Here is a 56443-nt window from a genome sequence, read left to right on the forward strand (position 1 = left end):
ACGGCTCGGACGCGGTGACGCTGCTCACCTGGATCGCCGCGCAGACCTCGACGATCGACGTCGGCGCCGGCGTCCTGCAGATCCCCGCCCGGACCCCCGCGATGACCGCGATGACCGCGGCGACCCTCGACCGGCTGTCCGGCGGCCGGTTCCGGCTCGGTCTCGGCGTGTCCGGCCCGCAGGTGTCCGAGGGCTGGCACGGGGTCCGCTTCGCGAAGCCGCTGGAGCGCACCCGCGAGTACGTCGAGATCGTCAACCGCGCGCTCCGCCGCGAGACGATCGCGTACGACGGCAGGCACTTCACGCTGCCGCTGCCGGACGGCCCGGGCAAGGCGCTGAAGCTGTCCACCCGCCCGCTGCGTGACCACGTGCCGGTGTACCTTGCGGCGGTCGGGCCGAAGAACCTCGAACTGGCCGGCGAGATCGCCGACGGCTGGCTCGGCATCCTGAACGACCCCGCGTACCTGGGAGAACAGTTGAACCACATCCGGACGGGCCGCGCGACGCGCGAGCCCGGCCTCGGCCTGGACGGCTTCGACGTCGTCGCGACCGTGCCGGTGATGACCGGCGACGACCTGCAGGCCGCCGCCGACCCGATCCGCGGCTACACCGCCCTGTACGTCGGGGGGATGGGCAGCCGGGAGAAGAACTTCTACAACCAGCTCGCGGTGCGGATGGGCTACGCCGACGCCGCCAAGGAGGTCCAGGACCTGTACCTGGCCAAGCAGCACCGGGAGGCGATGGCGGCCGTCCCGTTCGGTTTCATCGACGCGATCTCGCTGCTCGGCGACAAGGCGCGGATGGCCGACAAGCTCACGGCGTACGCCGAAGCCGGGGCCACCACGCTCGCCCTGACCCCGTTCGCCTCGACGGTGGACGAGCGGGTCGCCGCCCTGCGCCAGGTGTCCGAAGCCCTCGACCACGCCGGGATCGGTGACTGAGACTTGTCCATCTGGGACGCCATCATCCTCGGCATCGTCGAGGGGCTCACCGAGTTCCTGCCCGTCTCGAGCACCGGGCACCTGACCATCACCTCGAAGATCCTGGGTCAGCAGATCGACGACCCGGCGATCACGGCCTTCACGGCGGTGATCCAGTTCGGCGCGATCGCGGCGGTTGTGCTGTTCATGTGGAAGGACATCAGGACGTACGCCGTGGCCTGGTTCAAGGGGCTGCGGCACCCGGAGTACCGGGGCGAGTTCGACCACCGGATGGGCTGGTTCGTGATCGTCGGCTCGCTGCCGATCTGCGTCGTCGGGTTCGTCTTCCGGGACCTGATCTCCGGCCCGCTGCGCAGCATGTGGTGGGTGGCCGGGTCGCTGATCGGCTGGTCGTTCTTCATGGTCGCCGCCGAGCGCCTGGGCAGCAAGGCCCGCCCGCTGACCCGGATCACGCTGATCGACGCGATCGTGATGGGCATCATCCAGTGCCTCGCGCTGATCCCCGGCGTCTCGCGCTCCGGCGCGACGATCACCGCGGGCCTGTTCCGCGGCCTGGACCGGGTCGCGGCGACCCGGATGGCCTTCCTGCTGGGCATCCCGGCGCTGGTCGGCGCCGCGATCTTCCAGTTGCCTGAGGCCCTCAACGGCGACGTCGGCGTCGTCCCGGTCGTGGTCGGGACGGTCGTCAGCTTCATCGTGGGCTACGCGTCGGTCGCCTGGCTGATCAAGTTCGTCGCCAAGCACACCACCGAGGTGTTCGCCTTCTACCGGGTGCTGCTCGGCATCGTCATCGTCATCCTGCTGGCCACGAGCACGATCACCGCGACCTAGTACGCCGGTACGCTCCCGCGGCTGTGAACACCAACCGGGGGCCTGGGACAGGAAATAACCTGTCCCAGGCCCCCAGTTGGTGTCCGAGCAGCCCGGAGCGGGCCGGGCCGAGCCGGGCTACAGCCAGCCGGCGCGGCGGAAGCCGGCGTACATGGTGGTGCAGACGACGGCCATCAGGGCCAGGCAGGCGAAGTAGCCGTAGTACCAGCGCAGCTCGGGCATGTTGGTGAAGTTCATGCCGTAGATGCCGGCCAGCATCGTCGGCGCCGCGGCGATCGCGACCCAGGCGGAGATGCGGCGCATGTCGTCGTTCTGCTGGACCGAGACGCGGGCCAGGTGCGCGTTCAGCGCGGAGCTGAGCAGCGTGTCGAGGGCGTCGGTCTGGTCGGAGACCCGGATCACGTGGTCGGCGACGTCGCGGAAGAACGGCGCGGCCTCCTTCGAGACCAGCGGGACCGAGCCGTGCGCGAACGCCTCCATCGGGTCGCGCAGCGGGCCGATCGCGCGGCGCATCTCCAGCACCTCGCGCTTGAGCAGGTAGATCCGCTCGGCGTCGCTGGTGCGTTCGGGGGAGAAGACCGAGCTCTCCACCTCGTCGACGTCGATCTCGACCTGCTCGGCGACCGACTCGTAGCCGTCGACGACCGAGTCGCAGATCGCCCACAGGACGGCGGCCGGGCCGTGGCCGAGGACCGAGGCGCGTTCCTCCAGGTCCTTGCGGGCGGTGGTCAGCGGCGCGCCCTCGCCGTGCCGGACCGTGACGACGTACCGGGGCCCGACGAAGACGCTGACCTGGCCGGTCTCGACCGCGTCGCCGGCGTCGACGTACCAGAGCGTGCGCAGTACGACGACCACCGAGTCGCCGAACCGCTCGACCTTCGGCCGCTGGTGCGCCTTCAGCGCGTCCTCGACCGCCAGCGGGTGCAACCCGAACAGCTTCTGCACCCGGGTCAGCTCGTGCTCCGACGGCTCGTGCAGGCCGACCCAGCCGAAGCTCTCGCCGTGGTCGTCGATCGCCTGCGCGACGGTCTCCGGGTCGGCGGGCAGGTCCATCCGCTCGCCCTCGGCGTACACCCCGCAGTCGACAATCACAAGACCCACTATCCCACCGGGCACTTGCGCGGACCGGATAACGTGCGGTCTATGCCCACGGTGATTCTGGTCCGGCACGGCCGTAGCAGTGCCAACACGTCCGGCGTCCTGGCCGGCCGGACTCCGGGCGTCAAGCTCGACGACACCGGCGTGCAGCAGGCCGCTGCCGTCGCCGAGCGGCTCGCCGAGCTGCCGCTGGCCGCGATCGTCACGTCCCCGCTGGACCGCTGCAAGCAGACCGCCGCGGCGATCGCCAAGCACCACCCCGGGTTGCGTCCGGCAACCGACCGGCGGCTGACCGAGGCCGGGTACGGCGACTGGACCGGCCAGAAGATCAGCACGCTGGCCAAGGACCCGCTCTGGGCGGTCGTCCAGCAGCACCCGTCCGCGGTGACCTTCCCGAACGGCGAGTCGATGCGCGGCATGCAGCAGCGCGCGGTCGACGCGGTCCGCGCCCACGACGCCGCGCTGGCTGCCAGCCACGGGCCGAACGCGCTCTGGGTCGCGGTGTCGCACGGCGACGTGATCAAGGCGATCGTCGCCGACGCCCTCGGCCAGCACCTGGACACCTTCCAGCGGATCGTCGTCGACACCGCCAGTACGACGATCATCACCTACACCGCGACCCGCCCGTTCCTGGTCCGGCTGAACGACTCCGGCAGCGAGCTGGCCTCGCTCGTCCCGCCGCCGCCCAAGACGAAGCGCGGCGCCAAGAAGTCCGCGGCACCCTCCTCGGACGCGGTTGTCGGCGGCCGGTAGATAGGGTCTGTGGCATGGCGCGTGTAGTGCATTCGTACGACGACCCGGACCGGTTCGTCGCCGGCACCGTGGGAGAGCCCGGGGCCCGCACCTTCTTCCTGCAGGCCCGGGCCGGGACCCGGCTCACCTCGGTGGCCTGCGAGAAGGAACAGGTGATGGCGCTCGCGGAGCGGCTCGACGTGATGCTGGACGAGGTGGCCCGGCGGTTCGACCGCGAGCCGGCCACGGTCACCGGCGTCGACGACACCGACCCGCTCGAGCAGCCGATCGAGGAGGAGTTCCGGGCCGGCACCATGACGCTGGCCTGGGAGGCCGACGCCGAGCGGGTGGTGATCGAGGTGTTCGCGGTCGTCACCGGTGAGCAGGCCGAGCTCGAGGAGGAGGACCCGGTCGCCGCGGCGATGGAGTCCGAGGACTCCGAGGTGTTCATCGTCCGGATCAGCGAGGAGCAGGCCCGGGCGTTCGCCCGCCGGGCGGTCGCGCTGGTCGCGTCCGGCCGGCCGAGCTGCCCGTTCTGCGGCCGCCCGATCGACCCCGAGGGCCACATCTGCCCGCGCGCCAACGGCTACCGCAGGCACGTCCGCGAATGAACCCGGACCTGCTCGCACGCGGCGAGCTGTCCCTGAACGGGCGGCTGGTCGCCGCGTCGAACGGCACCTTCCAGGGCGAGGTCAGCCTGGACGGCGAGACCGCCACGGTCGTCTACAAGCCGGTCCAGGGCGAGCGCCCGCTGTGGGACTTCCCCGACGGCACGCTGGCCCAGCGCGAGTACGCGGCGTACGTCGTGTCGGAGGCGCTCGGCTGGCACGTCGTACCGCCGACGCTGCTGCGCGACGGGCCGCTCGGCGAGGGCATGGTCCAGCTCTGGATCGACGAGGCGGAGCTGCCGCCGGGGGAGACCGAGCTGGTCGACATCGTCCCGCAGGGGCGCGTCCCGGCCGGGTGGGTCGGGGTGCTGGACGCGCTGGACGGCCGGCACAACCCGGTGACGCTGGTGCACGCGGACAACGAGCAGCTGCGGCGGATGGCGGTGTTCGATGCCGTGGTCAACAATGCCGACCGCAAGGGCGGCCACGTACTGAACCCGGGCGACGGGCGGGTCTTCGGCGTCGATCACGGCGTCACGTTCAACGCCGACGACAAGCTCCGGACGGTGCTGTGGGGTTGGGCCGGTGAGGCCGTGGCCGAGGAGCTGCTGGACGACGTACGGAAGCTCGCAGACGGGCTGGCCGGGGCGTTCGGGCAGGAGCTGTGCACGCTGATCACCGCGGTCGAGCTGTCGGCGACGCGGGAGCGCTGCGCGACGCTGCTGAAGACCGGGACCTACCCGCTGCCGAGCGACGACTGGCCGGCCATCCCGTGGCCGGCGTTCTGATCCCTGGACCTGGACGCATAGTTGATTGGTTGACTGGATAGGCTCCGTCTCATGCAGGCGTGGACGAATCCAGACATCCCGGTCGTACCCGGGCCGGCCCGGCGTCTTCGCCTCTACGACACCGCGTCCGGTGGGCTGGTCGAGGTGCCGCCCGGCGCCGACGGCACGGCCCGGATGTACGTCTGCGGCATCACGCCGTACGACGCGACGCACATGGGCCATGCGGCGACGTACGTCACGTTCGACCTGATCAACCGGCTGTGGCGTGACGCCGGGTACGGCGTGCACTACACGCAGAACATCACCGACGTCGACGACCCGCTGCTCGAGCGCGCGACCGCGACCGGCGTCGAGTGGACCGATCTGGCCGAGCAGGAGATCCAGCTGTTCCGCGACGACATGACCGCGCTGCGGGTGATCCCTCCGCAGGAGTACGTCGGCGTCGTCGAGTCGATCGGCCTGGTCAGCGACGCGATCGGGGACCTGCAGCGCGCGGGCGCGGTGTACTCCGTCGACGACGACCTGTACTTCGCGGTGAAGGCCGACCCGGCGTTCGGCAGCGTCTCGAACTACGACGGCGAGACGATGCGCGCGCTGTTCGCCGAGCGCGGCGGCGACCCGGACCGCGAGGGCAAACGCGACCCGCTGGACAGCCTGCTGTGGCGCGCGGAGCGCCCGGGGGAGCCGTCGTGGGAGTCGCCCTTCGGTCGCGGCCGGCCGGGCTGGCACGTCGAGTGCTCGGCGATCGCGCTCAAGCACCTCGGGATGACGTTCGACGTCCAGGGCGGCGGGACCGACCTGATCTTCCCGCACCACGAGATGTCGGCCAGCGGCGCCCAGGTGGCGACCGGTGAGCACCCGTTCGCCCGGGCGTACGTGCACCAGGCGATGGTCGGGCTCGACGGCGAGAAGATGTCCAAGTCGAAGGGGAACCTGGTTCTGGTCTCCCGCGAGCGGCAGGGCGGGACGGATCCGATGGCGATCCGGCTGGCGCTGCTCGCGCACCACTACCGGACCGAGTGGTTCTGGATGGACGCGGACCTGCTCGACGCCCAGAACCGGCTGGACCTGTGGCGCGGAGCCGTTGCCCGGGGCACCGGTCCGGACGGTACGGCGGCGGTCGAGGCGCTGCGGGCGGCGCTGACGAACGACCTCGACACGGTGGCCGCGCTGTCGGCGATCGACACGTGGGCCGAGAGCAACGGCGACGACACCGAGGCGCCGGCGCTGGTCGCTCAGGCGGTCGACGGGTTGCTGGGGATCAAGCTCTAGCCGGCCTTCGCCCTGGCCCGCGCTGGCGCCCGCTCCCGCTCTCCCTCCCGCGCCTCGGCGCGGCGGTGTGCGGTCTGAGTGTCAGCCGGTGACCGGGTGGTGGGTCTTCACCGGCGTGGGGACGGGCGCGGCCGGAGGACGGCCGACATCGGTCCCCGGAACCGGCTGGGGACGCGTCGGCTGAGGCTTCGGCGTGGTCTTCGCGGCCGGCTTCGCACAGGTCGCCGACGCGAGCCGGATCACCTGAGCACCGTCGCCGAGGTTGATCGTCAGACCCGTGACGGTGAACGACCCGTCAGCCTGCTGCGATTGCTGGTTGACCGAGATCGTCGCGAGTGGCGCGGCCGGGATCACCGCGCCCTGCTTGGTCTCCGGGACCTGGAGCTTCTGCCCGAGCAGCGTCAGCGAACCGATGTCGACACCGCCCTGGTCACCCGCGCACCAGACGTTGACCGAGTCGATCCCGAGGATCGAGCTCGGCGGCGTGAGCAGCAGGTTGCAGAGATCAGGCAGGTTCTTCACCGGGAGGTCGGCCGTGCTCAGGTCCGGCAGCGGCAGGCCGAGATCGGGCAGCGGGAGATCCGGGATCGGCAGGTCGCCGGCGCCGGTCGGCGGGAGCGAGGCGCACGACTTCTTCAGGTCTGGCGGCAGCTGGACGGCGTCGAGCGCGCCCTTGCCGAGGGTGACGTCGAGGAGCTCGACCGAGGCCTTGTCGTTCCCCGCGGTGACGGTCGCGGCGCGGGCCGAGAGCAACGGGTTCTTCGGCAGCTCGAGCGCCGAGGAGCTGCGCTCACGGCCGTCGCGCGACTCGACGTACGGCGTACGGTCGACCGGCACCTGACCGTCCGCCCCGATCGCGTACGCCGACGAGGGCCGGTCGGTCGCGTTGCCGGGCGCGGCAGCGGTGACGAGGGTCAGCACCACGACCCCGGTGACGGCCGCGGCCGTCGTGACCGCCGGAACGATGTGTCGTCGCATCAGTCTCACCCTCATTTGCTGTCGATCAGAACGAGCGTCCCCAGCGGGACGCGTTGCAGCCGGTCGAGCGCGGTCTGCGGGACCCGGACGCAGCCGGCGCTGACCGCCGCACCGAACACGTCGGGCCGTGGCCACCCGTGGATCGCGACCGTGCCCGGTCCGCCGCCGAACGTGTCGAGCGTCGGGCTGTGCGCACCCAGCGGCAGCACGACGGGCGAGGCCGACCGCTTCGGGTCGATGATCGACCCGAGCAGGAACGTCCGCCCCGACGGCGTCGGCGTCTTCTGCGCCCCGACGCCGGCCTTCCACTTGCCGAGCCGCTTCCCGCTCTCGAAGAGCTCCAGCGTCCGCGACCCGGTGTGCACCCGGATCACGTACGCCGACGACGCGTGATCCAGATCCTCGTCGGCCAGCCACCCCGTCGACCGGTTCGGCTTCGACGGCAGCAACACCCGGACCCACCCCTCGACCCGTTCCACCACCGGCAACCAGGTCGCCCCGAACTGCTCCGGCCCGACCTTCGCGAACGGCTCCGCGTCGGGTGCCGTGAACACCGCCGTCTCCACCCGCGGATGCACAACGACCCCGTCGGTCCCCGCGAACGGCTGCGCATCCAACGGCGCCGTACTGATCGTGGCGTGCGTCGACGACGCGGCGAGCGTGCTCAGATCGACGTCCGGCTTCCCGTCGTCCAGGAACGCGACGGCTCCCGCGATCCCCAGCACAGCCAGCACGGCCACCGCCGCCACCGACCCGCCACCCCGCTGCTCCCGCGCCATGCCCCAACGTCCCCGTCTCGCCAAACGCTTGCTTGCCGTTCGACGACGATAGAGCGATCCGCGAAGTTACGCCACAGTACGCAGCTCTCCGGCTACTCCGGATGGTTCTTGTTGCGCCGTCGCAGGTAGCGCTCGAACTCCGCGGCGATGGCGTCGCCGGAGGCCTCGGGGAGGTCGGTGGTGTCGCGCTGCTCCTCGAGCGTCGCGACGTACTCGGCGACCTCCGGGTCCTCCTCGGAGAGCTCGTCGGCGCCGCGTTGCCAGGCGCGGGCCAGCTCGGGGAGGTCGCCCTCGGGGATGGGGAGGTCGAGCAGGGCCTCGACCTTGCCGAGGAGGGCGAGGGACGCCTTCGGGCAGGGGGTGCCGGCGATGTAGTGGGGGATCGCCGACCAGATCGACACCGCCGGTACGCCGAGCGTGCCGCACAGGTCGGCGAAGACGCCGGAGATGCCGGTGGGGCCCTCGTACGTCGACGGCTCGAGGCTCCAGGACGCGGTCAGCTCCGGGTCCGAGGACGACGCGCTGACCGGGATCGGGCGCGTGTGCGGCGAGTCGGCCAGCAGCGCACCCAGTACGACGACCAGCTGCGCGTTCGACTCGTCGACGACCGCGAGCAGCTCGCGGCAGAACGTGCGCCAGCGCATGTTCGGCTCGATGCCGCGGATCAGCAGCACGTCGCGGTCGGTGTCCTCGGGCCGGGCCAGGAAGACCCGGGTGGTCGGCCAGGTGAGCCGGCGCTGGCCGTCGTCGTCGAAGGCGACGGTCGGGCGGTTCACCTGGAAGTCGTAGTAGTCCTCGGGGTCGATCGCGGTGACCAGTTCGGCGTCCCACTGCTCGATGAGGTGGTCCACCGCCCCGGTCGCGGCGTCGGCCGCGTCGTTCCAGCCCTCGAACGCGGCGATCACGACCGGGTCCCGCAGGTTCGCGAGGTCGACCACTCGCCACCCCCTGTCCTAGTCGTCTCCGGTCCGAAGTTCGGACCGGACTGCCAGCCTACGTCTCCGCCGTCCGCCGTGCGTCCGGTTTCACGCCCAGCGGAACGTGTCGGACCGACCTTGTAAAATTCTTACGACCGCGCGATCCCGGACGACCAGCTGAGGAGCTCTCCCTTGACGTTGCAAGCGGTGCTGTGGGACATGGACGGCACGCTGGTCGACTCCGAACCGGTCTGGGCGCGGGTGCAGATCGCGCTGCTGGCCGAGCTCGGCGCCGAGTGGACGGTGGAGGACTGCGTGTCCCTGGTCGGCTCCGACCTGCGCGACGCGGTCACCGCCTGGATGGCGCGGATCCCGGCCGGCGCGATCACCGCCGAGCAGCTCGCCGAGCGGATGTTCACCGAGGTCGTGGAGACGCTGCGCCGCGAGGTCGAGTTCCGGCCCGGTGCGCTGGAGCTGCTGCAGGCGTGCGTGAAGGAGGAGATCCCGTGCGCGCTGGTCTCGGCGTCGTACCGGGTGATGATCGACGCCGTGCTCGGGCACTTCCCGGACGGCCTGTTCGCGACGGTCGTCGCCGGCGACGAGGTCCAGCACGGCAAACCGCACCCGGAGCCGTACCTGACCGCCGCGAAGGCGCTCGGGGTCGACCCGGCGTCGTGCGTCGTGATCGAGGACTCCCCGGGCGGCACCGCGGCCGGGACGGCGGCCGGCGCGTTCGTCGTCGCCGTACCGCAGTGGGTGGAGATCGAGGACGCGCCGCGGCGGCTGGTGGTCAAGTCGCTGGAGCCGCTCACGCCGGAGTCGCTGCGCGCCCTGCTCCGCTGAGGCAGTACCGTCTTTGGGTGCCCGCGGGGGCGTGTCTGGGGACGAGAGGGTGGATGTGGTGAAGGTGTACTCGCGCCGGGTGATGGCTGCGGCCGTCGCCGGCGTTCTGGCGGGATCGCTGGCGTCGTGCGGGGACAAGACCGGCGGTTCGGCGCCGCAGCAGACCGGTGAGCCGCCACGGCAGCTGACCTTCAAGGTCGCCACCACCGACACCGTCACCTCGCTCGACCCGGCCGGTCCGTACGACGTCGGTTCCCGCACCCTGCAGGCGAACCTCTTCCAGACCCTGCTCACGATCACGTCCGACAAGCCGACGCCGGTGCCGGACGCGGCCGACTGCCAGTTCGACGCGCCGACGACGTACACGTGCAGCCTGAAGAGCGGGATGACCTTCCCGAACGGGCACGAGCTGACCTCGTCGGACGTGAAGTTCAGCTTCGACCGGTTGCTGAAGCTGAAGACGCCGGGCGGGATCGCCGGGCTGTTCGGCTCGATCGCCTCGATCAGTACGCCGGACAGCCTGACCGCGGTCTTCACGCTGAAGAAGCCGGACGCCCGCATCCCGTACCTGCTGACCACCACCGCCGCCTCGATCGTCGACGAAGAGGTCTACCCGGCGACGAAGCTGATGCCGGCCAAGGCGGTCGGCAGCGGCCCGTACGAGCTGACGGCGTACAAGCCGGGGGCGAGCGCGTCGCTGACCAAGTTCAAGGGATACAAGGGTCCGCGGGCCGCGCAGAACGACGGGATCGACCTGACCCTGCTGCCGGACTCGGCCGCCCTGAGCAAGGCGGTGACGTCGGGCAAGGCCGACATCGCCTTTCACGGTTTCGGTGCGACCGACCTCGACAAGCTGCGCGCCGGTGGCAAGGTCCAGGTCGTCGACGCCCCCTCGGCCGAGATCCGCTACTTCTCCTTCCACTTCAAGTCCGCGGTGTCGCGACGTCCCGCCGTACGGCGTGCGGTGGCGCAGCTGATCGACCGCGGCGCGATCGCCAAGAAGGCGTACGGCGACCAGGTGACCCCGTTGTACTCCGTCGTACCGCCGGGGGCCGGTGGCCACGTCGACGCGTTCCGCGCCGAGTACAAGGACCCGAACAAGGCCGCCGCGGCCGCGATCCTGCGCGAGGGCGGTGTCACCACTCCGGTTCCGCTGACGCTCGGCTGGACCCCGACCCGGTACGGCGCCGGCGCGAAGGCCGAGGTGACCGAGCTGAAGCGCCAGCTGGACGCGTCCGGTCTGTTCCGGGTCACCTTGCGCAGTGTCGAGTGGCCGCGGTACCAGCAGCTCGCGCGCAGCGGCGCGTTCGATCTGTACCACTCGGGCTGGCTGCCGGACTACCCGGACCCCGACGACTACCTGGTGCCGTTCGTCCGCGAGGGCGCGATCTACCAGAACGGCTACCGGTCGCAGACCGCGAACAAGCTGCTCGACCAGGAGGTCGCGGAGCAGAACCAGCTGAAGCGCGAGCAGGTCCTGGAGCAGGCACAGTCGGTGATCGCCCACGACGCTCCGCTGATCCCGGTGTGGCAGGCACGGCTGACGGTGGTGGCCGGTCAAGAGATCAAAAATCCAACCAGTATCCTCAACCCGCTGTCCTACCTGACCTTCTCGACGCTACGGAAGTAACTGTCCGGAAGCTCCGTGCGACCCTGCGATCTGTCCACAATACGGGACGATCTCCTCGTCATCACGATCGGGCAACGCAGCACTTCCGCCGTTTGACTACGGCCCGTTTCGGCGGCAGGTTAAGGCGGCAGCCATGTCCGGTTTCGGTCGGTCACCACTACGAGGCAGGGGAACACAACGCGTGAGCACGCCACTCGAGGTCGAGCCGGGATCTTCGTCGGCACAGCCGGAGGCCGTTCTCGAGGGCGTCCGCAAGATCGAGGGCCGCTCGCTGTGGCAGATCTCGTGGATGCGGCTGAAGCGGGACAAGGTCGCGATCGCCGGCGGGATCATCGTGCTGCTGCTGATCGTGGTCGCGATCTTCGCGCCGCTGATCTGCAAGATCGTCGGGGTCACCCCGAACGACTTCCACCAGGACCTGGTCGACCCCTCGCTGCAGACCCCGATCGGCAAGCTCGGCGGGATGAGCGCCGACCACCCGTTCGGCGTCGAGCCGGTCAACGGCCGCGACATCTTCGCCCGGATCGTGTACGGCGCCCGGATCTCGCTGCTGATCGCCTTCCTGGCCACGCTGCTCTCGGTGGTCATCGGGGTCGCGATGGGCATCATGGCCGGCTACTTCGGCGGCTGGATCGACACCCTGATCAGCCGCTTGATGGACATCTTCCTGGCCTTCCCGCTGGTGCTGTTCGCACTCGCGCTGGTCGGCGCGGTGCCGGACTCGATCCTCGGCCTGCAGGGCGACGCGCTCCGGGTGGCGCTGATCGTCTTCATCATCGGCTTCTTCAGCTGGCCCTACATCGGCCGGATCATCCGCGGCCAGACGCTGTCGCTGCGCGAGCGTGAGTTCGTCGACGCGGCCCGCAGCCTGGGCGCCCGCCGGCCGTACATCCTGTTCACCGAACTGCTGCCGAACCTGATTGCGCCGATCCTGGTCTACGCGACGCTGCTGATCCCGACCAACGTGCTGTTCGAGGCAGGCCTGTCCTACCTCGGCGTGGGTGTCCGCCCGCCGACGGCCAGCTGGGGCGACATGCTCTCCATCGCCGCGAACTGGTACCAGGTCAACCCGACGTACATGATCTGGCCCGGCCTGTCGATCTTCGTCACGGTGCTGGCCTTCAACCTGTTCGGTGACGGCCTGCGCGACGCGCTCGACCCACGCTCGCGGTAAATGACTTCTCGCCAACCAGGGAGCCTGGCTCTCACGAAAAAAGGGGTGCAACAAGAGATGAGATGGAATCGCATCACGACGGCCACCGCCGTCGCTGCGGCCGTCGCCATGAGCCTGGTGGCTTGCGGTGGGGGACCCAAGGCCACTCCCGGAGGGGGCAGCTCGGAGGGCGGGGCCACCGCCGCGTTCGACGCGGCGAACAACAAGGTGTTCAACCCGAGCGACAAAAAGGGTGGCACCTTGCGGATGGCGATCACCGAGAACTGGGACTCCACCGACCCCGGTGACACCTACTACGGCCTGTCCTGGAACCTGGTCCGCAACTACGTCCGGCCGCTGATGGTCTTCAAGTCGGCACCGGGTGCCGAGGGCGCCAAGCCGGTGCCGGACCTGGCCGAGGCGCCGGGTGTCCCGAGCGACAACGCCAAGACCTGGACCTACAAGATCCGCAAGGGCGTCAAGTTCGAGGACGGCACCGAGGTCACCTCGAAGGACGTCAAGTACGCCGTCGCGCGCTCGCTCGACAAGGCGACGCTGCCCAGCGGCCCGACGTACTTCAACGACTTCCTGCTGGACGTGCCGAAGGGCTACAGCGTCTACAAGGACCCGTCGATGGCCGGGATCGCCAAGGCGATCGAGACGCCGGACGCGAACACCATCGTGTTCCACCTGAACAAGCCGTTCGCCGGCTTCGACTACTTCGCCCAGCTCCCGTCGACGGCCCCGGTGCCGCAGGCCAAGGACACCGGTGCGAAGTACAAGGAGCACCCGATCTCGACCGGCCCGTACAAGTTCGAGAGCTACGACGCGAACAAGGGCATCAGCCTGGTCCGCAACGACCAGTACGACCCGGCCACCGACCCGAACTCGGGCCGCAAGGCGCTGCCGGACAAGATCACCGTCGCGTTCAACGTGAACGGCACCGACATCGACAACCGGCTGATCGCCGGTGACCTCGACGTCGACATCGCCGGTACCGGTGTGCAGCCGGAGACCCAGGCCAAGATCCTGGCCGACCCGAAGCTGAAGGCGCACGCGGACAACGTGGCCGCGCCGCGACTCAACTTCACCGTGCTGAACACCGAGGTCGCGCCGCTGAACAACCTGGACTGCCGCAAGGCGATCCTGTACGCCGCCGACCACGAGGGCTACCAGCGCGCGTACGGCGGCCCGATCGGTGGCGACATCGCCACCAACATGATGCCGCCGCTGGTCACCGGGGCCGAGAAGTTCGACGACTACGGCTTCGAGGCCAACAAGAACGGTGACGTCGCCAAGGCCAAGGAGTCGCTGGCCAAGTGCGGTCAGCCGAACGGCTTCAACATCAACATCGCCTACCGGGCCGACCGGGCCAAGGAGAAGGCCGTCGCCGAGACGCTGCAGCAGTCGCTGAAGCGGGTCGGCATCAACCTGACCACCAAGCCCTACCCGACCGGTGACTACACCAAGCTGTACGCCGGCAAGCCGGACTTCGCCAAGGCCAACAAGCTCGGCCTGATCGTCTACAGCTGGGGTGCGGACTGGCCGGACGGCTTCGGCTTCCTGAGCCAGATCGTCGACAGCCGGACCATTCGCGCCACCGGTGGTAACACCAACCTGGGCATCCGGATCCCCGAGGTCGACCAGATGATCGACCAGGCCCTCGCCGAGACCGACGAGGCCAAGCGCAACGCGCTCTGGGTCAGCATCGACAAGAAGGTCATGGAGCAGGCCGGCGCGCTGCCGGGCATCTGGGCCAAGGGCCTGCTGTACCGCCCGGACACCCTGGCCAACGTCTACTCCAACGACGGCCAGAACATGTACGACTACGCGGGCATCGGCCTGAAGTAGCCGTCGGTTGCCCTGTACAACCACCATTCGCCAGCAGAGGTAGGTGAAGGCTGACGGTGGCCGGTGATCAGCGATGATCACCGGCCACCACGCCGAGCACGTGTTCGCATATCTGGTCCGCCGGGTGATCGGAGCAGTGATCCTGCTCTTCATCGTCACGGCCGTGACGTTCTCGATCTTCTTCCTGGTTCCCAAGCTGGGCGGTGCGACCGCCGACGACCTGGCCTCGCGCTACGTCGGCAAGAGCGCCGGGCAGGAGCAGATCCACGAGACGGCGGTGCGGCTCGGCTTCACCGACCCGCTCTACGAGCAGTACGGAAGCTTCGTGAAGGGCCTGGTCGTCGGCAAGGACTACAACTACGGTCCGGCCACCGAGCACTGCCCGGCACCCTGCTTCGGCTACTCGTTCCTGACCCAGACCCCGGTCTGGCCGGACCTGGTCGCGCGAATACCGGTCACCGCCTCGCTGGCGGGTGGTGCGGCGTTCATCTGGCTGATCACCGGTGTCGGGACCGGCATCATCTCGGCGCTGCGGCGCGGCTCGGTCCTGGACCGGGGCATGATGTCGGTCGCCCTGGCCGGTGTCTCGCTGCCGATCTTCTTCACCGGCCTGCTGTCGCTGTCGATCTTCAGCTACAACCTGGGCTGGACGGCCCAGGGCGGCACCAACCCGCTGGACGAGACGAATCCGGTCTGGTGGGCGTACGACCTGATCCTGCCCTGGGTCACGCTGGCCTTCCTGTACGCCGCGGCGTACGCCCGGCTGACCCGGGCCGGCATGCTCGAGACGATGAACGAGGACTTCGTCCGGACCGCCCGGGCCAAGGGCCTGACCGAGCGGACCGTCGTGGTCAAGCACGGCCTGCGCTCGGCGCTGACCCCGATCCTGACCATCTTCGGTCTCGACCTCGGCCTGCTGATGGGCGGCGCGATCCTCACCGAGACGACCTTCTCGCTGCCCGGCATCGGCCAGTACGCCGTGATCGCGCTGCGCGCCAACGACCTGCCCAAGGTGCTCGGCGTGACGCTGGTCGCCGCGTTCTTCATCGTGCTGGCGAACCTGATCGTCGATCTCCTGTACGCCGTCGTCGACCCGAGGGTGCGAATCTCGTGACCGAACCTCAAGACACCCCGCAGCGGATCGAGCGCGGCAACGCGTTCCTCGACGTCCGCGACCTGAAGGTGCACTTCCCGACCGACGACGGCATCGTGAAGTCCGTCGACGGGCTGTCGTTCCAGCTGGAGCGCGGCAAGACCCTCGGCATCGTGGGCGAGTCCGGCTCCGGCAAGAGCGTGACCAGCCTGTCGATCATGGGCCTGCACAAGGCCGGCACCGCGAAGATCAGCGGCGAGGTCTTCCTCGACGGCCAGGACCTCGTCTCGTCCACCGCCGAGGAGGTGCGGCTGCTGCGCGGCAAGCGGATGGCGATGATCTTCCAGGACCCGCTGTCGGCGATGCACCCGTTCTACACGGTCGGCAAGCAGATCATCGAGGCGTACCAGGTGCACAACAAGGTGACCAAGCAGGTCGCCCGCAAGCACGCGATCGAGATGCTCGACCGGGTCGGCATCCCGCAGCCGGACAAGCGCGTCGACGCCTACCCGCACCAGTTCTCCGGCGGGATGCGGCAGCGCGCGATGATCGCGATGGCGCTGTCCTGCGACCCCGACCTGCTGATCGCCGACGAGCCGACCACCGCGCTCGACGTCACCGTGCAGGCGCAGATCCTGGACCTGATCCGGGATCTGCAGCGCGAGTTCAACTCCGCGGTCATCATCATCACCCACGACCTCGGCGTGGTCGCCGAGCTGGCCGACGACATCCAGGTGATGTACGCCGGCCGCGCGATCGAGTACGGCACCGCGGACGACATCTTCGAGCGCCCGCAGCACCCCTACACCTGGGGCCTGCTCGGTTCGATGCCGCGGATCGACCGGGAGCGCACCGAGCGGCTGATCCCGATCAAGGGCTCGCCGCCCAGCCTGATCAACGTCCCGACCGGCTGTGCGTTCAACCCGCGCTGCAACTACTCGCAGCTCAACGGTGGCGCCAGCGAGACCGACCGGCCGGAGCTGCTCGAGGTCGGGGCCGGGCACAAGGTGGCCTGCCACCTGTCCGGCGCGGACCGCGAGCGGATCTGGAACGACGAGATCAAGCCGAAGCTGTGAACGACGGAGCCGAAGTGACCAACCCCGAAACCGAGTCCGTCAGCGTCGGACCCGTCCTCGATGACACCTCCCCGGCGATCGCCGACGGCGAGGAACTGCTGTCGGTGACGAACCTGACCAAGCACTTCCCGATCCGCAAGGGTCTGCTGCAGCGCCAGACCGGCGCCGTCCAGGCCGTCGACGGCCTGACCTTCAGCGTGATGAAGGGCGAGACGCTGTCGCTGGTGGGGGAGTCGGGCTGCGGCAAGACCACCACCGGCCGGCTGCTGACCCGCCTGCTGGAGCCGACCGACGGCAGGATCGTCTTCGAGGGGCACGACATCAGCCACCTCGGCGACGGCAAGATGCGCCCGCTGCGGCGCGACGTGCAGATGATCTTCCAGGACCCGTACGGCTCGCTGAACCCGCGGCACACGGTCGGCAAGATCGTCGGTGCGCCGTACCGGCTGCAGGGGGTGAAGCCCGAGGGCGGTGTGAAGAAGACCGTCCAGGAGCTGCTGGAGCTGGTCGGGCTGAGCCCGGAGCACTACAACCGGTACCCGCACGAGTTCTCCGGCGGTCAGCGGCAGCGGATCGGCATCGCCCGTACGCTCGCGCTGCGGCCGAAGCTGATCGTCGCCGACGAGCCGGTCTCGGCGCTGGACGTGTCCATCCAGGCCCAGGTGGTGAACCTGCTGGAGGACCTGCAGAACGAGTTCGACCTGACCTACGTGATGATCGCGCACGACCTGTCGGTGGTCCGGCACGTGTCGGACCGGGTCGCGGTGATGTACCTCGGCAAGATCGTCGAGCTGGCCGACCGGGTCAGCCTGTACGAGAAGCCGATGCACCCGTACACGCTGGCCCTGCTGTCGGCCGTCCCGATCCCGGACACCAACCGCAAGACCAGGCGCGAGCGGATCCGGCTCGAGGGCGACGTCCCGAGCCCGATCAACCCGCCGCCGGCCTGCCGCTTCCACACCCGCTGCTGGAAGGCGCAGGACATCTGCAAGACGGTCGAGCCGCCGCTGCTGCAGATCGCCCCGGGGCACCAGAGCGCCTGCCACTTCCCGGAGAACGCCACCGAGGACCAGGCGGCCGCGGCGCTGAAGGCCGTCGAGGGCGCGGCCACCGCGAAGGTTTAGTTGCGCGCTGCAACCAGTCGCTGGATGTGAAACGGCCGGGAACCCCTGTTGCGGGGTTCCCGGCCGTTCGGCGTACCGGCGCTAGCGGGCGACGCGTTGCAGCAGCAGGACGGCGTCGGGGCCGAGGTGGGAGCTGAGGCGGCGCAGGCCGTGGTTGGTGCGGCGCTTCACCGCGGGGACCGAGCAGCCGAGGATGCCGGCGGCTTCGGTTTCGGTGCGCGACTCGTAGAAGCGCAGGACCAGGGCGTCGCGCTGGCGGGCCGGCAGGTTCTGCAGGCCGGTTTCGAGCCAGTGCCGAGCCGTCACGTTGTCGCGGTGCCCCACCGTGGCGTGCTGATTCACCTGAGATTCCCCCTTCGAGCTTTACGGTCCCGATGACATGACGCTCTGGGCCCTACGATCGGTTGCACCCCGGTCGTAGATTTCTTTCCGCGTTCGCCTGTTAGTCGAGGACGTGGCCGACCGGGAGTTGGAAACCGACCTGTTCCGACGGGCTCGGGGCGAACTCCGGGACCGCGACCTTGCAGGTCAGCTCGGCGGTCGAGCACTTCAGCAGGTCGACGGGCTTGGACTGGTCCTCGGCGATCCCGACTGCGTAGAAGCTGCTGTCGCCCTGCCACTGGGTGGGCACGATGAGGACGTACCCGGGGAACTTCAGCGGCAGCTGCTGCCCGGACTGCAGGTCGAACAGCCGCACCTCGTCGGCGGCGTCGGTCGTCATGAACCGGGCGCTGGGGGAGACGGTGGTGTCCCACCCGTCGTAGATCCGGGCCGGCGGCTTCCGGAGATCGGTGCCGACGGCAACCTGCTGGGTCTGGCTGGGCGGCTGGAGGATCTCCCAGGTGAACAGGCCCGCGTCGACGCCCTTCAGCTTCTCCGGCCCGGCCGCGGGGTCGATCACGGTTCCGGCCTTGGCGGCCAGGTTCCAGCGGTAGATGCTGGTCCCGGTGGAGAAGTAGGCGAAGCCCTCGTCGATCGCCGAGACTCGGGGCTGCTTGTCCTCGGCGGGGTTCGCGACCGTGCCCTGCGCGGTCCGGACAACCTCGCGGCGTGCGGCCACGTCGTACACGACGAACTCAGGGCGCTGCGGACTGCTGTCGACCCAGCCGACCAGCGTGCCGGCGTCGTCGACGGTGAGCCGCTTGATCGCGTTGCCACCGCCGATCGTGGCGGTCCGGCGGCCGTCGGTCGCCTTCACCGTGCCGCCCGGGGTGACGTAGACGAAACCGGCGTCGGTCTGGGCGAAGGTGGCGATCTGGTCCTTCAGGTCGTAGGTCTCGGAGCCGAAGTGGAGCTTGCCGTCCTTCGCGTACGTCGGGCGCCGCTCGGTGAAGTTCCCCGGCTGCTCGGCCGGAGCCGGCGCGTCCGCGGTCAGCCTGACGGCGGTCAGCCCGCCGGCCAGCACGGCCGCTGACGCTGCGGCGACGGCCAGGACGGTCGCCACCCTGCGGCGCTTGATCCGTCGGTCGCCGTTCCGGATCACGGCGGCCAGGTCCAGGCCGGGCTCGGTGACGCCGTCCGCCCGCTCGGTCAGGGTTTCCTTGATCAGGCCGGTCACTGGGCCACCACCAATTCGATCGTCAGTTCCGCGTCGGGACCCAGCCGGGCCCGCAGCTTCTTCAGGGCGTGCGACGTCTGGCTCTTCACCGTGCCCACGCTGCACCCGAGGATCCGGGCGGTCTCCGCCTCGGTCAGGTCCTCGTAGTACCGCAGCACCAGCGCGGCCCGCTGCCGCGGCGGCAGCTGCCCGAGCTCCTCCCAGAGCCAGATCCGCGCCGTCGCGTCGTCCGCCGCCGCCCGCGCCGGCAGCTCCGGTACGTCGTCCCGCGGCCGCTCCGCGTGCCAGGCCTTCCGCCGGTACCACCCGATCGCCGTGGTGGTGATCGCCTTCCGCGTGTAGGCCTCCGCGTTCGCCGAGTCCCGCAACCGGTGCCACCCGACGTACGTCTTGGTCAGTGCCTCCTGCACCAGGTCCTCGGCCAGCCCGCGTTCGCCGACCAGCAGGTACGCGTACCGGAACAACGCCCGGTGCCTGCTGACCGCGAACTCCTCGAAGTCCCCAGCACTCCGTCCGGTCCCCATCAGGTCCCTTCCACGGCCACCGCCCCGTGCGGTCGCCCTCCTCTGCCCGCCCTGACGTGATCAACCCGGGAAAAGGTTGTACGAGTGTCGCAGTGGTCCAGGTCCACCCCGCGTTCGACAATGTCGAACGTACGGCGTTGTGCCGCTCCGCTAACGCTCCTACATTCCAGTCCTCCGTGGTCGTCACGGGGTGGAAGGGAGACAGAGCATGGCTACGACCGAAGCGGTCAAGGCGAAGACCCTTCTGGGGGAGATGTCCGCCGAGCTGGCCGGTACGTTCATCCTGATCCTGTTCGGCTGTGGTGTGGTGGCGCAGGTGGTCGCCGCGGGCATCGGGGACCACGACTCCATCGCCTGGGCGTGGGGGCTCGGGGTGACGCTGGGGATCTACGTGGCGGGCCGGATGACCGGTGCGCACCTGAACCCGGCGGTGACGATCGCGCTGGCGGCGTTCCGCGGGTTCTCCTGGAAGAAGGTGCTGCCGTACTCGGTGGCCCAGTTCCTCGGCGCTTTCCTGGCGGCTCTGGTGGTCCGCTGGAACTACACCGAGGCGCTGAACAAGTTCGACCCCGGCCTGACGATCAAGTCCCAGGGCGTGTTCTCCACGCTGCCGGGCAACGGGTCGCTCGACCTCGGGGTCGGGATGTGGGGCGGGTTCCGCGACCAGATCATCGGTACGGCGATCCTGATGCTGGTCATCCTGGCCATCACCGACCTGCGGAACACCTCACCGGGCGTCAACCTGGCGCCGTTCGTCGTCGGTCTGCTGGTGGTCGGGATCGGGATGGCGTGGGGTACCAACGCCGGGTACGCGATCAACCCGGCCCGTGACTTCGGCCCGCGGCTGGCCTCGTTCTTCACCGGGTACAGCGGAGCGTTCAAGGATCAGTTCGGGGACGTCTACTTCTGGGTGCCCATCGTGGCCCCGATCATCGGCGCTCTGGTCGGTGCGTTCCTGTACGACCTGCTGGTCGGGCGCTTCCTGCCGATCGCCGACGAGGACGAGGAGCCCGGGCGCATCCCGGAGGAGAAGACCACCGCATGACATCGATCTGTGAGGAGAGGACCTTCCATGGCTGACTTCGTCGGTGCCGTCGACCAGGGCACCACGAGCACCCGCTTCATGATCTTCGACCACTCCGGCAACGAGGTGGGCAAGCACCAGCTGGAGCACTCCCAGATCCTGCCGCAGGCCGGCTGGGTGGAGCACAACCCGGTGGAGATCTGGGAGCGGACCAGCTCGGTCATCCGGACCGCGCTGAACCAGAACAACCTGCAGGCCAGCGACCTCGCGGCGCTCGGCATCACCAACCAGCGCGAGACGGCCGTGGTCTGGAACCGCAAGACCGGTCGCCCGTACTACAACGCGATCGTCTGGCAGGACACCCGCACCGACCGGATCGCCTCCGCGCTGGAGCGCGAGGGCAAGGGCGACGTGATCCGGCAGAAGGCCGGGCTGCCGCCGGCGACCTACTTCTCGGCCGGCAAGGTGCAGTGGATCCTGGAGAACGTCGACGGCGTCCGGGAGGCCGCCGAGGCCGGTGACGCCGTCTTCGGCAACACCGACACCTGGCTGCTGTGGCACCTCACCGGCGGCGTCGACGGCGGTGTGCACGTCACCGACGTCACCAACGCCAGCCGGACGATGCTGATGAACCTGGAGACGCTCGACTGGGACGACGAGCTGATCAGCTTCTTCAACATCCCCCGGCAGATGCTGCCGGAGATCCGGCCGTCGTCCGACCCCAACAAGTACGGCGAGACGCTCGCCACCGGCCCGCTCGGCGGCGTCGTACCGCTGACCGGTGACCTCGGGGACCAGCAGGCCGCGACAGTCGGTCAGGTCTGCTTCAACCCCGGCGAGGCCAAGAACACCTACGGCACCGGCAACTTCATGCTGCTCAACACCGGTACCGAACTGGTCCGGTCCAAGGCCGGTCTGCTCAGCACGATGGCGTACAAGTTCGGCGACGACGCGCCGGTCTACGCGCTCGAGGGCTCGATCGCGGTCACCGGGTCGGCGGTCCAGTGGCTGCGCGACCAGCTCGGCATCATCTCCGGCGCGAGCGAGACCGAGACGCTGGCCCGGCAGGTCGAGGACAACGGCGGCGTGTACTTCGTCCCGGCGTTCTCCGGCCTGTTCGCGCCGTACTGGCGCTCCGACGCCCGCGGCGCGATCGTCGGGCTGTCCCGGTTCAACACCAACGCTCACCTGGCCCGAGCAACACTGGAAGCGATCTGCTACCAGAGCAAGGACGTGGCCGACGCGATGGAGAAGGACTCGGGTGTGAAGCTCGAGGTGCTCAAGGTCGACGGCGGGGTCACCGCCAACGAGCTCTGCATGCAGATGCAGGCCGACATCCTCGGCGTACCGGTCAGCAAGCCGGTCGTCGCGGAGACCACGGCGCTCGGCGCGGCGTACGCGGCCGGGCTGGCGGTCGGGTTCTGGAACAACACCGACGAACTGGTGCAGAACTGGAACGAGGACAAGCGCTGGAGCCCGGAGTGGAACGACGAGCAGCGTGCCGCCGGGTACAAGGGCTGGGAGAAGGCGGTCCAGCGGACGCTCGACTGGGTCGACGTCGACTAGCACCAGCAGCAAGACAGCAGTAAGCGACAACCGGAAGGAACAGCACAGTGGCGGTAGTGGCTCTGTCCCCGCAGACGAGGTCGGAGGCCATCGACGCGATGGCCGACGGCCGCGAACTGGACGTCCTGGTGATCGGCGGCGGGGTGGTCGGCACCGGCTCGGCCCTGGACGCCGCGACCCGGGGCCTGACCACCGGCCTGCTGGAGGCCCGCGACTTCGCGAGCGGGACCTCCAGCCGGTCCAGCAAGCTCATGCACGGCGGCTTGCGGTACCTGGAGATGCTCGACTTCCGGCTGGTGCACGAGGCGTTGCAGGAGCGCGGGCTGCTCCTGCAACGCCTGGCACCGCACCTGGTCAAGCCGGTGCCGTTCCTCTACCCGCTCCAGCACCGCTGGTGGGAGCGGTTCTACGCCGGCGCCGGCGTGGCCCTGTACGACGCGATGGCGGTGAGCTCGGGCCACGGCGCCGGGCTGCCGATGCACCGGCACCTGACCCGCCGCGGCGCGATGCGGCTGGTGCCTTCGCTGAAGAAGTCGGCGCTGGTCGGCGCGCTGCAGTACTACGACGCGCAGGTCGACGACGCCCGGCACACGATGGAGCTGGCCCGGACGGCGGCGTCGTACGGCGCTCATGTGGCCAACCGCGTGAAGGTGACCGGTTTCCTGCGGCAGGGCGAGCGGGTGACCGGCGTCCAGGCCAAGGACCTGGAGAGCGGCCGCGAGTTCGAGGTCCGCGCCAAGCAGGTGGTGAACGCGACCGGGGTGTGGACCGACGACACCCAGGCGATGGTCGGCGAGCGCGGGCAGTACCACGTGCGCGCGTCGAAGGGCATCCACCTGGTGGTGCCCAAGGACCGGATCCAGTCCAGCACCGGGATGATCCTGCGCACCGAGAAGTCGGTGCTGTTCATCATCCCGTGGGGCCGGCACTGGCTGATCGGCACCACCGACACCGACTGGAACCTGGACAAGGCGCACCCGGCCGCGACCAGCAAGGACATCGAGTACCTGCTCGACCACGTGAACGCGGTGCTGAACACACCGCTGACCCGGGAGGACGTCGAGGGCGTGTACGCCGGGCTGCGGCCGCTGCTGGCCGGGGAGTCGGAGAGCACCTCGAAGCTGTCCCGCGAGCACGTCGTCGCGCACGCGGCGCCCGGGCTCGTGGTGGTTGCCGGCGGCAAGTACACGACGTACCGGGTGATGGCCAAGGACGCCATCGACGCGGTCGCCAACGCGCTCGACGGACGGGTGCCGAAGTGCACCACGAAGACGATCCCGCTGATCGGCGCGGACGGCTACCCGGCGCTGTGGAACCAGCGGCACCTGATCGCCCAGGACTCCGGGCTGCACGTGGCCCGGATCGAGCACCTGCTGAACCGGTACGGCGCCCTGATCTCCGAGGTGCTCGCGCTGGTCAAGGAGGACCCGTCGCTCGGCGAGCAGCTCCCCGGCACGCAGGACTACCTGAAGGCCGAGGTCGTGTACGCGGCGCGCTCCGAGGGCGCGCGGCACCTGGACGACGTACTGGCCCGCCGGACCCGGATCTCGATCGAAGCCTGGGACCGCGGCGCCGGCGCCGCCGACGCGGCCGCCCGCCTGATGGCGCCCGAACTGGGCTGGGACGAGGCGACCATCGAGCGCGAGGTGTCGTTCTACCTGCAACGCGTTCAGTCCGAACGCGACTCCCAGGACCAGCCCGACGACGAGTCCGCCGACAAGGTTCGCCTGGGAGCCCCGGACATCGTCTCCCCGGCCTGACAGCTTGCCCGGAGCACCTTCGTGGGGGGTGCTCCGGGCCTTCGTCCTCAAGTTGGCGAGTTGTTGCCAAATAGGGGCTTTGGGCAACTGAATGCGGGTGGGTGGTCACCCGGTGTTTTCCTGTCCGGGCTAGGCTTTCCGGTATGGACATCGTTGCGCTGGCCGAGGCCACCGAAGGCGACTTGATGCTCGGGCTGCCGGGGGCCGACGAGCAGGTGCGGAAGCGGATGGGGCTGGCCGGGGCGCGGATCGGCGGGGGGATCGTGCTGGCCGCGAGCAAGGACCCGTCGCAGTTCTGGTCGAAGGCGCAGGGGTACGGGATCACGCAGCCGCTGACCGCGGACGTGATCGCCGAGGTGGTCGAGTTCTACCGCGGCGAAGGCGTCACGAGTGCGAACTTCCACCTGCTCGACAAGGTGCTGCCGGCCGACTGGGAGGAGATCGCCGCGAAGTACGGGCTGACCCGCGGGCACTCGCTGGTGAAGCTGGCCCGCGACGACCGCCGGGTCGCGCCGGCGCCGACGACGCTGCGGGTCGGGCCGATCGCGGACACCGACTGGGACGCCTGGGCCGCGGTGCAGATCGAGGCGTTCGAGTTCGACGACCCGGACGACCGGATCGCCGGGATGCTGCGCTCGATCGGCAAGATCGAGGGCATGACGGCGTACGGCGCCTGGGACGGCGACGTGCTGGTCGGGACCGGCGCGCTGTACGTCGACGGTGAAGCCGCCGAGCTGGTCAGCGGCGCCACGCGGCCGGCGTACCGGGGTCGCGGTGCGCAGTCGGCGCTGCTCGCGCGGCGGACGCAGGACGCGCTCGCGGCCGGTTGCCGGCACGTGTTCTCCGAGACCGGGAAGCCGGCCGACGGCGAGCAGAACCCGTCGCTGGAGAACCTGCGGCGGGCGGGGTTCGACGTGATCTACGAGCGTCCGATCTGGGCCTGGAAGGCCTGACGGCGCGGTAGCGGACATCTGTTGTACGGGGTTGGTGGCCAGGAGGGTCGAATGGATCGGATCGCCGAGCTGATCGAGGCAGCGGAGGCGGAAGCGGTGTGGGGCTACGAGAACTCGGCCCCGCCCGCGGTGGCGGAGCGGCTCAAGCTGGCGAGCCGCCGGATCGCCGGTGGCGTCGTGCTGGCGATGCCGGACGACGTCACGAACTACTGGAGCAAGGCGCTCGGCTTCGGTTTCGAGTCGCCGGTGACGCTCGGCCTGGTCGAGGAGATCGTCGACTTCTACCGCAGCCAGGGTGTCCGGCTCGCGACGCTGCAGCTCGCGCCGTCGGTGCTGCCGCGCGACTGGGAGGCGATCCGGGAGAAGACCGGCTTCGCCGCCGGCGGGACGTGGCTGAAGCTGGCGCGGCTGGCCGGGCTGGTGGAGTCGGCCGACACCGACCTGCGGGTCGCCGCGATCGCGCCGGAGCAGGCCGAGGAGTGGGCGACGACGCTGGTCCGCGGCTTCGGGATGCCGACCTCGTTGGTGCCGATGGTCGCGCCGGTCGCGGGGCGGCCGGGCTTCACGGCGTACGCCGCGTGGGACGGCGACGAGATGGTCGGCGCGTCCTCGCTGTCGATCCACAACCAGGTCGCCTCGTTCGCGGGAGCGGCGGTGCTGCCGGCGTACCGGGGGCGGGGTGCGCAGTCGGCCATGCTCGCCGCGCGGGCCCGGCAGGCGGCCGCCGACGGCGCGAAGTGGTTGAGCGCCGAGACGGGGAAGCCGGCGGACGGGGAGCACAACTCGTCGCTGAGCAACATGCTGCGGACCGGGTTCGAGATCCGGTACGAGCGGCAGAACTGGATCTGGCGCGCGGAGGACTGAAGGGTCGGTCCCGGCCACACAGTTGCGTACAGCAACAAGGCGGATGCCGAAAGAAACTGACGCGGCAACAAGTTGCCGGAACCTCGTTCTCGGCTAACGGTCACCGCCCGCCCCGTGGCTAGCCTCTGGCCGGGGCATCGAGGTGGTGCTCCTGGACGTAGCGAGAGGCTGACTGTGAGTACTGCGGGCAACAACCTGGCCGAGTTGATCGAGAAGGCGGAGGGTGAGGCCTACTGGGCCTACGAGCACTCCGCCCCGGAGTCCGTCGTACAGGCGCTCGGACTGTCCGCCCGCCGGATCGGCGGTGGAGTGGCGCTGTCGATGGTGAACGACAAGTCGCGGTACTGGAGCAAGGTGCTCGGGCTCGGGTTCGACGAGCCGCTGACGGCCGGTCTGCTCGAGGAGGTCGTCGAGTTCTTCCGCGAGGCCGGTACCCCGATCGCGGTGATGCAGTTCGCGCCGTCGGTCCTTCCGCCCGACTGGGAGGAGATCGCCGCGAAGTCCGGTCTGACCGGTGGTAGCTCCTGGTACAAGCTGGCCCGGCCGGCGGGCTTGGTCGAGCCGGCGCGCACCGATCTTCGGGTCGACCGGGTGGACAGCGCTCACGCGGCCGAGTGGGCGACGGCGTTCTTCCGCGGGATGGGGATGCCGGCCGAGGACCTGGCGCCGATGGCCGAGGGGCTGGTCGACCGGCCGGGCGCGTCGGCGTACGCGGTCTGGGACGGCGACCAGATCGCGGGCGCTTCGACGCTGGTGATCAGCAACGGGGTCGCCTCGTTCGTGGGTGCGTCGGTGCTGCCGACGTACCAGCGGCGTGGTGGGCAGTCGGCGATGATCGCGGCCCGAGCCCGCCAAGCGGTCGAGGACGGCGCGGAGTGGTTCAGCGCGGAGACGTTCAAGCTGGCCGAGGGGGAGAAGAACTCGTCGCTGAACAACATGCTCGGTGCGGGCTTCGAGATCCAGTACGTGCGGCAGAACTGGATCTGGCGCGCGGAGGACCGAGGGCTACTGCTCGGGGCGGATCCAGCCGAAGGTGCGCTGGACCGCCGCCTGCCAGTTCGCGTACTCGGTCGCCCGCCGGGCCGGGTCCATGTCGGGCAGCCACTGCCCGGCGCGGTGCCAGTTGCTGCGCAGGCCCTCCAGGTCGGGCCAGTAGCCGACCGCCAGGCCGGCGGCGTACGCGGCACCGAGCGACACCGTCTCGGCGACCATCGGGCGGACCACCCGGACGTCGAGCAGGTCGGCGACGAACTGCATCAGCAGGTTGTTCGCGGTCATCCCGCCGTCGACCTTGAGCGCCTTGAGCGCGATCCCGGAGTCGGCGTTCATCGCGTCCACGACCTCGAGGGTCTGGAAGCCGGTTGCCTCCAGCACCGCGCGGGCCAGGTGCCCCTTGGTGATGTACGACGTGAGCCCGGCGATCACCCCGCGCGCCTCGCTGCGCCAGTGCGGCGCGAACAGGCCGGAGAACGCGGGCACGATGTACGCGCCGCCGTTGTCCTCGACCGTGCGGGCCAGCGTCTCGATCTCGGCGGCGGTGTGGATCAGCCCGAGCCCGTCGCGGAACCACTGCACCAGCGAGCCGGTGACGGCCATTGAGCCTTCCAGCGCGTACGCCGCCGGCTGGTCGCCGATCTGGTACGCGACCGTGGTCAGCATGCCGTGCGTCGAGCGGACGATCTCCTTGCCGGTGTTGAGCAGCAGGAACGAACCGGTGCCGTACGTGCACTTCGCCTCGCCGGGGCTGAAGCAGGTCTGGCCGAACAGCGCGGCCTGCTGGTCGCCGAGGGCGGCACCGATCCGTACGCCGGGGAGGACGGTGGTCGCCGTACCGAAGACGCCGGAGGACGGGCGGATCTCGGGCAGAACGCAGCGCGGGACGTTGAAGGCGGCGAGGAGCTGGTCGTCCCACTCGAGGGTCTCGATGTTCATCAGCATCGTGCGGCTGGCGTTGGTGACGTCGGTGACGTGCAGGCCGCCGTCGGGTCCGCCGGTGAAGTTCCAGATCAGCCAGGTCTCCATGGTGCCGAACAGCACGTCGCCGGCCTCGACGCGGGCACGCAGGCCGGGCGTGTGGTCGAGCATCCAGCGCAGGCGGGGCGCGGAGAAGTAGGTGGTGAGCGGGAGGCCGCACAGGTCGACGAAGCGGTCGGGGCCTTCGTCGCCGGCGAGCTCGGTGATCAGGCGGTCGGTGCGGGTGTCCTGCCAGACGACGGCGTGCCCGATCGGCTGCCCGGTCCGGCGGTCCCAGAGCAGGCTGGTCTCGCGCTGATTGGTGATGCCGATGGCAACGATCTGCTCGGGCTGGGCGCCGATCTGGCGGACGGCGGCTGGTACGACGCGAGTGACGTTGCGCCAGATCTCGGCCGCGTCGTGCTCGACCCAGCCGGGCTTCGGGAAGTACTGCTTGTGCTCGCGCTGGGCCACGGAGACGAGGCGACCCCGGCGGTCGAACAGGATGCAGCGCGTGGAGTTCGTCCCTTGGTCGACCGCCGCGACGTACTGCTCCGCCATCAGCCGTCTTCCCGGAGGTCGCGGCCGATGGCCTCGGCGGTGGCTCGGACCATGGTGACCAGGTCGGTGCGGTGCCGCAGGCGGGTGTCGCAGATGCGTTCGATGCGGCCGGTGAGGCCGACGGCGCCGACGACCAGGCCGCCGAGGCCGCGGATGGGGGCGGCGATGCCGGCCAGTTCGACGGTGTGCTCCTCGAACTCGCCGGCCCAGCCCTTGGCGCGGACTGCGGCGAGCTCGTCGGCGAGGCGGGCCGGCTGGACGATCGTGCGGGTGGTGAACGCCTCCAGCGTCTTCGGTTTCGACGCGCCGCTGGTGTCGAAGGCGAGCACCGCCTTGCCGAGCGCGGTCGCGTGCGGCGGGAGCGTCGTACCGACGTCGAGGTCCTGGTCGCTGTCGTCAGGCCGGAAGACGTGGTGCACGACGACCACCTTGCCCTCGACCAGCCGGCCGACGCGCACCACCTCGCCGCTGCGCGACGCCAGCGAGTCGGCCCAGTTGATCGCCCGGCTGCGCAGCTCGTTCGGGTCGAGGTAGGTCTCGCCGAGCCGCCCGAACGCGTCGCTCAGCCGGTAGTGCGCACCCGACCGGTCCTGCTCGACGAACCCGACCTGGTGCAACGTCCGGACGATCCCGTGCACGGTCGCCTTGGCCAGCCCGAGGGCGTTGCCGAGATCGGCGACGCCCAGCCCGTTCGGCGCGGCCGCGAGCAGGCGCAGCACTGCGGCAGCTCGCTCGATCGACTGGACGCTGCCCGGCACACCGGCAGGCTACCGGTGAATAACCTTCAGCGGAGCAGTTCGGCTACTACTCGGTTGCGATCGCCCGCAGCACGTCCAGCCGCGCTGCACGCCGTGACGGCCAGATCGCAGCGAGTACGCCGACGATCGCCGACACGACCACCGCCCCGGCCAGCTGCAGCACCGGTACGTCGAGCACCGCCAGGCCGTCGTCGACCATCACGTGCTGCACCGCCGCCCCGGCCAGTACGCCGACCACCATCCCGAGAATCGCGCCGAACACCGCGATCGCGACCGCCTCGACCCGCAGCATCCGCCGTACCTGCGGCCGGTCCATCCCGATCGCGCGCAACAGCCCGAGCTCGCGGGTCCGCTCGACCACTCCGAGCGCGAGCGTGTTCACGATCCCGAGCAGCGCGATCAGCACGGCGAACCCGAGCAGCGCCCCGACGACGCCGAGGACGCCGTTGATCGGTCCGCGCTGCGCGGCGGCGTACGCCTGCTGGTCGCGGACCGCGACCGACGGGTAGTCCTTGACCGCGCCGAGCACCGCCTGCCGGACCGCGCCGAGATCGGTGCCGTCGGCAACATCGACGTACAGGGTGGCGTCGATCTCGCCGCCGCCGAGCTCGCGGAACCGGGGCAGGGTGGTGATCACCGCGTCGAGCTGCTGGTTCGGCGCGATCACCGCGCCGACGGTGAGCTGGTGCTTGCCGGTCGTGGTGGTCAGCGTGAACGGCTCGCCGACGGTCAGCTCCAGGCGGTTCGCGAGGTTGCGGGGGAGGGCGACCTGGCCCTGGGCGAGGCTGTCGAGCGAACCGGTGAGGACCTTCGCGGTGATCGGGCCGCCGAGTGTTCCGTCCGAGACACCGGCCAGCGCGACCGGCTGGTCGCCGACCTCACCGCTCGACTGCCGGACGCGGTGCACGGCCGACACGCCCTGGACCTTCGCCATCGCGTCGCCGACCGCCGTACTGAACGGGCGGTCGCCGGTGACCACGAGCTCGGAGCTGCCGATCGCGTCGGCGATGCCCTGGTCGACCGAGGCCTTGGCCGAGGCGGCGATCACGAACAGGCCGCTGACCAGCGCGAGCGCGATCATCAGCGCGGAGGCGGTGGCCGACGTACGGCGGGGGTTGCGCTCGGCGTTGCGGCGACCGAGCAGGACCGCGGCCCGGCGGCCGAACGGGAGCATCAGCGCGCGGACGGCGTACCGGCTGAGCAGCGGGAGCGTCATGACCAGGCCGAGCAGGACGAACGCGGTCGTGAGGCCGACCAGGATCGCGCCGGGGAGGCCGTCGGCGTTGAGCGAGATCAGGCCGAGCAGGACCGCCATCAGGAGCAGGAAGGCGCCGATCACGACCCGGACGACGAGACTGCGCTCGGGCAGGGTGGTGTCGGCTTTGAGCGCGACGACCGGCGGCAGCTTGCCGGCGCGCCGTGCCGCCGGGTACGCCGCCGCGGCGGTGATCCCGATGCCGAGCACGTACGACGCGATGACGGTCGCCGGGCTGACCTGGAGCGCCGCTGACGGGATCGCGAGATCGAGGCGCTGGTAGAGGTACTGGATGAGCCCTGCGACGCCGACGCCGAGCAGGAGTCCGAGGGTGGAACCGATCGCGCCGATCACCAGCGCCTCGCCGAGGACCGTGCCGGTGACCTGGCCGCCGGAGGCGCCGACGGCGCGGAGCAGCGCGAGCTCGCGGCTGCGTTGGGCGACGACCATCGCGAACGTGTTGACGATCAGGAAGGTCCCGACGAACAACGCCAGGCCGGCGAACAGCAGGAGCGCCGCGGTGAGACCGCCGAAGGTGTCGTCGAGGGCGCTTTCGCCGTCGTCGGCGACCTGCGCGGCGGTGCGGACCTGGACGGTGTCGCCGACCTGCGCCTGGATCGTGCGGGCGAGCGCGTCGGGATTCTGGCCGGGCTGGAGCGCGACGGCGATCGACGTCCAGCCGGGCTCGCCGAGGAGCAGGAGCTGGGCGGACGCGCTGTCGAAGGCGACGAGGGGTGCGCCGGCCGACGTACCGGACAGGCCTGGGGTGGTGAGACCGGTCAGCGTCGCGGTGACCGCGCGGGCGGGGGTGACGACCTTGACCTTCTGGCCGATCTCGAAACCCTCGCGGTCGGCGGTGGTGCGGTCGAGGGTGAGCTGCTCGGTGCCCCACGGCGCGGAGCCCTCGACGAGCTTGAACGGCGCGGTGCGGTCGTCGTGCGGCCAGCTCGCGCCGAAGGTGTCGAGGCTGTAGGTGTCGATCGGTTGGCCGTCCTTGGCCAGGATCTCGACGTCGGGGACGAGGAGCTGGGCGTCGGCGGCGGCGACACCAGGTGTTGAGGCGACCTTGTTCGCGACGTCGATCGGGAGCGTCGGCGGGCGGTTCGGCGTACCGGAGACGGGGGAGACCGGGGTGATCGTCAGGTCGGCGGTCGCGGCGGCGAAGTTCTTCTTCAGGGCGGCCGCGAGGGTGTCGCTGAACACCATCGCGCCGCTCACGAACCCGATGCCGAGCAGCACCGCGACCGTGCAGAGCACGAACCGCAGCCGGTGCGCCCGCACCGACCGGAGCGCGAGCTTGAGCATCAGCCGGTCGTGGTTTCGAGGCGCTTCATCGAGTCGAGCACCGTCTCGGCCGTCGGGTCGACGAGCTCCTCGCGCAACCGGCCGTCGGCCAGGAACAGCACCCGGTCGGCGTACGCGGCGGCGGTCGGGTCGTGCGTCACCATCACGACGGTCTGGCCGAACTCACGCACCGAGCGGTGCAGAAAGCCCAGTACGTCGGCCGAGGCGCGCGAGTCGAGGTTGCCGGTCGGCTCGTCGGCGAAGACGACGTACGGGCGGGAGACCAGCGCGCGGGCACACGCGACGCGCTGCTGCTGACCGCCGGACAGCTCGGCCGGCTTGTGCTGCAGCCGGTCCTTCAGCCCGACGGTCTCGACGATGAGGTCGAGCCAGGCCTGGTCCGGCTTGCGGTTGGCCAGGTCGAGCGGGAGCGTGATGTTCTCCAGCGCGGTCAGCGTCGGGATCAGGTTGAACGCCTGGAAGACGAACCCGACCCGGTCCCTTCTCAGGTGCGTGAGGGCCTTCTCGGTCAGCCTGGTCAGGTCGATGTCGCCGAGGAACACCTGGCCGCTGGTCGGGCGGTCGAGCCCGGCCAGACAGTGCAGCAACGTCGACTTGCCCGAGCCCGAAGGCCCCATGATCGCGGTGAACCGGCCCTGCCCGAACTGCACGCTGACATCGGCCAGCGCGTCGATCCGGGTCTCACCGGCACCGTAGCTCCGGCCGAGCAGCGTGGTCGTGATCGCCGCAGCCGGTGCGACGGTTTCCGCGGTCATGGGGGAAACCTAGCTGTTGAGGGGTTTGTCAGGCGTCGATCACCACGGGGATCACGACCGGACGCCGGCGCCAGTGCCGGTACGTCCAGTTGCCGACCGCGCGCCCGACCAGCTGCTCCAGCTGGCTCGCGTCCCCGATCGACTCCGCGGCCGCCCGCGCCAGCGTCTCCTCGATCACCGGGATGACCGGCTTGAACGTGGTGTCGTCGTGGACGAAGCCGCGGGCCAGGAAGTCCGGCGGCTCGGCCAGCTTGCCGGTGTGTGCGTCGACCAGCAGGACGACCGTGACGACGCCCTCCTCGCCGAGCGTCCGGCGGTCCTTCAGGTTCGCCTCGGTGACCCCGCCGACCGTCATCGCGTCGACGTACACGTAGCCGGCCTCGACCTTGCCGGTGATCTTCGCGCGGCCCTTGTGCAGGTCGACCACCACGCCGTCCTCGGCGATGATCACCCGGTCGGCCGGTACGCCGGTGCTGACCGCGAGCGCCGCGTTCGCCTTCAGGTGCCGGAACTCGCCGTGCACCGGCAGCACGTTGCGCGGCTCGACCAGGTTGTAGCAGTAGACGAGCTCGCCGGCGCTGGCGTGACCGGACACGTGCACCTTCGCGTTGCCCTTGTGCACGACGTTCGCACCCCAGCGGATCAGGCCGTTGATCACCGCGTAGATCGCGTTCTCGTTGCCCGGGATCAGCGAACTGGCCATCAGCACCGTGTCGCCCTCACCGATCCGGATCATGTGGTCCCGGTTCGCCATCCGCGACAGCGCCGCCATCGGCTCACCCTGCGAACCGGTGCAGACCAGCGTGACCTTGCGGTCCGGCAGCTGCTCCAGCTCCTTCAGGTCGACGATCAGGCCCTTCGGGACGTTCAGGTAGCCGAGATCGCGGGCGATCCCCATGTTCCGCACCATCGAGCGCCCGACGAACGCGACCTTCCGGCCGCCCGCCTTCGCGGCGTCCAGGACCTGCTGGATCCGGTGCACGTGGCTCGCGAAGCTCGACACGATGATCCGGCCCGGCGCCGTACGGAAGACCTGGTCGATCGCCGGGTTCAGGTCCTTCTCGGCGGTCGTGAAGCCCGGGACGTCGGCGTTCGTCGAGTCCGTCATGAACAGGTCGACGCCCTCGGCGCCGAGCCGGGCGAACCCGCGCAAGTCGGTGAGCCGCCGGTCCAGCGGGAACTGGTCCATCTTGAAGTCGCCCGTGTGCAGCACCAGCCCGGCCCGGGTCCGGATCGCGACCGCGAGACCGTCCGGGATCGAGTGGTTCACCGCGAGGAACTCACACTCGAACGGACCGAACTGCCGCTTCTCGTCCTCCTTCACCTCCACCGTCACCGGCTTGATCCGGTGCTCCTTCAACTTGGAGGTGATGAACGCCAGCGTCAGCTTCGACCCGACCACCGGGATGTCCGCCCGCTCCTTCAGCAGGTACGGCACCCCGCCGATGTGGTCCTCGTGCCCGTGGGTCAGCACGATCGCCTCGATCTTGTCCAGCCGGTCCCGGATCCACCCGAAGTCCGGAAGGATCACGTCGACGCCCGGCTGGTGCTCCTCGGGGAACAACACCCCGCAGTCGACCACCAGCAACTTGCCCCGGTGCTCGAACACGGTCATGTTCCGGCCGATCTCACCCAGACCACCCAGAGCGACCACGCGCAGGGCGTCATCAGGAAGGCGGGGCGGCTGACCGAGATCGGGATGCGGATGACTCATAGCGTGGACGTTATCCGAGGCCACGGTTGCGATGTGTCACCGACCTCGTTTCGGGGGTGTGACGGGCACCTCAGAACAAAGTTTTCGGGGGTGCGTGGGGGTGGTGGTGCTCGGGCGCCGGCCGGCGTCAATCGGCTGAAGATGCTGCGGCTGAGGCGCCGCGGCCGCGGAGCATGTCGATCGGCGTGATCAGCGGGCCGGCGGCGGCGTCACCGCACGAGTCGGGCAGTTCGGATCGCGTCGAGCGGTGGGGAGCGGACGTGCACCACTGTCCAACGGCCTCGCGGAGGTGGTGCCCAGGCGTGGAGATGGCGCGGGAGTCAGCCGCGAGCGGGGTTAGTTAGTGGTGGAGGTCCGCACCTGACGCAATCAGGTCGCGGCGGCCTGGTTGCGGGGGACAGCAAGCGTCGACGAGGCGGACCTGCGCCCGCGCAAGCAGGCCCTCCCACGCGTTGCTCTTCAGGTACCGGTTGGGGGTGCCGACCGACATGCACCACTGATCAAGGACGACGCGCGGGTTTTGCTCAGGCGTGGAGGTGGCGCGGAGGCCGGCGATGGCGGGGGTTGGTCAGTGGTGGAGGTCGAATCCTGGCTCATCAACACGCGGCGTCGGAACGAGCAGCCGCGCCGATCGGTCGGGGCCGACGCCCACCACCGTGTAAGGACGTCGCACAGGTTGTGCTCAGGCGTGGGGATGAGGCGGAAGCTGGTGCTGACCGGGGTTGGTGGGTGGTGGAGGTCGGCCCACGAGGCGATCGGGTCAGGGACGCCTGGCGGGGCGGGTGGGCTCGCCGAGGTCAGCCCGCGACCGGGTGCGGACAGAAGCCGCCGGCCGTGCACCACCAACCCAACACCCGAAGCGGAGAGGGGTGGGCTAGCTGGGGCCGACCCACCGACCGGGTGGGGGCCGGGTCAGCCGTCGATGCCGACGAGGTCTACGGCGGCGGAGGTTTCGGCGACCTCTTCCACCGAGCGGGTGGGGAGGGGTGGTGGGGTGCCGCCCCAGGCTGGGCAGAGGGGTTTGTGGTCGCACCAGGCGCAGAGGGGGCCTGGGTTGGGGCGCCAGTCGCCGGATTCGAGGGCTGTGGTGATGGCTGTCCAGAGGGCGCCGACTTTGCGTTCGCAGGCCAGCAGGTCGGCTTCGTCGGGTTGGTAGCGGATGATTTCGCCGTTGCCGAGGTAGACGAGTTGGAGCATGGTCGGGACCACGCCGCGGAGGCGCCAGAGGACCAACGCGTAGAACTTCATCTGGAAGAGGGCCTTGGCCTCGAAGAACTCCGAGGGGGAGCGGCCGGTTTTGTAGTCGACCACGCGGATCTCGCCGGTGGGCGCTACGTCGAGGCGGTCCACGTAGCCGCGGAGGGTCAGGCCGGAGGCCAGTTCGGTTTCGACGTAGAGCTCGCGTTCGGCGGGTTCGAGGGCGTTGGGGTCTTCCAGGGTGAAGTACTTGCTGAGGAGTTTGTGGGCTTCGGCGAGCCAGCCGGCCAGCTCCTCGCCGTCGGTGTCGTCGGCGAAGAGCTCGGCGACCTCGGGCTCGGCTTCGAGGATGCGTTGCCACTGGGGTTCGAGGAGCTGGGCGGCCTGTTCGAGGGTGCGCTGGCCGCGGGGGAGGTCGTAGAGCCGCTCGAGTACGGCGTGGACGACGGTGCCGCGGACGGCGGCGGACGACGGTTTCTCGGGCAGCCGGTCGACGACACGGAAGCGGTACTTCAGCGGGCAGCTCATGAAGTCGGCCGCGCGGGACGGCGACAGCGCACCGTTCGGGTGGCTGCCGCTGTGCGCGGGGGCTGCGACGCTCATGGGGAAACCCTAAGTCTTGGCACCGACAGGGCGGTTCACAGCAAGCTCCCAGCGGACTTTCGGCGAACCATCGGTTCCGCTCGGCACTCTGGTCCCACGAGACGAAGGAGACCGAGATGCACGAGCACGACCTGGGACTGGTCCACGACCTGGGGATTCTGCGCCGCCGCAACGTGCTGCGGCTACTCGCAGCCGGCGGGCTGGCCGTTGTCGCGGGCTGCGCGACCGACGACAGCCCGACCAGTACGACGACCGCGAACGGCAGCACCGGAACAAGCCCGAGCACCAGCACCAGCACCACCCCGAGCACGACCGACTGCGTGGACGAGATCCCCGAGGAAACCGCCGGCCCCTACCCCGGCGACGGCTCGAACGGCCCGAACGTCCTCACCGAGTCCGGCATCGTCCGCAGCGATCTCACCAGATCCTTCGGCGCATCCACAGGCACCGCGACCGGCGTACCGCTCACCGTCGAGCTCACCATCCAGGACGCCGACAAGTGCGCCGCACTGCCAGGCGCCGCCGTCTACCTCTGGCACTGCGACGCCCAGGGCCGCTACTCGCTCTACTCCGAGGGCGCCGAGAACGAGAACTACCTGCGCGGCGTCCAAGCCGCCGACGCGTCCGGCAAGGTCACCTTCACCACGATCTTCCCCGCGGCGTACCAGGGCCGCTGGCCGCACATCCATTTCGAGGTCTACGCGTCACTCGGCGAAGCCACCGCCGCCGGCAAGATCTCCGCGACCTCCCAGCTCGCCCTGCCCGAGGACGTCTGTGACGCCGTCTACGCCTCCAGCGGGTACGACGGGAGCGCGCGCAACATGTCCCAGACCTCGCTCGACAGCGACAACGTGTTCCGCGACGACGGCGCGACGAAGCAGCTCGCGACGGTCACCGGGAGCGTGCAGAGCGGCTACCGGGCACGGCTCACCGTGGGTGTGTAGCGCGGAGTTACCGGTGGCCCAGTAGGTTTACCTCGATGTCAGAGCCGCGTGAACCTCAGAACCCCGCCCAGCCGGCCGGTGCGCCGCCGCCCGGTACCTGGGTGCTCGGTCGTGTCCGCGGGATCCAGCTGACGATGCGGTTCACCTGGCTGCCGGTGGCGATCCTGCTGGCGCTGGGTTTCTCGGCGATCATCGCGCAGCAGTTCCCGTACCTGTCCGGCGGCTGGCGCTACTTCGCGTCGTTCGCGTTCGTGGTGGCGTTCACGCTGTCGGTGCTGCTGCACGAGCTGGCCCACGCGCTGATGGCGCTGCGGTTCAAGATCTCGGTCACCGAGATCAACCTGGGCTTCTTCGCGGCCGGCACCCACATCGAGGGGGAGCGCAAGTCGCCGCTGGAGGAGTTCGCGATCTCCGTCGTCGGCCCGATCGCGTCGCTGCTGGTCGGCGGTGCCGCGTACGCCGGCTCGCGGGCGCTCGACGAGGGCGTCGCGTACGCCGTCGTCATGCAGCTCGCGGTCGCGAACCTGATCGTCGGCGTCACGAACCTGCTGCCCGGTCTGCCGCTGGACGGCGGCTGGGTGGTCCGGGCCGCGGTCTGGAAGGCGACCGGGAACATGCACACCGGCACCATCGTGGCCGCGTGGGCGGGCCGGGTGATCGCGATCCTGGTGCTGGCCGCACCGGTGATCCTCGAAGAGGTCTTCGACCGGAACCCGACGCTGATCGACTTCGTGATCGCGCTCGCGGTCGGCTTCTTCCTCTGGATGGGTTCGACGGCGTCGCTGATGCAGGCCCGGCTGAAGCAGAAGCTGCCGGCGCTGCAGGTCCGGTCGCTGGCCCGGCGCGCGATCGCGGTCCACGCCAGTACGCCGATCTCGGAGGCGGTCCGGCTGGCCGCGCAGGGGCAGGCCGGGGCGGTCGTCGTGATCGACGGCGACGGCAAGCCGCACGCGCTGGTCCAGGAGGCGGCGGTCACCGCGGTCGCGCCGAACCAGCGCCCGTGGACCACGATCGGCGAGGTCGCGACCCGGATCGGCGCGGGCCACATCATCGGCGTCAACGACACCGGCGAGGAGATCCTGGCGACGCTGCGCAAGCACCCGGCCTCGGAGTACCTGGTGCTGGACACCCAGGGTCAGGTGTACGGCGTCCTGGCCACGGCCGACGTCGAGCGCGCGTTCCGCGGCCGCTGACCGTACGGCGTACGGGCGGCAACCCCCGGGATTCGGGACCGGGCACAGCGCCGAAGTAAGGTGTGCGCCTTATGTCTGATCTGCGCGATTTTCCTGATGCGGCGTTTTCCGGGGTTCATCATGGGCCGTTGCAGCCGGGGGAGTGGATCACGTTGTCCGACTCCAAGGGCCGCCGGCACTCGGTCTTCCTGGAGCGCGGCAAGACCTTCCACACCACCAAGGGCGGGATCGAGCACGACGCGCTGATCGACGGCCCGGACGCGGTCACGATCCGCTCCAAGGGCGGCGTGGAGTACCTGGCGCTGCGGCCGCTGATGGCCGACTACTCGGTGTCGATGCCGCGCGGCGCGCAGGTGATCTACCCCAAGGACACCGCGCAGATCGTGACGATGGCCGACATCTTCCCCGGCGCGAAGGTGGTCGAGGCCGGCGCCGGCTCGGGTGCGCTGACCACCGCGCTGCTGCGCGCGGTCGGGGTGCACGGCGAGCTGATCTCGTTCGAGCGCCGCGAGGACTTCGCCGAGGTGGCCCGCAAGAACGTCACCGGCTTCTTCGGCGCCGAGCACCCGGCCTGGCGGCTCGAGGTCGGCGACCTGGTCGAGAAGCTGGACGAGACCGACGTCGATCGCGTCGTACTGGACATGCTGGCCCCCTGGGAGTGCGTTGACGTCGTGGCGGCTGCCCTGGCCCCGGGCGGGGTGTTCTGCGCTTACGTGGCCACCACGACCCAGCTGAGCCGATTCGTGGAGACGCTGCGCGCCCACGGCGAGTTCACCGAGCCGCGGGCCTGGGAGTCGCTGGTGCGTGACTGGCACGTCGAGGGACTGGCCGTTCGGCCCGGTCACCGGATGCAGGGACACACCGCGTTCCTGGTCACCGCGCGCCGGATGGCCCCTGGCGTGAAAGCGCCACTCAAGAAGCGCCGCCCGGCGCCCGGCGCGTACGGCGACGACTATTCCGGACCCCGTCGTTCCGATTCCGTGCAGGACACGCCCTGACGTCGCGCCATTCTGTCCGCGCCGTGCTGTATTAAGGCGCAACAGGCTCGACCAGGCAACGGTTTCATCCGCAACCGACACGTGATGGGATTCGGCTTGCCCGGCGAGGTTTTCTGGGTAAGGTCCATAGGGTCGAGCCCCACATGGTGAGGTGATGATCGTGGCTGGAGACGAGAGTCCTACCGCGGCAGAGCTGCGTAACCAGGTCCGGTACCTGGAGGCCGAGGTCGCAGCGTTGCGGCGTCGGTTGCTGGAGCACCCGGCTGACAGCCGGTCGCTCGAGAGCAGGCTGTCCGAAACCCAGGCGTCCTTGGCGAGCGTGACCGCGCAGAACGAGCGGTTGGCCGAAACGCTGCGCGAGGCCCGAGAGAAGATCATCGCCTTGAAGGAGGAGGTCGACCGGCTGGCGCAACCGCCGTCCGGTTTCGGGACCTTCCTCGGCCGCAACGACGACGACACGCTGGACGTGTTCACCGGAGGCCGCAAGCTCCGGGTCGCGGCGAGCCCGTCGGTTGACCTGGACGCGCTGAAGCTCGGCCAGGAACTGATGCTGAACGAGGCGCTGAACGTGGTCGAGGCCTGCGACTTCGAGGTCGTCGGCGACGTGGTGATGCTGAAGGAGCTGCTGGCCGACGGCGAGCGGGCGCTGGTGATCGCGCAGGCCGACGAGGAACGGGTCGTCCGGCTCGCCTCGCCGCTGCTGGACACCGCGCTGCGGACCGGCGACTCGCTGCTGCTGGAGCCGCGCTCCGGCTACGTCTACGAGAAGATCCCGAAGTCCGAGGTCGAGGAGCTGGTGCTCGAAGAGGTCCCGGACATCGACTACACCCAGATCGGTGGCCTGTCCGGCCAGATCGAGCAGATCCGGGACGCGGTCGAGCTGCCGTACCTGCACAAGGACCTGTTCCTGGAGCACGAGCTGAAGCCGCCGAAGGGTGTGCTGCTCTACGGCCCGCCCGGCTGCGGCAAGACGCTGATCGCGAAGGCGGTCGCCAACTCGCTGGCCAAGAAGGTCGCCGAGCGCACCGGCGTCGCCGAGCAGAAGTCGTTCTTCCTGAACATCAAGGGCCCCGAGCTGCTCAACAAGTACGTCGGCGAGACCGAGCGGCACATCCGCCTGGTCTTCCAGCGGGCCCGGGAGAAGGCCTCCGAGGGCATGCCGGTGATCGTGTTCTTCGACGAGATGGACTCGCTGTTCCGGACCCGTGGGTCCGGGGTCTCCTCCGACGTCGAGAACACCATCGTCCCGCAGCTGCTGAGCGAGATCGACGGCGTCGAGGGCCTGGAGAACGTGCTGGTGATCGGTGCCTCGAACCGTGAGGACATGATCGACCCGGCGATCCTGCGGCCCGGCCGGCTGGACGTGAAGATCAAGATCGAGCGGCCGGACGCCGAGTCGGCCCGCGACATCTTCTCCAAGTACCTGACCACGACGCTGCCGCTGCACGCCGACGACCTGAGCGAGTTCGGCGGCGACAAGGTCGAGTGCGTGAACGGGATGATCCAGCGCACCGTCGAGCGGATGTACACCGAGGCCGACGAGAACCGGTTCCTCGAGGTCACCTACGCCAACGGTGACAAGGAGGTCCTGTACTTCAAGGACTTCAACTCCGGCGCGATGATCCAGAACATCGTCGACCGGGCCAAGAAGATGGCCATCAAGGCGTTCCTCGACGACAAGCAGAAGGGTCTGCGGGTGCAGCACCTGCTGCAGGCCTGTGTCGACGAGTTCAAGGAGAACGAGGACCTGCCGAACACCACCAACCCGGACGACTGGGCCCGGATCTCCGGCAAGAAGGGCGAGCGGATCGTCTACATCCGGACGCTTATCTCCGGCAAGCAGGGCACCGAGCCGGGCCGGTCGATCGACACGGCGACCAACACCGGTCAGTACCTGTAGGGCGAAAGCAAAAAGCCGCCCCGGGACCTGGAAGGGTTCCGGGGCGGTTCCGTGTCCGGCGTGAGCAGCGGCCCCGTACGGCGTACGCAAGGGGCCTGGCACCACCACCGTCCCTGAACTCGCGCAGGGTCCGGCCGGGGTTTCCCCCGATTCCGGCGCCCGCGCGGCCGCCGTACGGTCGTCGCATGGCGACGGACGAGGTGCGGAAGGACCTGCGCGCGGCGGTGGCGGCGCGGCAGGACCTGGGGGCGGAGTACGAACCCGAGATCATCGACGGGTTCCTGGAGCGGCTCGACCAGCGCGCCGCCGCGCGGTACGGGCAGCAGGGCCATCCGCTGCCGGCGCCGCTGCCGCCGGACGGCAAGAAGGACACCGACGGCGGCGGCCTCGCGCTGGCCATCGTCTCCGTCGTCGCCGGCATCCCGATCACCGCGATCGCCGCCAACCTCGAAGGCACTTTCGCGATGGTGATCTGCTGGGGCGGCCTGGTCGGCATCAACCTGGCCCGGGCCGCCGCGCGCTTCACCAACCGTTGAGCTGTACTAGAGGTTGAGCGGCACGAGCTTGCCGTCGGCGTCGTACGCCCTGAACTGCTGGTCGAGGTCGCTGCTGCCGTCCGGCGTGGGGTCGTACTGGCCGGGCGGGATGACGGCCGTGCTGTGCGTGTACGCGAAGCCGCCTGCGACGGCGCCTTGGGTCCACTGGCCCTGGCCCTCGGCCCAGACGTAGCGGGACTCGATCCGGACGATCCGCGGGTGCACCCGGAGCAGGCTCTCGTAGCTCGCGTACGCCGACTTCTTGTCGCCGGCGGCGCCCACGCTGCCCATGCCGCTCAGTACGACCGCAGGCCTGCTCGCTGACAGCTGCCGCTTCCACGTCGCGTCCCGAACACTGGCGCCGGCACCGGCGGCGAAGCAGCTGGTGATGCCCTGGCTGTAGGTGTTGCCGGGCTGGCCGGGGGTGCTCTTGGTCAGTACGACGACGCCGGTCTTGGCGGATCCGGGGATTGCTACCCGGCGGGCCCACAGCGGGTCGACCTGCTGGGCGCCGGGGAGCTTGCAGGCGTTCGCGGCTTGGGTGGCCTCTGCGGCGCTGACTGGGCCCAAGTCGACCCGTGGGAGCCACAGCGCCGCCGTTGGCTTGGAAGTGGGCTTTGGGGGAGTGGCGACGGTCGGCCCGGTCGCTGGCTGCAAGTCTGCCTCGCCGAGCTGGTTGCTGATCACCAGAGTTCCGGCGACGACCGCGCCGACGGCCGCCACGGCGATGGCGGGGGCTACCCAGCGGCGTACCTGCGGCGTGGCGCTGCGCTCGGTCTGGTCGAGCACCCGGGAGCGCAGCTGAGCGCGGCGCTCGGGAGCGAGCGGGGGGACGCGAGGCGGTTCGAGCTGAGTGTTCACGAGAGCTCCTCGTTCAGGGCGACCCGCGACAGCAGGTCGGGGAAGCGGCGGCGGGTGCGGTGCAGGCGGGCTTTGACGGTGCCTTCGGGGACTTCGAGGGCCGCCGCGGTATCCGCGATGGTCAGGCCGGCCCAGACGACGAGCTCGAGGGTTTCCTGCTCGTGCCGGGGCAGCTTGGCGAGCGCACGCCGTACGGCGGACATCCGGCGCTCGTCGTCGAGCCGCTGGGCCACAGCGGCCGCGTGGTCGGGTTGGTCGTACGGCGCCGGCAGTCGCTCGACCAGGCCGCGAAGCCGGCGCGTCGCGCGGTGCAGCGTGCGGCACTCGTTCGCCGCGACGGCCAGCAGCCAGCCGCGTGCCGACGGCGCGGTCAGCGGGCCCGGTGGGTTCCGCTCGAAGCGCCGCCAGGTGCTGAGGAACGTTGTCTGCACCACGTCCTCGGCCGCTGCCCACGACGCCGTACGCCGGAAAGCGAACGCGTGCACGTCGTCGGCGTACCGGTCGAAGAGCAGGCCGAGTGCCTCTCGGTCACCGTCGCGCAGGCGGTCCCAGAGCACGCTGTCGCCAGGTGGCCCGGCCGCCATCGAGTACTCCGTCTCGTCGGTCAGGATGATGTTCACACCAGGTAGTGACCGCCCGGCCCGGAGAAGGTTGCCTACAGCGTGCGCAGGTAGTCGCCGAGTAGTGCGGTGGTGTCCGGGACGAAGGGCCAGTCCGGGTCGTCCAGGCGGGCGAGCAGCTCGGGCAGCGGCATCCAGGCGCCCCAGTCGACCTCCTCCGGCTGGTGCTCGACCGGGCCGTCCCAGCGGCAGGTGTACAGGTACGCGTGGTAGTTGGTGAACTCGTCGGTGTAGTCGCCCTCGGGCAGCTTCTCGAGCTTCACGCCGCTGATGCCGAGCTCCTCGGCCAGCTCGCGCTGTACGGCGTCGTACGGGTCCTCGCCGGCCGCGACGACGCCGCCGGCCATGAAGTCGTAGCGGGCCGGGTAGACGTCCTTGGTCGGCGTCCTGCGGTGCACGTAGACGTCTCCGGCGGCGTTCCGGACCAGTACGCCGGTCGCGGAGTGCCGCAGGTTGTCGCGGCGCATCAGCGACCGCGGAGCGGAACCGCAGACCACGCCGTGGGCGTCCACCAGGGCAACGAGTTCGTCCATCCCCGCAGTCTCACACGGCTCGGAGCGCCGCTTTGGTCGGCCGGACCGCGTAGGCTCGTGAACATGAGTGTGCGGCGGATCATGGGGACCGAGACCGAGTTCGGGATCTCGGTGCCCGGCCAGCCCGGGGCGAACCCGATGCTGACCTCGAGCCAGGTGGTGAACGGCTACGCCCAGACGCAGCCGCTGGCGCGCAAGACCCGGTGGGACTTCGACGAGGAGCACCCGCTGCGGGACGCGCGCGGCTTCGACCTGAGCCGGGAGGTGGCCGATTCCAGCCAGCTCACCGACGAGGAGACCGGTCTGGCCAACGTCATCCTCACCAACGGCGCCCGGCTGTACGTCGACCACGCGCACCCGGAGTACTCGGCGCCGGAGTGCACGAACCCGCGGGACGTCGTGGTCTGGGACAAGGCCGGCGAGCTGGTGATCATGGAGGGTGCCCGGCAGGCCCGCCAGATCCCGGGGGCGCCGCAGCTGAACCTGTACAAGAACAACACCGACAACAAGGGCGCGTCGTACGGGTCGCACGAGAACTACCTGATGCGCCGGTCGACGCCGTTCGCGTCGATCGTGCGGCACCTGACGCCGTTCTTCGTGAGCCGTCAGGTGGTCACCGGCGCGGGCCGGGTCGGGATCGGCCAGGACGGCGCCGGGCACGGCTTCCAGATCAGCCAGCGGGCCGACTACTTCGAGGTCGAGGTCGGCCTGGAGACGACGCTGAAGCGGCCGATCATCAACACCCGCGACGAGCCGCACGCCAACCCGGACCGGTACCGGCGCCTGCACGTGATCATCGGCGACGCGAACCTGTCCGAGATCTCGACGTACCTGAAGGTCGGGACCACGTCGCTGGTGCTGTCGATGATCGAGGACGGCTGGCTGACCGACGACCTGAGCGTCGACCGGCCGGTCACCGCGCTGCACGAGATCAGCCACGACCCCTCCTGCACGCACCTGATGACGCTCAAGGACGGCCGCAAGCTGACCGCCGTGCAGCTCCAGACGGAGTACCTCGAGCAGGCCCGCAAGTACGTCGAGGACAAGTACGGCGACGACGCGGACCGGCAGACCAAGGACGTGCTGCACCGCTGGGAGCAGGTCCTCGACCAGCTCGCGATCGACCCGATGCGGCTCGCCGACCAGCTCGACTGGGTCGCCAAGCTGAAGCTGCTGCAGTCCTACCGCGACCGCGACGACCTGGAGTGGAACGACTCCAAGCTCGCTCTGGTCGACCTGCAGTACGCCGATCTTCGTCCGGACAAGGGTCTGTACTTCAAGCTGGTCAAGGCCGGCCGGATGCAGCGCCTCGTCACCGACGAGGAGATCCGGATGGCGGTCTCGCACCCGCCGACCGACACCCGCGCCTACTTCCGCGGCCGCTGCATGCAGCAGTACGCCGGGCAGGTGGCGGCCGCCTCCTGGGACTCGGTGATCTTCGACCTCCCGGGCAAGGAATCGTTGCAGAGAATCCCCACTCTCGATCCGCTGCGGGGCACGAAAGCCCATGTCGGAGCGCTTCTTGACCAATGCGACACCGCCAGTGACCTGGTTCGCACCATTACTGGGGGTGCGGGCGGGTAGGGTCGCAGTAGGAGAGTCGGTTGGGCGGCTCTCCGCCGCGGTTCTAGGAGGTGTGCGATGGCGAAAGACGGTGGGCAGCAGCACAAGCAGCCCAAGCGTTCGACCAGCGAGGAAGAGGTCGAGCAGGTCGAGGCGTCGGAGGACGTCGCCGAGCGCAAGGAACGGCTCGACGAGGACGTCGACTCGATCCTCGACGAGATCGACGAGGTGCTCGAGGAGAACGCGGAGGAGTTCGTCCGCGGCTTCGTGCAAAAGGGTGGGGAGTGAACCGCTAGATGACATTCGATGCCTCCGGCCGGTTGCCGGAAGCCTTCCTGACCCCAGGTGGCTCGTCGTTCATGGACTTCCTGGCCGGGCACGCGCCCGACCTGCTCCCTGGACGGCGGTCCCTGGGGACAGGTGACCTGTCCAACGACGTCCCGCACGGTACGACGATCGTCGCGGCCACCTTCGACGGTGGTGTCGTGATGGCCGGCGACCGGCGCGCCACGATGGGCAACATCATCGCCCAGCGTGACATCGAGAAGGTGTTCCCGGCCGACGAGTACTCGTGCGTGGGAATCGCCGGCTCGGCCGGTCTGGCGATCGAGATGGTGCGGCTGTTCCAGGTCGAGCTGGAGCACTACGAGAAGCTCGAGGGCACCACGCTGTCGCTCGACGGCAAGGCGAACCGGCTGAGCGCGCTGATCCGGGGCAACCTGGCGATGGCGATGCAGGGCCTGGCCGTGGTCCCGCTGTTCGCGGGCTACGACCACGACATCTCCGGTGGCCGGATCTTCTCCTACGACCCGACCGGTGGCCGGTACGAGGAGCAGGCCTTCCACAGCGTCGGCTCCGGCTCGCTGTTCGCCCGCGGCTCGCTGAAGAAGCTCTACCGCGACGGGATGACCGCGACCGAGTGCGTGACGGCGACCATCCAGGCGCTGTACGACGCGGCCGACGACGACTCGGCGACCGGTGGCCCGGACCTGGCCCGGCGGATCTTCCCGGTGATCGGCGTGGTCACGGCCGACGGCTACCAGCGGATGCCCGAGAGCGAGGTCGGCGAGATCGTCGACACCGTGGTCGGTGCCCGGCTGCAGCGTCCCGACGGCCCCGCCGCTCCGCTCTCCTGAGCCCGGTCGACGAGTAGAGGATCCACATGAGCACTCCGTTCTACGTCTCACCCGAGCAGCTGATGCGGGACCGGGCGGACTTCGCCCGCAAGGGCATCGCCAAGGGCCGCAGCGCGATCGCGCTGCAGTACGCCGACGGCATCCTGTTCGTGGCCGAGAACCGGTCGCCCGCCCTGCACAAGGTGGCCGAGATCTACGACCGGATGGCCTTCGCGGCCGTCGGGCGGTACAACGAGTTCGAGAACCTGCGGATCGCCGGCGTGCGCCTGGCCGACATGCGCGGGTACTCCTACGACCGTCGCGACGTCACCGGCCGCGCGCTGGCCAACGCCTACGCGCAGACCCTCGGCGCGATCTTCTCCTCCGGTGGTGAGAAGCCGCTCGAGGTGGAGATCCTGGTCGCCGAGGTCGGCAACAGCACCGCCGAGGACCAGATCTACCGGCTCACCTACGACGGCTCGATCGCCGACGTCCGCGGCTACGCGGTGATGGGTGGCCCGGCCGAGCAGGTCGCGGAGTACGTCGGTGAGCACTACTCCGAGGGCATCTCGCTGGCCGGCGCGCTGCGGCTCGCCGTGGACGCGCTCGGGCACGACTCCAGCGAGGTCCGCCAGCTGGAGCCGGACCAGATCGAGGTCGCCATCCTCGACCGGACCCGTACGCAGGTCCGCAAGTTCAAGCGGATCTCGGAGGAGACGCTGGCCCGGATCCTGTCCGAGTCGCGGCCGGACACGTCGCCGTCGGAGCCCGCTCCGCACACCGACGACACGGTGAACGGCGGGTCGTACGAGAGCGAGACCACGGCGTCGGAGGATGACGACGCGCCGGTCGCGCCGCCGGAGGAGCCGGAAGACACCAAGTGACCGACGAACCGCAGGTGCCGCCCACTCCCGGTCAGGGAGCGGGCGGCACCTCTCGTTCAGCCGACCCGAAGCCCTGGGAGCTGCTGAGCGAGAAGACCGTGTACGACGGCTTCCTCACCGTGAACTCCCGGCGCTACCGGCTGCCGAACGGGCGCGAGGCCGACTGGGACGTCTTCGGCCCCCGGCAGACCGCGGGTGTCGCCGGCGGGATCACCGTGCTCCCGCTCACCCCCGAAGGCCGGGTCGTCGCGATCCGGCTGTTCCGCGCCGGCCCCGACCAGGTCGTCACCAATCTCCCCGGCGGCCTGATCGACCCCGGCGAGGACCCGGCCGACGCCGGGCGGCGGGAGCTCGCCGAGGAGACCGGTTACACCTGCGGCTCGATCGAGGTCGCGGGCTGGATCTGGTCCGCCGCCTCCTCGACGTACCCCAAGTACGTCGCGATCGCGCGCGACTGCGTCCGCACCGAGCAGCAGGACCTGGACGAGTTCGAGGACATCGTCCCGATCGAGCTGACCGTCGAGGAGTTGCGCCAGGAGCTGCGGACGCCCGGCGCGATGACCGGCGTCGACGCGGCGTACCGGGCGCTGGACCACGCCGGCCTGCTCTGAAATCCGCTTGCCCGCGCGGCGCCTCGCCCCGAGGATGACGAGCGTGCTGACGACGTACTGGCCCCTGCGGAATCTCCGGCTGACGACGGAGCGGCTGGTGCTGCGTGCTCCCGCCGACGACGAGGAACTGGCGGCGATCGCCGAGGTGGCGGCCGGCGGGATCAGCCGGCCGGGGGAGCATCCGTTTCTGATGGCGTGGCCCGACGCGCCGGTCGAGCGGGCGCGGCGTGTCCTGCAGCAGTACTGGGCGCACCTGGGAGCGTGGACGAAGGACGAGTGGGAGTTGGAGCTCGGGGTCTTCCGCGACGGGACGCCGCTCGGGATGGTCGGGCTGATGGGCAGCGAGTACGGCGTACTGCGTGAGGTGAAGACCTGGTCGTGGCTCGGGCTGGAGCACCACCGGCACGGCTACGGCACCGAGGCACGGACCGCTCTGCTGCACCTGGCCTTCGAGGGCCTGGACGCCGTGGCGGCGCGGACCGAGGTCTTCCAGGACAACGCCGGGTCGCAGGGCGTCTCGCGGAAGCTCGGCTACCGGCCGGACGGGATCTCTCGCGACGTGCTGCACGGCGAGCCGATCATCTCGGACCGGCTGCGGCTCACTCGGGAGGACTGGTCGAGCGTCGACCGGCCCAAGGTCGAGATCACCGGTCTCGACCCGTGCCGGGACTGGTTTATCAGCGCCGGCTGACCAGCAAACTGTCCGGATCTGGGCAGCTCACGCTCTTGACGAGCATTTGTGCGCAATGAATGACTGGTAGGGCACACCTTCCGCCCCGAGGAGTTGCTCATGCGCCGAATCGGCTCGGCAGTGGCTGTTGCTGCCGTCCTCGCCTTTGCCGTCCAGCCCTTCGCCCTCTCCGCCCAGGCCGGTCCCGCCGGTGCCGAGCCGCACGCCTCTGCGAAGCCGGAGCCTCGACCTCTGGTGAACCCTGAGCCTCAGCAGACCGTCCCGCGGCGCGACGGGTTCGACCTCGGGCGGACCGTCGGGCTCGTCCGCGGGCCGACGACCGACGCCGACGCCGAGCGCGTCGTCCGGGCGTCGCTCGAGCGGGCCGGCGTGCGCACGATCCGCACCACCGACGGCGTCGATCCGCGGACCGACGTCACCGTGTGGCTCGGCGGCGACGACCGCACCCTGGCCGACCTGGACGTCGCTGCGACGGACGGACTGCCGGCCGAGGGGTATGTAGTTGCTGTAGGCACCCATCGCGGGCGGCACCACGTCGTGCTGGCCGGCGTCGACACCGACGGCACGTACTACGCCACCCGCACCCTCGACCAGTTGGTGCAGGGCCGGCGGCTGGCGGGAACCGAGATCCGCGACTGGCCGACGATGCGGTACCGCGGCTCGATCGAGGGCTTCTACGGAACGCCGTGGTCGCACGCCGACCGGCTCGACCACCTGGACTATCTCGGCGCGCACCGGATGAACGCCTACGAGTACGCGCCGAAGGACGACCCATACCACCGCGAGCAGTGGCGTGACCCGTACCCGGCCGACAAGCTCGCCGAGCTGGGCGAGCTGGTGGACCGGGCCCGCGGCAACAAGGTCGACTTCACCTTCGCGCTCTCACCCGGACTGTCGATCTGCTACACCGCAGACGCCGACTACCAGGCGCTGATCGCGAAGTTCGAAGCGCTGTACGCGTTGGGGGCGCGCTCGTTCAACGTGCCGCTCGACGACATCGACTACAACAGCTGGCACTGCGACGCCGATCGCGCCAAGTACGGCACCGGCGGTGGAGCGGCGGGTCAGGCACAGAGCGAGCTGCTGAACCGGATCCAGCGCGAGTGGGTCGCGACGAAGCCGGGGGTCGCGCCGCTGCAGATGGTGCCGACCGAGTACTACAACGTGTCCGAGACGCCGTACAAGAAGGCGCTGCGCGAGCAGCTGGACGTGGCCGTGGTCGTGCACTGGACCGGCATCGGCGTCATCCCGCGGACCATCACGACCGCGCAGGCGGCGCAGGCGAAGGCCGTGTTCGGGCACGACATCCTGATCTGGGACAACTACCCGGTCAACGACTACCTGGCCGGACGGCTCCCGCTGGCTGACTACAGCGGGCGCGAGCGGGGGATCGCCGACCAGGTGGTCGGTGTGATCTCGAACCCGATGAACCAGGCCGCGGTCAGCAAGATCGCGCTCTCCGCGTTCTCCGAGCTGGGCTGGAAGCCGGCGACGTACGACGAGCAGGCCGCCTGGGAGCGCGCTCTCGCGGAGCGAGCGGGTGGGGACCGGAGGACGATCGAGGCGTTGAAGGTGTTCGCGGACCTGAACACGTACGACACGACACTGCACCCGGAGTCCGCGCCGGAGTTGGCCGCGCGGATCGACGCGTTCTGGAAGGCGTACGCCGGTGAGGGCGCGGGGCGTGGGGAGAGTGCGGAGGCGAGCGTCGTGCGCGCGGAGAGCGCGATCCGGGGGCTTCGGCCGGTCTTCCAGGCCGTGACGCGGGCGCCGGGGCGCATCCGGGCCGGGGTGGTCGATCCGGCGTTCAGCGCCGAGGCGAAAGCCTGGCTGGACGCGACGGTGCTGTGGGGCCAGGCGCTCGAAGAGTCGCTCGGGTTGCTGGACGCGCTCGACGACGGCGACGGGGCGACGGCCTGGCTGAAGCGTCAGCAAGTCGACAAGTTGACTGGTCAGGCGAAAGCGATCCGGGACGTGCGGGAGCCGCACTCCGGGACGTACCCGCGGATCGGCGAGGGCGTGGTCGACACGTTCCTCGCCCGGGTCGGCCGGCTGCACGACGAGTGGATGGGCCTGACGCCGCGGCGGACGGCGACGGCCAGCGTTCCGACGTACGCGGAGAACGTGCCGGCCCGGATGGTCGACGACGACGAGTCGACGTTCTACTGGAGCAACGGCGCTCCGGCGGCGGACGACGAGATCCGGGTCGATCTCGGTGCGGTGCGGGAGATCGGCGCGATCGGGGTCCTGATGGGGAAGAGCGGCAGCCCGGACGACTTCATCCAGTCGGGGGCGCTGGAGTGGTCGGCCGACGGTGAGACGTGGACCGAACTGACCCGCGCGACGACCGCCGAGGTCCGTGCGACCGCTCCGGCGGGGACGAAGGCGCGGTACGTGCGGTATCGCGCGGTCGCCGCGAACGCGTCCAACTGGTTGGTGGTCAGAGAGTTCTCCGTGCAGGTCACCGACGGGTCGGAGTTGGTGCTGACCGCGGGCGGGACTCCGGCGCCGGCTGACGGGTCGAGCCTGGCCCGAGCGGTCGACGGCGATGTCAGTACGGCGTACGCCGCGGCCGCGGTGCCGGGGGAGGGCGACGCGCTCACCGTGACGGCCTCGGCTCCGGCCGTGGTGGATCGCGTGACCGTGCTGCAGCGGGCCGGTGTGGTTGCCGCGGGGCGGGTGGACGTTCACACCGCCGCGGGCTGGCGGGAGATCGGTGTGGTGCGCTCGGCGTACACAGCGCTTCGGGTGAGCGGATCGGTCGATGCGGTCCGGGTGCGGTGGACGGCCGGGGCGACTGCTCCTCAGGTCGCCGAGGTGATCCTGCGCAAGACGGCTGGGTAAACTGACCGGCGGGCCGCTACTGGCGTTCAGGTGGGCTACCACCGGGGAACGGCCCGCCGGACTCAGCAGGTCCGGCTGAAGCCGCGCGCCTGGGCACGACGAGTATTCGCCGACGCCCGAAGGAGCGCGCCGCATGACCACGCCAGACAACACCACCGGCACCCCGACCACCGCCCGGCCGATGATCGGCACCGACCTCGCCGCCGACATGGTGGCCCAGGCTGCCGTCCGCGCCAAGAAGCTGCAGGACGAGACCGGCGTGCAGCCGTGCCTCGCGACCGTGCTGGTCGGGGACGACCCCGCCTCCGCGACGTACGTGCGGATGAAGCAGAACCGAAGCAAGAAGGCCGGGATCGGTTCGGTCAGCGTCGTACTGCCGGCGACGACCACCACCGACGAACTGGTCGCCGAGCTGACGAGGCTGTCCAACGACCCGAGCGTGCACGGGATCCTGCTGCAGCACCCGGTGCCGGAGCAGATCGACGAGCGGGCCGCGTTCGAGGCGATCGCGCCGGCCAAGGACGTCGACGGCGTCACCATGCACTCGTTCGCCGCGATGGCGTTCGGGGAGCCGGGCTTCCGGTCCTGCACGCCCGGCGGGATCCTGCGGCTGCTGCAGGCGTACGACGTACCGCTCGCTGGTGCGCACGCGGTGGTGATCGGCCGCAGCCCGATCCTCGGCAAGCCGGCCGGGATGTTGCTGCTGGCATCGAACGCGACCGTCACCTACACGCACTCGCGGACCACGAACCTGCCCGAGCTCGTCCGCCAGGCCGACGTCGTCGTGGCGGCGGTCGGCAAGCCGAACTTCGTCCGCGGCGAGTGGCTGAAGCCGGGCGCGGTGGTGGTCGATGCCGGGTACAACGAAGGCAACGTCGGCGACGTGCACGCCGAGGAGGCCGCCGCGGTGGCGAGCCTGCTGACGCCGGTACCGGGCGGCGTCGGGCCGATGACGATCGCGCTGCTGCTGGAGCAGACGGTGGACGCGGCGGAGGCGCAGACCGCGAACGCCTGAGGCCGGTTCTCGCCGTTCGGTGGCACGAACGGCGAGACACCGGAGCACGGAACATTCGGTCTGACCTAATGTTGAGACTGATGTCCAGCGCCGAACGGGCGCGGACGGGCTGATCGAGGAGGCAGGACAGTGGCGGTACGGGCGATCCGGGGTGCCACCCAGCTGGACGCGGACGAGCGGGAGCACCTGCTCGAGCGGACGGCGGAGCTGGTCCGGGCGGTGCTGGAGGCGAACGACCTGGCCTCGGAGGACCTGATCAGCATCCTGTTCACCGTCACGCCGGACCTCAGCTCGGAGTTTCCCGCGGTGGCGGGCCGGCAGATCGGACTCACCGACGTCCCGCTGATGTGCATGCAGGAGATCGCCGTCCCGCACGCGCTGCCGCGGGTGGTCCGGATGATGCTGCACACCGAGTCGCCGCGGTCGCGGGAGAAGATCCAGCACGTCTACCTGCATGGCGCCACCGCGCTGCGGCCCGACCTGACGGGCGCCCAGTGACCGACTCGCTGACCCCGGCAACGCCCGCGGAGCCCGTTGCGACCGCTCTGCGCGGCCCGGTCCGCATCGTCGGGACCGGCCTGATCGGCACCTCGATCGGCCTGGCGCTGGCTCGCCTCGGCGTGGTCGTCGAGCTGATCGACGGCGACCCGGACAACGCACTCATGGCCGAGCGGATCGGCGCCGGCTCGCGGCTGGTCCAGATCGAGCCGCAGCTGGTCGTTGTCGCCGTACCGCCGGACCACGTCGGCGCGGTGATCGCCGAGCAGCTCGAGCAGACCGACGCCGTCGTCACCGATGCGGCGAGCGTGAAGGGCAAGCCGCTCGCGGACGCCCGCGCGCTGAGCAGGCCCGAGGACCTCGCCCGGTACGTCGGCGGCCACCCGATGGCCGGCTCGGAGCGCAACGGCCCGCTGGCCGGCCGCGCCGACCTGTTCGAGGGCGCGACCTGGGCGATCACCCCGCACGAGACCAGCGACCCGACGGCCGTCGAGCTGGTCCGCCGGCTCGCCGAGGCCTGTGGCGCGCGGACCGTCGAGCTGTCCGTCCCGGACCACGACCTCGCCGTCGCCCGCGTCTCGCACCTGCCGCAGCTGATGTCGTCGCTCGCCGCCGGCACGCTCGTGGACGCGCCGACGGAGCACCTGGAGCTGTCCGGCCAGGGCGTTCGCGACGTGACCCGGATCGCCGCGAGCGACCCGGGGATGTGGACGCAGATCGTCGCCGCCAACTCGCCCGCGCTGAGCGGTCTGCTGGAGCAGATCCGCGACGAGCTCGACCGGCTGTTGATTGCCCTGAGCAAGGAAAAGACCGACGACGAGGTGACCGCCGTCCTCCGGCGCGGTGTCTCCGGCGCGGTCCGCGTGCCCGGCAAGCACGGTACGCCGCACATCGAGCTGGTCCCTGTGCTGGTGACGATCCCCGACCGCCCGGGCCAGCTGGCCCGGCTGTTCGCCGACGCGGCCGCGTCCGGCGCCAACGTCGAGGACCTGCGGATCGACCACAGCCCGGGCCGCCCGGTCGGTGAGGTCGAGCTGGCGGTCAAACCGGCCTCGGTCGACCAGCTGGTCGACGTACTGACCGAGCGCGGTTGGTCCGTGCACCGGTAATCTTCGGCCCATGATCATCGCAGTCGACGGCCCGAGCGGTTCCGGAAAATCGAGCACGGCCCGCGGAGTGGCCACCAGACTGGGGCTGAAGTACCTCGACACCGGCGCGATGTACCGCGCGGTGACCTGGTCGGCGATCGAGGCCGGGCTCGACCTGACCGACACCGCCGCGGTCGCCGACCGGGCCCGCGCGGTCGACCTGGGCATCAGCACCGACCCGCAGCTGGCGCACTTCACCGCCGACGGCACCGACGTCACCGAGGCGATCCGCGACCCGCGGATCAGCGAGAACGTCTCCAAGATCGCCACCAACCTCGACGTCCGCGCCGAGCTGATCCGCCGCCAGCGCGCGATCATCGACGACGCCCAGCCGGGCGGCGGGATCGTCGTCGAGGGCCGCGACATCGCCACCGTGGTGGCCACCGACGCCGAGCTCAAGGTGCTGCTGACCGCCGACCAGGACGCCCGGATGGCCCGCCGCAAGGCGGAGCTGGCCGAGGGCGCGCTGACCGCCGAGCAGCTGCGCGACCAGATCGTCCGCCGCGACGCCGACGACGCCACCGTGTCCCAGTTCGAGGTCGCCTCGGACGGCGCGGTGACGATCGACTCCACCCACCTGTCCCTGGAGGAGGTCATCGACGTGATCAGCCGGCTCGCGAAGGAGGCCGAGGCCGCGCCGCGGGAGTCATGACTGCAGAACTGACCAGGCACCAGGAGCTGCCGCGCACCGACGACCTGCCGCGCCTGCCGTACCGGCTCGGCGGTGTGATGCGTCACATCGTCGGTGCCTATCTGCGGCACCGCTACGACCTGACCGTCCACCACCAGGAGCGGTTCCCGCTGACCGGCCCGGTGCTGCTCGCACCGAACCACCTGGGGTTGCTGGACGGCCCGCTGCTCGGCGCGACCGCGCCCCGGATGCTGCACCAGCTCGGCAAGATCGAGGCCTTTCACGGCGCGCAGGGCAAGTTCCTGCACCTGGTCGGTCAGATCCCGGTCGACCGTACGACGTACGACGTGCTGGCGATCCGGAAGGCGATCAAGGTACTCCGGGACGGCAACGTGATGAGCATCTACCCCGAGGGCACCCGGGGCCGCGGCGACTTCGGCAAGATCCGGGTCGGCGTCGCCTACCTGGCGATGGTCACCGGCGCTCCGATCCTGCCCGTCGCGCTGCTCGGGACCCGGCTGCCGGGCGGCAGCGTGGAGCGGTATCCCCCCAAAGGGAGCCGGGTCGAGGTCGTGTACGGCGAACCTTTCACGGTCGAGCGCGTACCCTTTCCCAGGAGGCACACCGACGTACGGGCGGTGGCCGACCAGATCGGCGACGTGTTGCGGGCGCATGTCCAGGCCGCCGTCGCAGCCACCGGCCACCCGCTTCCGGGCAAGCCAGACCAGAAGGATCCTGATGAGTGACCTGCCCACCGGCTACGAGTACGACGCCGAGCCGTCGCGCGACGACGACACCGGCCCCGTGCCCGTCCTGGCGATCGTGGGCCGCCCGAACGTCGGCAAGTCGACGCTGGTGAACCGCATCATCGGCCGCCGCGAGGCGGTCGTCGAGGACACCCCGGGTGTCACCCGGGACCGGGTCTCGTACGACGCGGACTGGGCCGGCCGCTCCTTCACGGTCGTCGACACCGGCGGCTGGGACCCGGACGCGGTCGGGATGGCCGCGCTGGTCGCCGCCCAGGCCGAGGTCGCGATCAACGCCGCCGACGCGGTGCTGTTCGTGGTCGACGCGACCGTCGGGATCACCGACGCCGACGAGGCCGTGGTCCGGGTGCTGCGCAAGTCCGGCAAGCCGGTCGTGCTGGCCGCGAACAAGGTCGATGACCAGCGCATCGAGTCCGAGGCGATGAACCTGTGGAGCCTGGGGATCGGTGAGCCGTTCCCGATCTCGGCGATGCACGGCCGCGGCACCGGCGACATGCTGGACGCCGTACTGGCCGCGCTGCCGGAGGCGCCGCCGGAGCGCGACGCCGAGAGCGGGGGACCGCGCCGGGTCGCGATCGTCGGCAAGCCGAACGTCGGCAAGTCCTCGCTGCTGAACAAGGTCGCCAAGGAGGACCGGGTCGTCGTCAGCGACGTCTCCGGCACCACCGTCGACCCGGTCGACGAGCTGATCACGCTCGGCGAGAAGCAGTACCGGTTCATCGACACCGCCGGCATCCGGCGCAAGGTGAAGAACGTCCAGGGCCACGAGTACTACGCCAGCCTGCGGACCAACAGCGCGATCGAGCGCGCCGAGGTGGTCGTGGTCGTGGTCGACGCCTCCGAGCCGATGACCGAGCAGGACCTGCGGATCATGGACATGGTCGAGGAGGCCGGCAAGGCCCTCGTGATCGCCTACAACAAGTGGGACATGGTCGACGAGGACCGCCGGTACTACCTGGAGAAGGAGATCGACCGCGATCTGGTCCAGCTGCGCTGGGCGCCCCGGGTGAACATCAGCGCCCTGACC

The 56443-nt window shown here is 70.1% G+C and carries 54 protein-coding genes and 1 riboswitch (2 of these 55 only partly in view); of the genes, 36 read left to right on the top strand and 18 right to left on the bottom strand.

The annotated features are described in order from the left end of the window. Both AB0M01_RS26150 and AB0M01_RS26155 read left to right on the top strand, forming a co-directional pair. A protein-coding gene (locus AB0M01_RS26150) for an LLM class F420-dependent oxidoreductase (RefSeq protein ID WP_363673900.1) crosses the window boundary here: on the top strand, positions 1-941 show its 3' portion. 118 nt of this gene lie to the left of the window's left edge; 941 of the gene's 1059 nt are visible here — the last part of the coding sequence; the start codon falls outside the window, past its left edge; its stop codon occupies positions 939-941. A 3-nt stretch (positions 942-944) separates the two neighbouring features. Further along, positions 945-1772, top strand: a complete 828-nt coding sequence (locus tag AB0M01_RS26155; RefSeq protein ID WP_363673902.1) for an undecaprenyl-diphosphate phosphatase — start codon at positions 945-947, stop codon at positions 1770-1772. A 117-nt stretch (positions 1773-1889) separates the two neighbouring features. Here the strand turns inward: AB0M01_RS26155 and corA are convergent, their stop codons facing one another. After that, positions 1890-2873 (bottom strand): magnesium/cobalt transporter CorA, encoded by a 984-nt coding sequence (gene corA, locus AB0M01_RS26160; protein ID WP_363673905.1) that lies wholly within the window; start codon positions 2871-2873, stop codon positions 1890-1892. 42 nt (positions 2874-2915) lie between these two features. Between corA and AB0M01_RS26165 the strand changes: the two genes are divergently transcribed. From AB0M01_RS26165 to mshC, 4 genes are read left to right on the top strand one after another with little or no spacing between them, the layout of a single operon-like run. Beyond that, positions 2916-3623 carry a histidine phosphatase family protein gene (locus AB0M01_RS26165; protein WP_363673907.1) on the top strand — a complete coding sequence of 236 codons (708 nt, stop codon included), beginning with the start codon at positions 2916-2918 and terminating at the stop codon, positions 3621-3623. Positions 3624-3637: 14 nt separating this feature from the next. Continuing rightward, positions 3638-4213 carry a DUF3090 domain-containing protein gene (locus AB0M01_RS26170; protein ID WP_363673909.1) on the top strand — a complete coding sequence of 192 codons (576 nt, stop codon included), beginning with the start codon at positions 3638-3640 and terminating at the stop codon, positions 4211-4213. Next, positions 4210-4998, top strand: coding sequence for an SCO1664 family protein (locus AB0M01_RS26175; protein WP_363673911.1), 789 nt, complete (start codon positions 4210-4212; stop codon positions 4996-4998). Before AB0M01_RS26170 ends, AB0M01_RS26175 begins: the two co-directional genes overlap by 4 nt. Before the next feature lie 51 nt (positions 4999-5049). Beyond that, complete coding sequence (mshC, locus tag AB0M01_RS26180; RefSeq protein WP_363673913.1) at positions 5050-6270, top strand: cysteine--1-D-myo-inosityl 2-amino-2-deoxy-alpha-D-glucopyranoside ligase; 1221 nt, start codon at positions 5050-5052, stop codon at positions 6268-6270. An 81-nt stretch (positions 6271-6351) separates the two neighbouring features. Here mshC and AB0M01_RS26185 read toward each other — a convergent pair whose 3' ends face one another. The 3 genes from AB0M01_RS26185 to AB0M01_RS26195 form a co-directional block, all read right to left on the bottom strand. Continuing rightward, positions 6352-7248: a hypothetical protein gene (locus AB0M01_RS26185; RefSeq protein ID WP_363673915.1), complete on the bottom strand. Its 897-nt coding sequence runs from the start codon at positions 7246-7248 to the stop codon at positions 6352-6354. 11 nt (positions 7249-7259) lie between these two features. Beyond that, positions 7260-8027 (bottom strand): L,D-transpeptidase, encoded by a 768-nt coding sequence (locus AB0M01_RS26190; protein WP_363673917.1) that lies wholly within the window; start codon positions 8025-8027, stop codon positions 7260-7262. A gap of 92 nt (positions 8028-8119) precedes the next feature. Further along, the gene (locus AB0M01_RS26195; RefSeq protein ID WP_363673919.1) at positions 8120-8965 is read right to left on the bottom strand and encodes a PAC2 family protein; all 846 of its coding nucleotides are present in this window, start codon (positions 8963-8965) and stop codon (positions 8120-8122) included. A gap of 171 nt (positions 8966-9136) precedes the next feature. On the opposite strand from AB0M01_RS26195, the gene AB0M01_RS26200 reads away from it, so the two are divergent. The 7 genes from AB0M01_RS26200 to AB0M01_RS26230 all read left to right on the top strand — a co-directional run bounded on the left by AB0M01_RS26200 (position 9137) and on the right by AB0M01_RS26230 (position 17714). Further along, positions 9137-9787, top strand: coding sequence for an HAD family phosphatase (locus AB0M01_RS26200; protein WP_363673921.1), 651 nt, complete (start codon positions 9137-9139; stop codon positions 9785-9787). A 58-nt stretch (positions 9788-9845) separates the two neighbouring features. After that, complete coding sequence (locus AB0M01_RS26205; RefSeq protein ID WP_363673923.1) at positions 9846-11417, top strand: ABC transporter substrate-binding protein; 1572 nt, start codon at positions 9846-9848, stop codon at positions 11415-11417. 181 nt (positions 11418-11598) lie between these two features. After that, positions 11599-12591 carry an ABC transporter permease gene (locus AB0M01_RS26210; protein WP_363673926.1) on the top strand — a complete coding sequence of 331 codons (993 nt, stop codon included), beginning with the start codon at positions 11599-11601 and terminating at the stop codon, positions 12589-12591. 57 nt (positions 12592-12648) lie between these two features. Continuing rightward, positions 12649-14421: an ABC transporter substrate-binding protein gene (locus tag AB0M01_RS26215; RefSeq protein ID WP_363673928.1), complete on the top strand. Its 1773-nt coding sequence runs from the start codon at positions 12649-12651 to the stop codon at positions 14419-14421. A gap of 73 nt (positions 14422-14494) precedes the next feature. Then, positions 14495-15535, top strand: a complete 1041-nt coding sequence (locus AB0M01_RS26220) for an ABC transporter permease (protein ID WP_363673930.1) — start codon at positions 14495-14497, stop codon at positions 15533-15535. Further along, positions 15532-16590, top strand: coding sequence for an ABC transporter ATP-binding protein (locus AB0M01_RS26225; RefSeq protein WP_363673932.1), 1059 nt, complete (start codon positions 15532-15534; stop codon positions 16588-16590). The genes AB0M01_RS26220 and AB0M01_RS26225 overlap by 4 nt, the downstream gene beginning before the upstream one ends. 14 nt (positions 16591-16604) lie before the next feature. Next, a complete protein-coding gene (locus AB0M01_RS26230) occupies positions 16605-17714 on the top strand; it encodes a dipeptide ABC transporter ATP-binding protein (RefSeq protein ID WP_363673934.1) in 1110 nt (369 codons plus the stop codon). 81 nt (positions 17715-17795) lie between these two features. Here AB0M01_RS26230 and AB0M01_RS26235 read toward each other — a convergent pair whose 3' ends face one another. The 3 genes from AB0M01_RS26235 to AB0M01_RS26245 all read right to left on the bottom strand — a co-directional run bounded on the left by AB0M01_RS26235 (position 17796) and on the right by AB0M01_RS26245 (position 19796). Continuing rightward, the gene (locus tag AB0M01_RS26235) at positions 17796-18056 is read right to left on the bottom strand and encodes a sigma-70 family RNA polymerase sigma factor (RefSeq protein WP_363673936.1); all 261 of its coding nucleotides are present in this window, start codon (positions 18054-18056) and stop codon (positions 17796-17798) included. Positions 18057-18156: 100 nt separating this feature from the next. Beyond that, positions 18157-19272, bottom strand: a complete 1116-nt coding sequence (locus tag AB0M01_RS26240; RefSeq protein WP_363673938.1) for a hypothetical protein — start codon at positions 19270-19272, stop codon at positions 18157-18159. After that, the gene (locus AB0M01_RS26245; protein WP_363673940.1) at positions 19269-19796 is read right to left on the bottom strand and encodes a SigE family RNA polymerase sigma factor; all 528 of its coding nucleotides are present in this window, start codon (positions 19794-19796) and stop codon (positions 19269-19271) included. Before AB0M01_RS26245 ends, AB0M01_RS26240 begins: the two co-directional genes overlap by 4 nt. A 208-nt stretch (positions 19797-20004) precedes the next feature. Here AB0M01_RS26245 and AB0M01_RS26250 point away from each other — a divergent pair, with 208 nt between their 5' ends. From AB0M01_RS26250 to AB0M01_RS26270, 5 genes are all read left to right on the top strand, one after another. After that, entirely contained in the window at positions 20005-20841 is an 837-nt protein-coding gene (locus tag AB0M01_RS26250; RefSeq protein ID WP_363673942.1) for an MIP/aquaporin family protein, read from the top strand. Between the two features lie 27 nt (positions 20842-20868). After that, positions 20869-22386: a glycerol kinase GlpK gene (gene glpK / locus AB0M01_RS26255; protein ID WP_363673944.1), complete on the top strand. Its 1518-nt coding sequence runs from the start codon at positions 20869-20871 to the stop codon at positions 22384-22386. 47 nt (positions 22387-22433) lie between these two features. Beyond that, entirely contained in the window at positions 22434-24146 is a 1713-nt protein-coding gene (locus AB0M01_RS26260; protein ID WP_363673946.1) for a glycerol-3-phosphate dehydrogenase/oxidase, read from the top strand. 143 nt (positions 24147-24289) lie between these two features. Beyond that, positions 24290-25099 carry a GNAT family N-acetyltransferase gene (locus AB0M01_RS26265; RefSeq protein WP_363673948.1) on the top strand — a complete coding sequence of 270 codons (810 nt, stop codon included), beginning with the start codon at positions 24290-24292 and terminating at the stop codon, positions 25097-25099. Between the two features lie 51 nt (positions 25100-25150). After that, positions 25151-25963 carry a GNAT family N-acetyltransferase gene (locus tag AB0M01_RS26270; protein WP_363673950.1) on the top strand — a complete coding sequence of 271 codons (813 nt, stop codon included), beginning with the start codon at positions 25151-25153 and terminating at the stop codon, positions 25961-25963. A 239-nt stretch (positions 25964-26202) separates the two neighbouring features. Here AB0M01_RS26270 and AB0M01_RS26275 read toward each other — a convergent pair whose 3' ends face one another. The 8 genes from AB0M01_RS26275 to AB0M01_RS26310 all read right to left on the bottom strand — a co-directional run bounded on the left by AB0M01_RS26275 (position 26203) and on the right by AB0M01_RS26310 (position 36064). Next, positions 26203-26535 (bottom strand): hypothetical protein, encoded by a 333-nt coding sequence (locus AB0M01_RS26275; RefSeq protein WP_363673952.1) that lies wholly within the window; start codon positions 26533-26535, stop codon positions 26203-26205. A 30-nt stretch (positions 26536-26565) separates the two neighbouring features. Further along, positions 26566-26901 (bottom strand): hypothetical protein, encoded by a 336-nt coding sequence (locus AB0M01_RS26280; protein ID WP_363673954.1) that lies wholly within the window; start codon positions 26899-26901, stop codon positions 26566-26568. A gap of 67 nt (positions 26902-26968) precedes the next feature. After that, positions 26969-28477, bottom strand: coding sequence for a glycerol kinase GlpK (glpK, locus tag AB0M01_RS26285; protein ID WP_363673956.1), 1509 nt, complete (start codon positions 28475-28477; stop codon positions 26969-26971). Beyond that, positions 28477-29235, bottom strand: a complete 759-nt coding sequence (locus tag AB0M01_RS26290) for an IclR family transcriptional regulator (RefSeq protein ID WP_363673958.1) — start codon at positions 29233-29235, stop codon at positions 28477-28479. Before AB0M01_RS26290 ends, glpK (AB0M01_RS26285) begins: the two co-directional genes overlap by 1 nt. A gap of 46 nt (positions 29236-29281) precedes the next feature. Next, entirely contained in the window at positions 29282-31795 is a 2514-nt protein-coding gene (locus AB0M01_RS26295) for an FtsX-like permease family protein (protein WP_363673960.1), read from the bottom strand. Further along, entirely contained in the window at positions 31795-32550 is a 756-nt protein-coding gene (locus tag AB0M01_RS26300) for an ABC transporter ATP-binding protein (RefSeq protein ID WP_363673962.1), read from the bottom strand. Before AB0M01_RS26300 ends, AB0M01_RS26295 begins: the two co-directional genes overlap by 1 nt. A 28-nt stretch (positions 32551-32578) precedes the next feature. After that, positions 32579-34264 (bottom strand): ribonuclease J, encoded by a 1686-nt coding sequence (locus AB0M01_RS26305; protein WP_363673964.1) that lies wholly within the window; start codon positions 34262-34264, stop codon positions 32579-32581. A 912-nt stretch (positions 34265-35176) separates the two neighbouring features. Beyond that, positions 35177-36064: a PD-(D/E)XK nuclease family protein gene (locus AB0M01_RS26310; RefSeq protein ID WP_363673966.1), complete on the bottom strand. Its 888-nt coding sequence runs from the start codon at positions 36062-36064 to the stop codon at positions 35177-35179. A 116-nt stretch (positions 36065-36180) separates the two neighbouring features. Here AB0M01_RS26310 and AB0M01_RS26315 point away from each other — a divergent pair, with 116 nt between their 5' ends. From AB0M01_RS26315 to AB0M01_RS26335, 5 genes are all read left to right on the top strand, one after another. Then, on the top strand, positions 36181-37008 hold the full coding sequence (locus tag AB0M01_RS26315; protein WP_363673968.1) for an intradiol ring-cleavage dioxygenase: 828 nt from the start codon (positions 36181-36183) through the stop codon (positions 37006-37008). A gap of 35 nt (positions 37009-37043) precedes the next feature. Further along, the gene (locus tag AB0M01_RS26320; protein WP_363673970.1) at positions 37044-38201 is read left to right on the top strand and encodes a site-2 protease family protein; all 1158 of its coding nucleotides are present in this window, start codon (positions 37044-37046) and stop codon (positions 38199-38201) included. 71 nt (positions 38202-38272) lie between these two features. After that, positions 38273-39199 carry a tRNA (adenine-N1)-methyltransferase gene (locus tag AB0M01_RS26325; protein ID WP_363673972.1) on the top strand — a complete coding sequence of 309 codons (927 nt, stop codon included), beginning with the start codon at positions 38273-38275 and terminating at the stop codon, positions 39197-39199. Positions 39200-39353: 154 nt separating this feature from the next. Next, positions 39354-41099, top strand: a complete 1746-nt coding sequence (gene arc, locus AB0M01_RS26330; RefSeq protein ID WP_363673974.1) for a proteasome ATPase — start codon at positions 39354-39356, stop codon at positions 41097-41099. A 185-nt stretch (positions 41100-41284) separates the two neighbouring features. Further along, complete coding sequence (locus AB0M01_RS26335; protein WP_363673976.1) at positions 41285-41635, top strand: hypothetical protein; 351 nt, start codon at positions 41285-41287, stop codon at positions 41633-41635. Positions 41636-41641: 6 nt separating this feature from the next. Here the strand turns inward: AB0M01_RS26335 and AB0M01_RS26340 are convergent, their stop codons facing one another. From AB0M01_RS26340 to AB0M01_RS26350, 3 genes are read right to left on the bottom strand one after another with little or no spacing between them, the layout of a single operon-like run. Further along, entirely contained in the window at positions 41642-42496 is an 855-nt protein-coding gene (locus tag AB0M01_RS26340) for a hypothetical protein (protein WP_363673978.1), read from the bottom strand. Next, positions 42493-43116, bottom strand: coding sequence for an RNA polymerase sigma factor (locus AB0M01_RS26345; protein WP_363673980.1), 624 nt, complete (start codon positions 43114-43116; stop codon positions 42493-42495). The genes AB0M01_RS26340 and AB0M01_RS26345 overlap by 4 nt, the downstream gene beginning before the upstream one ends. A 35-nt stretch (positions 43117-43151) precedes the next feature. Continuing rightward, positions 43152-43649, bottom strand: coding sequence for an NUDIX domain-containing protein (locus AB0M01_RS26350; protein WP_363673982.1), 498 nt, complete (start codon positions 43647-43649; stop codon positions 43152-43154). Positions 43650-43712: 63 nt separating this feature from the next. On the opposite strand from AB0M01_RS26350, the gene dop reads away from it, so the two are divergent. From dop to der, 13 genes are all read left to right on the top strand, one after another. After that, on the top strand, positions 43713-45233 hold the full coding sequence (gene dop, locus AB0M01_RS26355) for a depupylase/deamidase Dop (protein WP_363673984.1): 1521 nt from the start codon (positions 43713-43715) through the stop codon (positions 45231-45233). 57 nt (positions 45234-45290) lie between these two features. Further along, entirely contained in the window at positions 45291-45500 is a 210-nt protein-coding gene (locus AB0M01_RS26360) for a ubiquitin-like protein Pup (RefSeq protein ID WP_363673986.1), read from the top strand. A gap of 8 nt (positions 45501-45508) precedes the next feature. Continuing rightward, positions 45509-46348 (top strand): proteasome subunit beta, encoded by an 840-nt coding sequence (prcB, locus tag AB0M01_RS26365; protein WP_363673988.1) that lies wholly within the window; start codon positions 45509-45511, stop codon positions 46346-46348. 26 nt (positions 46349-46374) lie between these two features. Continuing rightward, on the top strand, positions 46375-47211 hold the full coding sequence (prcA, locus tag AB0M01_RS26370; RefSeq protein WP_363673990.1) for a proteasome subunit alpha: 837 nt from the start codon (positions 46375-46377) through the stop codon (positions 47209-47211). Then, positions 47208-47822: an NUDIX hydrolase gene (locus AB0M01_RS26375; protein ID WP_363673992.1), complete on the top strand. Its 615-nt coding sequence runs from the start codon at positions 47208-47210 to the stop codon at positions 47820-47822. Before prcA ends, AB0M01_RS26375 begins: the two co-directional genes overlap by 4 nt. Positions 47823-47865: 43 nt before the next feature. Then, complete coding sequence (locus AB0M01_RS26380) at positions 47866-48513, top strand: GNAT family protein (RefSeq protein ID WP_363673994.1); 648 nt, start codon at positions 47866-47868, stop codon at positions 48511-48513. Positions 48514-48612: 99 nt separating this feature from the next. Then, positions 48613-51357, top strand: a complete 2745-nt coding sequence (locus AB0M01_RS26385; RefSeq protein WP_363673996.1) for a beta-N-acetylglucosaminidase domain-containing protein — start codon at positions 48613-48615, stop codon at positions 51355-51357. Positions 51358-51362: 5 nt separating this feature from the next. Then, positions 51363-51459, top strand: a riboswitch (ZMP/ZTP riboswitch). A 31-nt stretch (positions 51460-51490) separates the two neighbouring features. After that, entirely contained in the window at positions 51491-52372 is an 882-nt protein-coding gene (locus AB0M01_RS26390; protein WP_363673998.1) for a tetrahydrofolate dehydrogenase/cyclohydrolase catalytic domain-containing protein, read from the top strand. Positions 52373-52501: 129 nt separating this feature from the next. After that, positions 52502-52870 (top strand): chorismate mutase, encoded by a 369-nt coding sequence (aroH, locus tag AB0M01_RS26395; RefSeq protein ID WP_363674000.1) that lies wholly within the window; start codon positions 52502-52504, stop codon positions 52868-52870. After that, positions 52867-53979 carry a prephenate dehydrogenase gene (locus AB0M01_RS26400; RefSeq protein ID WP_363674002.1) on the top strand — a complete coding sequence of 371 codons (1113 nt, stop codon included), beginning with the start codon at positions 52867-52869 and terminating at the stop codon, positions 53977-53979. The genes aroH and AB0M01_RS26400 overlap by 4 nt, the downstream gene beginning before the upstream one ends. 10 nt (positions 53980-53989) lie before the next feature. Beyond that, positions 53990-54670, top strand: a complete 681-nt coding sequence (gene cmk, locus AB0M01_RS26405) for a (d)CMP kinase (protein WP_363674004.1) — start codon at positions 53990-53992, stop codon at positions 54668-54670. Continuing rightward, the gene (locus tag AB0M01_RS26410; RefSeq protein ID WP_363674006.1) at positions 54667-55395 is read left to right on the top strand and encodes a lysophospholipid acyltransferase family protein; all 729 of its coding nucleotides are present in this window, start codon (positions 54667-54669) and stop codon (positions 55393-55395) included. The genes cmk and AB0M01_RS26410 overlap by 4 nt, the downstream gene beginning before the upstream one ends. Beyond that, on the top strand, positions 55388-56443 hold the 5' portion of the coding sequence (der, locus tag AB0M01_RS26415; protein WP_363674008.1) for a ribosome biogenesis GTPase Der. 324 nt of this gene lie beyond the right edge of the window; only the first 1056 of its 1380 coding nucleotides appear in the window; it begins with the start codon at positions 55388-55390; its stop codon lies beyond the right edge, outside the window. Before AB0M01_RS26410 ends, der begins: the two co-directional genes overlap by 8 nt.

Source organism: Kribbella sp. NPDC051770 (assembly GCF_040681455.1).
Taxonomy (GTDB): domain Bacteria; phylum Actinomycetota; class Actinomycetes; order Propionibacteriales; family Kribbellaceae; genus Kribbella.

What these genes read in the sequence shown, in the direction of transcription:
- prcA (WP_363673990.1), top strand. Translation starts at nt 46,375, where the DNA reads ATGAGCACTCCGTTCTACGTCTCACCCGAGCAGCTGATGCGGGACCGG.
- AB0M01_RS26325 (WP_363673972.1), top strand. Translation starts at nt 38,273, where the DNA reads ATGTCTGATCTGCGCGATTTTCCTGATGCGGCGTTTTCCGGGGTTCAT.
- prcB (WP_363673988.1), top strand. Translation starts at nt 45,509, where the DNA reads ATGACATTCGATGCCTCCGGCCGGTTGCCGGAAGCCTTCCTGACCCCA.
- AB0M01_RS26170 (WP_363673909.1), top strand. Translation starts at nt 3,638, where the DNA reads ATGGCGCGTGTAGTGCATTCGTACGACGACCCGGACCGGTTCGTCGCC.
- AB0M01_RS26270 (WP_363673950.1), top strand. Translation starts at nt 25,151, where the DNA reads ATGGATCGGATCGCCGAGCTGATCGAGGCAGCGGAGGCGGAAGCGGTG.
- glpK (WP_363673944.1), top strand. Translation starts at nt 20,869, where the DNA reads ATGGCTGACTTCGTCGGTGCCGTCGACCAGGGCACCACGAGCACCCGC.
- AB0M01_RS26360 (WP_363673986.1), top strand. Translation starts at nt 45,291, where the DNA reads ATGGCGAAAGACGGTGGGCAGCAGCACAAGCAGCCCAAGCGTTCGACC.
- AB0M01_RS26175 (WP_363673911.1), top strand. Translation starts at nt 4,210, where the DNA reads ATGAACCCGGACCTGCTCGCACGCGGCGAGCTGTCCCTGAACGGGCGG.
- mshC (WP_363673913.1), top strand. Translation starts at nt 5,050, where the DNA reads ATGCAGGCGTGGACGAATCCAGACATCCCGGTCGTACCCGGGCCGGCC.
- dop (WP_363673984.1), top strand. Translation starts at nt 43,713, where the DNA reads ATGAGTGTGCGGCGGATCATGGGGACCGAGACCGAGTTCGGGATCTCG.
- AB0M01_RS26320 (WP_363673970.1), top strand. Translation starts at nt 37,044, where the DNA reads ATGTCAGAGCCGCGTGAACCTCAGAACCCCGCCCAGCCGGCCGGTGCG.
- AB0M01_RS26305 (WP_363673964.1), bottom strand. Translation starts at nt 34,264, where the DNA reads ATGAGTCATCCGCATCCCGATCTCGGTCAGCCGCCCCGCCTTCCTGAT.
- AB0M01_RS26265 (WP_363673948.1), top strand. Translation starts at nt 24,290, where the DNA reads ATGGACATCGTTGCGCTGGCCGAGGCCACCGAAGGCGACTTGATGCTC.
- AB0M01_RS26165 (WP_363673907.1), top strand. Translation starts at nt 2,916, where the DNA reads ATGCCCACGGTGATTCTGGTCCGGCACGGCCGTAGCAGTGCCAACACG.
- AB0M01_RS26390 (WP_363673998.1), top strand. Translation starts at nt 51,491, where the DNA reads ATGACCACGCCAGACAACACCACCGGCACCCCGACCACCGCCCGGCCG.
- glpK (WP_363673956.1), bottom strand. Translation starts at nt 28,477, where the DNA reads ATGGCGGAGCAGTACGTCGCGGCGGTCGACCAAGGGACGAACTCCACG.
- AB0M01_RS26335 (WP_363673976.1), top strand. Translation starts at nt 41,285, where the DNA reads ATGGCGACGGACGAGGTGCGGAAGGACCTGCGCGCGGCGGTGGCGGCG.
- AB0M01_RS26250 (WP_363673942.1), top strand. Translation starts at nt 20,005, where the DNA reads ATGGCTACGACCGAAGCGGTCAAGGCGAAGACCCTTCTGGGGGAGATG.
- AB0M01_RS26245 (WP_363673940.1), bottom strand. Translation starts at nt 19,796, where the DNA reads ATGGGGACCGGACGGAGTGCTGGGGACTTCGAGGAGTTCGCGGTCAGC.
- AB0M01_RS26310 (WP_363673966.1), bottom strand. Translation starts at nt 36,064, where the DNA reads ATGAGCGTCGCAGCCCCCGCGCACAGCGGCAGCCACCCGAACGGTGCG.
- cmk (WP_363674004.1), top strand. Translation starts at nt 53,990, where the DNA reads ATGATCATCGCAGTCGACGGCCCGAGCGGTTCCGGAAAATCGAGCACG.
- arc (WP_363673974.1), top strand. Translation starts at nt 39,354, where the DNA reads ATGATCGTGGCTGGAGACGAGAGTCCTACCGCGGCAGAGCTGCGTAAC.
- AB0M01_RS26300 (WP_363673962.1), bottom strand. Translation starts at nt 32,550, where the DNA reads ATGACCGCGGAAACCGTCGCACCGGCTGCGGCGATCACGACCACGCTG.
- AB0M01_RS26190 (WP_363673917.1), bottom strand. Translation starts at nt 8,027, where the DNA reads ATGGCGCGGGAGCAGCGGGGTGGCGGGTCGGTGGCGGCGGTGGCCGTG.
- AB0M01_RS26185 (WP_363673915.1), bottom strand. Translation starts at nt 7,248, where the DNA reads ATGCGACGACACATCGTTCCGGCGGTCACGACGGCCGCGGCCGTCACC.
- AB0M01_RS26215 (WP_363673928.1), top strand. Translation starts at nt 12,649, where the DNA reads ATGAGATGGAATCGCATCACGACGGCCACCGCCGTCGCTGCGGCCGTC.
- AB0M01_RS26280 (WP_363673954.1), bottom strand. Translation starts at nt 26,901, where the DNA reads ATGTTGTTCAGCGACGAGTTCTTCTCCCCCTCGGCCAGCTTGAACGTC.
- AB0M01_RS26315 (WP_363673968.1), top strand. Translation starts at nt 36,181, where the DNA reads ATGCACGAGCACGACCTGGGACTGGTCCACGACCTGGGGATTCTGCGC.
- AB0M01_RS26350 (WP_363673982.1), bottom strand. Translation starts at nt 43,649, where the DNA reads ATGGACGAACTCGTTGCCCTGGTGGACGCCCACGGCGTGGTCTGCGGT.
- AB0M01_RS26295 (WP_363673960.1), bottom strand. Translation starts at nt 31,795, where the DNA reads ATGCTCAAGCTCGCGCTCCGGTCGGTGCGGGCGCACCGGCTGCGGTTC.
- AB0M01_RS26410 (WP_363674006.1), top strand. Translation starts at nt 54,667, where the DNA reads ATGACTGCAGAACTGACCAGGCACCAGGAGCTGCCGCGCACCGACGAC.
- AB0M01_RS26385 (WP_363673996.1), top strand. Translation starts at nt 48,613, where the DNA reads ATGCGCCGAATCGGCTCGGCAGTGGCTGTTGCTGCCGTCCTCGCCTTT.
- AB0M01_RS26220 (WP_363673930.1), top strand. Translation starts at nt 14,495, where the DNA reads ATGATCACCGGCCACCACGCCGAGCACGTGTTCGCATATCTGGTCCGC.